Source organism: Streptomyces sp. NPDC050147 (genome assembly GCF_040660195.1).
Classification (GTDB): Bacteria; Actinomycetota; Actinomycetes; order Streptomycetales; family Streptomycetaceae; genus Streptomyces.
The window spans coordinates 567,824-624,380 of record NZ_JBFALJ010000002.1 but is presented as its reverse complement, the minus strand read 5'-3'; the positions used below and the strand labels follow the sequence as shown (position 1 = coordinate 624,380).

At 69.8% G+C, this 56,557-nt stretch carries 52 protein-coding genes (2 of these 52 cut by a window edge); 26 read left to right on the top strand and 26 right to left on the bottom strand.

What is annotated here, in order from left to right; translation table 11 throughout:
- On the bottom strand, positions 1 to 1,700 hold the 5' portion of the coding sequence (locus tag AB0I94_RS06510) for an MFS transporter (RefSeq protein WP_363308272.1). Its footprint begins 70 nt before the window's first position; the window shows 1,700 of its 1,770 coding nt (coding positions 1-1,700); its start codon is at positions 1,698 to 1,700; its stop codon lies off the left edge, out of view.
- A 161-nt stretch (positions 1,701 to 1,861) separates the two neighbouring features.
- Between AB0I94_RS06510 and AB0I94_RS06505 the strand changes: the two genes are divergently transcribed.
- Complete coding sequence (locus AB0I94_RS06505; protein WP_363308271.1) at positions 1,862 to 2,503, top strand: TetR/AcrR family transcriptional regulator; 642 nt, start codon at positions 1,862 to 1,864, stop codon at positions 2,501 to 2,503.
- Here the strand turns inward: AB0I94_RS06505 and AB0I94_RS06500 are convergent.
- Positions 2,500 to 3,918 (bottom strand): cation:dicarboxylase symporter family transporter, encoded by a 1,419-nt coding sequence (locus AB0I94_RS06500; protein WP_363308270.1) that lies wholly within the window; start codon positions 3,916 to 3,918, stop codon positions 2,500 to 2,502. The genes AB0I94_RS06505 and AB0I94_RS06500 overlap by 4 nt on opposite strands.
- A 196-nt stretch (positions 3,919 to 4,114) precedes the next feature.
- Between AB0I94_RS06500 and AB0I94_RS06495 the strand changes: the two genes are divergently transcribed.
- From AB0I94_RS06495 to AB0I94_RS06470, 6 genes are all read left to right on the top strand, one after another.
- Positions 4,115 to 5,806, top strand: a complete 1,692-nt coding sequence (locus tag AB0I94_RS06495) for a sensor histidine kinase (RefSeq protein ID WP_363308269.1) — start codon at positions 4,115 to 4,117, stop codon at positions 5,804 to 5,806.
- Positions 5,803 to 6,492, top strand: coding sequence for a response regulator (locus AB0I94_RS06490; RefSeq protein ID WP_363308268.1), 690 nt, complete (start codon positions 5,803 to 5,805; stop codon positions 6,490 to 6,492). The genes AB0I94_RS06495 and AB0I94_RS06490 overlap by 4 nt, the downstream gene beginning before the upstream one ends.
- A 209-nt stretch (positions 6,493 to 6,701) precedes the next feature.
- Positions 6,702 to 8,063: an extracellular solute-binding protein gene (locus AB0I94_RS06485; RefSeq protein ID WP_363308267.1), complete on the top strand. Its 1,362-nt coding sequence runs from the start codon at positions 6,702 to 6,704 to the stop codon at positions 8,061 to 8,063.
- 121 nt (positions 8,064 to 8,184) lie between these two features.
- A complete protein-coding gene (locus tag AB0I94_RS06480) occupies positions 8,185 to 9,060 on the top strand; it encodes a sugar ABC transporter permease (protein WP_363308322.1) in 876 nt (291 codons plus the stop codon).
- Positions 9,061 to 9,924, top strand: a complete 864-nt coding sequence (locus AB0I94_RS06475; RefSeq protein WP_363308266.1) for a carbohydrate ABC transporter permease — start codon at positions 9,061 to 9,063, stop codon at positions 9,922 to 9,924.
- A 72-nt stretch (positions 9,925 to 9,996) separates the two neighbouring features.
- On the top strand, positions 9,997 to 12,297 hold the full coding sequence (locus tag AB0I94_RS06470; protein WP_363308265.1) for a bifunctional serine/threonine-protein kinase/ABC transporter substrate-binding protein: 2,301 nt from the start codon (positions 9,997 to 9,999) through the stop codon (positions 12,295 to 12,297).
- A gap of 14 nt (positions 12,298 to 12,311) precedes the next feature.
- On the opposite strand, the gene AB0I94_RS06465 is transcribed toward AB0I94_RS06470, so the two are convergent.
- Positions 12,312 to 12,800 carry an HIT family protein gene (locus tag AB0I94_RS06465; RefSeq protein WP_363308264.1) on the bottom strand — a complete coding sequence of 163 codons (489 nt, stop codon included), beginning with the start codon at positions 12,798 to 12,800 and terminating at the stop codon, positions 12,312 to 12,314.
- 269 nt (positions 12,801 to 13,069) lie between these two features.
- Between AB0I94_RS06465 and AB0I94_RS06460 the strand changes: the two genes are divergently transcribed.
- The 4 genes from AB0I94_RS06460 (at position 13,070) to AB0I94_RS06445 (ending at position 16,310) form a co-directional block, all read left to right on the top strand.
- Positions 13,070 to 13,726 (top strand): hypothetical protein, encoded by a 657-nt coding sequence (locus AB0I94_RS06460; protein ID WP_363308263.1) that lies wholly within the window; start codon positions 13,070 to 13,072, stop codon positions 13,724 to 13,726.
- A 41-nt stretch (positions 13,727 to 13,767) separates the two neighbouring features.
- Positions 13,768 to 14,766 (top strand): hypothetical protein, encoded by a 999-nt coding sequence (locus AB0I94_RS06455; protein WP_363308262.1) that lies wholly within the window; start codon positions 13,768 to 13,770, stop codon positions 14,764 to 14,766.
- Positions 14,767 to 14,778: 12 nt separating this feature from the next.
- Entirely contained in the window at positions 14,779 to 15,525 is a 747-nt protein-coding gene (locus tag AB0I94_RS06450) for a hypothetical protein (RefSeq protein ID WP_363308261.1), read from the top strand.
- Positions 15,526 to 15,596: 71 nt separating this feature from the next.
- Entirely contained in the window at positions 15,597 to 16,310 is a 714-nt protein-coding gene (locus AB0I94_RS06445) for a helix-turn-helix transcriptional regulator (protein WP_363308260.1), read from the top strand.
- A 50-nt stretch (positions 16,311 to 16,360) separates the two neighbouring features.
- Here the strand turns inward: AB0I94_RS06445 and AB0I94_RS06440 are convergent, their stop codons facing one another.
- Positions 16,361 to 17,386, bottom strand: a complete 1,026-nt coding sequence (locus AB0I94_RS06440; RefSeq protein WP_363308259.1) for an ATP-dependent 6-phosphofructokinase — start codon at positions 17,384 to 17,386, stop codon at positions 16,361 to 16,363.
- Between the two features lie 300 nt (positions 17,387 to 17,686).
- Between AB0I94_RS06440 and pta the strand changes: the two genes are divergently transcribed.
- The 3 genes from pta (at position 17,687) to pyk (ending at position 22,616) form a co-directional block, all read left to right on the top strand.
- The gene (gene pta, locus AB0I94_RS06435; RefSeq protein WP_363308258.1) at positions 17,687 to 19,765 is read left to right on the top strand and encodes a phosphate acetyltransferase; all 2,079 of its coding nucleotides are present in this window, start codon (positions 17,687 to 17,689) and stop codon (positions 19,763 to 19,765) included.
- A gap of 88 nt (positions 19,766 to 19,853) precedes the next feature.
- A complete protein-coding gene (locus AB0I94_RS06430) occupies positions 19,854 to 21,077 on the top strand; it encodes an acetate kinase (RefSeq protein WP_363308257.1) in 1,224 nt (407 codons plus the stop codon).
- Positions 21,078 to 21,188: 111 nt separating this feature from the next.
- Positions 21,189 to 22,616, top strand: coding sequence for a pyruvate kinase (pyk, locus tag AB0I94_RS06425; protein ID WP_363308256.1), 1,428 nt, complete (start codon positions 21,189 to 21,191; stop codon positions 22,614 to 22,616).
- A gap of 108 nt (positions 22,617 to 22,724) precedes the next feature.
- Here the strand turns inward: pyk and AB0I94_RS06420 are convergent, their stop codons facing one another.
- The 4 genes from AB0I94_RS06420 to AB0I94_RS06405 form a co-directional block, all read right to left on the bottom strand.
- Complete coding sequence (locus AB0I94_RS06420) at positions 22,725 to 24,077, bottom strand: hypothetical protein (RefSeq protein WP_363308255.1); 1,353 nt, start codon at positions 24,075 to 24,077, stop codon at positions 22,725 to 22,727.
- Positions 24,067 to 24,621, bottom strand: a complete 555-nt coding sequence (locus AB0I94_RS06415) for a DUF6114 domain-containing protein (protein ID WP_363308254.1) — start codon at positions 24,619 to 24,621, stop codon at positions 24,067 to 24,069. The genes AB0I94_RS06420 and AB0I94_RS06415 overlap by 11 nt, the downstream gene beginning before the upstream one ends.
- Before the next feature lie 140 nt (positions 24,622 to 24,761).
- Positions 24,762 to 25,379 (bottom strand): DUF6230 family protein, encoded by a 618-nt coding sequence (locus AB0I94_RS06410; protein WP_363308253.1) that lies wholly within the window; start codon positions 25,377 to 25,379, stop codon positions 24,762 to 24,764.
- Positions 25,380 to 25,969: 590 nt separating this feature from the next.
- Positions 25,970 to 26,956: a tetratricopeptide repeat protein gene (locus AB0I94_RS06405; RefSeq protein WP_363308252.1), complete on the bottom strand. Its 987-nt coding sequence runs from the start codon at positions 26,954 to 26,956 to the stop codon at positions 25,970 to 25,972.
- Between the two features lie 373 nt (positions 26,957 to 27,329).
- On the opposite strand from AB0I94_RS06405, the gene AB0I94_RS06400 reads away from it, so the two are divergent.
- Positions 27,330 to 27,977: a TetR/AcrR family transcriptional regulator gene (locus AB0I94_RS06400; protein ID WP_363308251.1), complete on the top strand. Its 648-nt coding sequence runs from the start codon at positions 27,330 to 27,332 to the stop codon at positions 27,975 to 27,977.
- 45 nt (positions 27,978 to 28,022) lie between these two features.
- On the opposite strand, the gene AB0I94_RS06395 is transcribed toward AB0I94_RS06400, so the two are convergent.
- Together AB0I94_RS06395 and AB0I94_RS06390 are read right to left on the bottom strand one after the other, a co-directional pair.
- Positions 28,023 to 29,030, bottom strand: a complete 1,008-nt coding sequence (locus AB0I94_RS06395; protein ID WP_363308250.1) for a GDP-mannose 4,6-dehydratase — start codon at positions 29,028 to 29,030, stop codon at positions 28,023 to 28,025.
- Positions 29,027 to 30,205, bottom strand: coding sequence for a UDP-N-acetylglucosamine--N-acetylmuramyl-(pentapeptide) pyrophosphoryl-undecaprenol N-acetylglucosamine transferase (locus AB0I94_RS06390; protein WP_363308321.1), 1,179 nt, complete (start codon positions 30,203 to 30,205; stop codon positions 29,027 to 29,029). Before AB0I94_RS06390 ends, AB0I94_RS06395 begins: the two co-directional genes overlap by 4 nt.
- A 79-nt stretch (positions 30,206 to 30,284) precedes the next feature.
- Between AB0I94_RS06390 and AB0I94_RS06385 the strand changes: the two genes are divergently transcribed.
- Positions 30,285 to 31,025, top strand: a complete 741-nt coding sequence (locus AB0I94_RS06385) for a response regulator transcription factor (protein ID WP_363308249.1) — start codon at positions 30,285 to 30,287, stop codon at positions 31,023 to 31,025.
- On the top strand, positions 31,022 to 32,407 hold the full coding sequence (locus AB0I94_RS06380) for a HAMP domain-containing sensor histidine kinase (protein ID WP_363308248.1): 1,386 nt from the start codon (positions 31,022 to 31,024) through the stop codon (positions 32,405 to 32,407). Before AB0I94_RS06385 ends, AB0I94_RS06380 begins: the two co-directional genes overlap by 4 nt.
- Before the next feature lie 14 nt (positions 32,408 to 32,421).
- Here AB0I94_RS06380 and AB0I94_RS06375 read toward each other — a convergent pair whose 3' ends face one another.
- The 5 genes from AB0I94_RS06375 to AB0I94_RS06355 all read right to left on the bottom strand — a co-directional run bounded on the left by AB0I94_RS06375 (position 32,422) and on the right by AB0I94_RS06355 (position 37,774).
- Positions 32,422 to 33,522: an alpha/beta hydrolase gene (locus tag AB0I94_RS06375; RefSeq protein ID WP_363308247.1), complete on the bottom strand. Its 1,101-nt coding sequence runs from the start codon at positions 33,520 to 33,522 to the stop codon at positions 32,422 to 32,424.
- A 247-nt stretch (positions 33,523 to 33,769) separates the two neighbouring features.
- Positions 33,770 to 35,470 carry a methylmalonyl-CoA mutase family protein gene (locus AB0I94_RS06370; protein WP_363308246.1) on the bottom strand — a complete coding sequence of 567 codons (1,701 nt, stop codon included), beginning with the start codon at positions 35,468 to 35,470 and terminating at the stop codon, positions 33,770 to 33,772.
- A gap of 73 nt (positions 35,471 to 35,543) precedes the next feature.
- Positions 35,544 to 35,876, bottom strand: coding sequence for a DUF3817 domain-containing protein (locus AB0I94_RS06365; RefSeq protein WP_363308245.1), 333 nt, complete (start codon positions 35,874 to 35,876; stop codon positions 35,544 to 35,546).
- 79 nt (positions 35,877 to 35,955) lie between these two features.
- Positions 35,956 to 36,465 carry a MarR family transcriptional regulator gene (locus tag AB0I94_RS06360; RefSeq protein WP_363308244.1) on the bottom strand — a complete coding sequence of 170 codons (510 nt, stop codon included), beginning with the start codon at positions 36,463 to 36,465 and terminating at the stop codon, positions 35,956 to 35,958.
- Positions 36,466 to 36,475: 10 nt separating this feature from the next.
- The gene (locus AB0I94_RS06355; protein ID WP_363308243.1) at positions 36,476 to 37,774 is read right to left on the bottom strand and encodes an MFS transporter; all 1,299 of its coding nucleotides are present in this window, start codon (positions 37,772 to 37,774) and stop codon (positions 36,476 to 36,478) included.
- Between the two features lie 72 nt (positions 37,775 to 37,846).
- Here AB0I94_RS06355 and AB0I94_RS06350 point away from each other — a divergent pair, with 72 nt between their 5' ends.
- Both AB0I94_RS06350 and AB0I94_RS06345 read left to right on the top strand, forming a co-directional pair.
- Positions 37,847 to 38,890 carry a DUF5937 family protein gene (locus AB0I94_RS06350; protein WP_363308242.1) on the top strand — a complete coding sequence of 348 codons (1,044 nt, stop codon included), beginning with the start codon at positions 37,847 to 37,849 and terminating at the stop codon, positions 38,888 to 38,890.
- A 35-nt stretch (positions 38,891 to 38,925) separates the two neighbouring features.
- Positions 38,926 to 39,957, top strand: coding sequence for a glycoside hydrolase family 6 protein (locus AB0I94_RS06345; protein ID WP_363308241.1), 1,032 nt, complete (start codon positions 38,926 to 38,928; stop codon positions 39,955 to 39,957).
- A gap of 28 nt (positions 39,958 to 39,985) precedes the next feature.
- Here AB0I94_RS06345 and AB0I94_RS06340 read toward each other — a convergent pair whose 3' ends face one another.
- The 7 genes from AB0I94_RS06340 to AB0I94_RS06310 form a co-directional block, all read right to left on the bottom strand.
- Positions 39,986 to 41,950, bottom strand: coding sequence for a kelch motif-containing protein (locus AB0I94_RS06340; RefSeq protein ID WP_363308240.1), 1,965 nt, complete (start codon positions 41,948 to 41,950; stop codon positions 39,986 to 39,988).
- Between the two features lie 3 nt (positions 41,951 to 41,953).
- On the bottom strand, positions 41,954 to 43,789 hold the full coding sequence (locus AB0I94_RS06335) for a cellulose synthase catalytic subunit (RefSeq protein WP_363308239.1): 1,836 nt from the start codon (positions 43,787 to 43,789) through the stop codon (positions 41,954 to 41,956).
- 324 nt (positions 43,790 to 44,113) lie between these two features.
- On the bottom strand, positions 44,114 to 44,746 hold the full coding sequence (locus tag AB0I94_RS06330) for a helix-turn-helix domain-containing protein (protein ID WP_363308238.1): 633 nt from the start codon (positions 44,744 to 44,746) through the stop codon (positions 44,114 to 44,116).
- Positions 44,743 to 45,429 carry a DUF4166 domain-containing protein gene (locus AB0I94_RS06325; protein ID WP_363308237.1) on the bottom strand — a complete coding sequence of 229 codons (687 nt, stop codon included), beginning with the start codon at positions 45,427 to 45,429 and terminating at the stop codon, positions 44,743 to 44,745. Before AB0I94_RS06325 ends, AB0I94_RS06330 begins: the two co-directional genes overlap by 4 nt.
- Positions 45,429 to 46,121, bottom strand: coding sequence for a hypothetical protein (locus AB0I94_RS06320; RefSeq protein ID WP_363308236.1), 693 nt, complete (start codon positions 46,119 to 46,121; stop codon positions 45,429 to 45,431). The genes AB0I94_RS06325 and AB0I94_RS06320 overlap by 1 nt, the downstream gene beginning before the upstream one ends.
- A gap of 177 nt (positions 46,122 to 46,298) precedes the next feature.
- Positions 46,299 to 46,592, bottom strand: a complete 294-nt coding sequence (locus tag AB0I94_RS06315; protein WP_160507269.1) for an MTH1187 family thiamine-binding protein — start codon at positions 46,590 to 46,592, stop codon at positions 46,299 to 46,301.
- Positions 46,589 to 46,933 (bottom strand): DUF3817 domain-containing protein, encoded by a 345-nt coding sequence (locus AB0I94_RS06310; RefSeq protein ID WP_363308235.1) that lies wholly within the window; start codon positions 46,931 to 46,933, stop codon positions 46,589 to 46,591. Before AB0I94_RS06310 ends, AB0I94_RS06315 begins: the two co-directional genes overlap by 4 nt.
- 179 nt (positions 46,934 to 47,112) lie before the next feature.
- Here AB0I94_RS06310 and AB0I94_RS06305 point away from each other — a divergent pair, with 179 nt between their 5' ends.
- From AB0I94_RS06305 to AB0I94_RS06290, 4 genes are all read left to right on the top strand, one after another.
- A complete protein-coding gene (locus AB0I94_RS06305) occupies positions 47,113 to 47,751 on the top strand; it encodes an AIM24 family protein (protein WP_363308234.1) in 639 nt (212 codons plus the stop codon).
- A 1-nt stretch (position 47,752) separates the two neighbouring features.
- Positions 47,753 to 48,403 carry an AIM24 family protein gene (locus AB0I94_RS06300; RefSeq protein WP_363308233.1) on the top strand — a complete coding sequence of 217 codons (651 nt, stop codon included), beginning with the start codon at positions 47,753 to 47,755 and terminating at the stop codon, positions 48,401 to 48,403.
- A gap of 8 nt (positions 48,404 to 48,411) precedes the next feature.
- Entirely contained in the window at positions 48,412 to 49,218 is an 807-nt protein-coding gene (locus AB0I94_RS06295) for an AIM24 family protein (RefSeq protein WP_363308320.1), read from the top strand.
- Positions 49,219 to 49,338: 120 nt separating this feature from the next.
- Complete coding sequence (locus AB0I94_RS06290; RefSeq protein ID WP_190081904.1) at positions 49,339 to 49,815, top strand: MarR family transcriptional regulator; 477 nt, start codon at positions 49,339 to 49,341, stop codon at positions 49,813 to 49,815.
- A 3-nt stretch (positions 49,816 to 49,818) separates the two neighbouring features.
- On the opposite strand, the gene AB0I94_RS06285 is transcribed toward AB0I94_RS06290, so the two are convergent.
- Both AB0I94_RS06285 and AB0I94_RS06280 read right to left on the bottom strand, forming a co-directional pair.
- Positions 49,819 to 51,300: a HAMP domain-containing sensor histidine kinase gene (locus tag AB0I94_RS06285; protein ID WP_363308232.1), complete on the bottom strand. Its 1,482-nt coding sequence runs from the start codon at positions 51,298 to 51,300 to the stop codon at positions 49,819 to 49,821.
- A complete protein-coding gene (locus AB0I94_RS06280; protein WP_363308231.1) occupies positions 51,297 to 51,965 on the bottom strand; it encodes a response regulator transcription factor in 669 nt (222 codons plus the stop codon). The genes AB0I94_RS06285 and AB0I94_RS06280 overlap by 4 nt, the downstream gene beginning before the upstream one ends.
- Before the next feature lie 145 nt (positions 51,966 to 52,110).
- Between AB0I94_RS06280 and AB0I94_RS06275 the strand changes: the two genes are divergently transcribed.
- A complete protein-coding gene (locus tag AB0I94_RS06275) occupies positions 52,111 to 52,824 on the top strand; it encodes a PepSY domain-containing protein (RefSeq protein WP_363308230.1) in 714 nt (237 codons plus the stop codon).
- 123 nt (positions 52,825 to 52,947) lie between these two features.
- On the opposite strand, the gene meaB is transcribed toward AB0I94_RS06275, so the two are convergent.
- Positions 52,948 to 53,904 carry a methylmalonyl Co-A mutase-associated GTPase MeaB gene (gene meaB / locus AB0I94_RS06270; RefSeq protein WP_363308229.1) on the bottom strand — a complete coding sequence of 319 codons (957 nt, stop codon included), beginning with the start codon at positions 53,902 to 53,904 and terminating at the stop codon, positions 52,948 to 52,950.
- 61 nt (positions 53,905 to 53,965) lie between these two features.
- Positions 53,966 to 55,168, bottom strand: coding sequence for an acetyl-CoA C-acetyltransferase (locus AB0I94_RS06265; RefSeq protein ID WP_363308228.1), 1,203 nt, complete (start codon positions 55,166 to 55,168; stop codon positions 53,966 to 53,968).
- A gap of 136 nt (positions 55,169 to 55,304) precedes the next feature.
- Here AB0I94_RS06265 and mce point away from each other — a divergent pair, with 136 nt between their 5' ends.
- Positions 55,305 to 55,745, top strand: coding sequence for a methylmalonyl-CoA epimerase (gene mce, locus AB0I94_RS06260; protein ID WP_363308227.1), 441 nt, complete (start codon positions 55,305 to 55,307; stop codon positions 55,743 to 55,745).
- 380 nt (positions 55,746 to 56,125) lie between these two features.
- On the top strand, positions 56,126 to 56,557 hold the start of the coding sequence (scy, locus tag AB0I94_RS06255) for a polarized growth protein Scy (RefSeq protein ID WP_363308226.1). It continues 3,453 nt past the right edge of the window; 432 of the gene's 3,885 nt are visible here — the first part of the coding sequence; the start codon lies at positions 56,126 to 56,128; its stop codon lies off the right edge, out of view.

Here is a 56,557-nt window from a genome sequence, read left to right as displayed (position 1 = left end):
GCAACCACCTCAGTCACCTCAGTCACCTCAGTCTCCCCAGCCACCTCAGCCACTCCGGCCCCCTTACGTCCCCCATCCCCCTTACGTCCCACCCCCGGCAACAACACAGCAACCACAACACTCCCCACCCCCAGAATCACCGCGCCGACCAGACTGGTGTGCGCCACCGCGTCAGAGAACGCCGAGCCCACCGCATCCGCCATCTGGTGCGCGCCCCCGGCCAGTTCCTGGGCCTGCGCCTTCAGTTGCGCCGCCTCCTGGGGTGACGACGCCCCCGCCGCCTTCTCCGAGAGCGCGCGTGCCTGCTCGGCGATGCCCTGCGCCACGCCGTTGCCCGCGCCCACGGAGTCCTGGGCGGTGTCGAGCGCGGAGGCGGGAAGCTTGCTGCCCGACGTCTCATCGGCCAGCCTCGACGAGTACGAACCCGCGAGGACCGAGCCGAGGACCGCGATCCCGAGCGATCCGCCGAGCTCGAGCGAGGTGTCGTTCACCGCGCCGCCCACACCGAGCTCCGACTCGGGGAACGCGCCCATGATGGCGTCCGTGCACGGCGAGACCGCGAAGCCGAGGGACAGGCCGAGGATGACCAGCGGTGCCACGAAGTCCGCGTACGTGGAGCCCGCCTCGATCTGCGTGAGCAGGGCGAGCGCGACCGTGCCGCCGACCATGCCCGCCACCACCATGATCTTGCCGCCGATGCGCGGCGCGAGGATTCCGGTGACCGCCGAGCCCACGAACACCGCGCCCGCCAGCGGCAGCATGCGGATGCCGGTCTCCAGGGGGTCGTAGTCGAGGACGAACTGGAGGTGCTGGGTCAGGTAGTAGAAGGCGCCGAACACCGCGAGGAAGAAGAGCGCCACGGCCAGGTTCGAGCCCGCGAAGCCGCGCTGCGTGAACTTGCGTACGTCCAGGACCGGGCGCGGGTGCTTCAGCTCCCAGACGACGAAGGCGATCAGGCCGACGCCCGCCACCACCGCCGCCGAGATCGCGCGCACGCCCCACCCGAAGTGCGGGCCATCGATGATCATGAAGATCAGGGAGCCGACCCAGACGACCGAGAGCAGTCCGCCCACGTAGTCGATCCGGCCGTGCTGGGCCGCCTTCGACGGCGGCACGAGGACGAACGTGCCGACGATCGCGAGCACCGCCACCGGGATGTTGATCAGGAACGTCGAGTGCCAGCCGTTGTCACGGAGCAGCGCCCCCGCGATCAGGGGGCCCGCGGCGATCGCGATGCCGGACGTGGCCGCCCAGATGGTGATCGCCTTGGCCCGTTCCGCACGCGGGAAGGTCGCCGCGAGCAGCGAAAGCGTGGCGGGCATGATCAGCGCCGCGCCCACGCCCATCACCGCGCGGACCACGATGACGGCCGTCGAGCTGTCGACCACGGAGCCCGCGGCGGCGCCGACGGACATGATCAGCAGGCCGAGCACCAGCGCGCCCCGGCGGCTGTACTTGTCGCCGATCGCGCCGAGCAGCAGCATCAGCGCGGCGTACGGGACGGTGTAGGCGTCGATGACCCACTGCAGGTCGGAGCTGGACAGGCCGAGGTCCATGGTCATGTCGGGCGCGGCAACCGTCAGCGCGGTGTTCGCCATCACCGCGATCAGCAGGCTCAGACACAGAACGCCCAGGGCCCACCAGCGGCGGGCGTACGGACGGTCCATCCGTTCGACCGGTTCCTTGATCAGCAGAGGCATTGGTTCCACCCATCCGTCCGTTTTCCGCACAGACCTTGCACACGTCTGTGCAACTACACACAAGTGTGCAAGATACCCGACGTTGCACAGCAATGTGCAAGTTGGGTGATGTGATCGCCGGAGTGATAGGGGCGGCGCCGCCGAGTGGGCAGAATGGGGCCATGAACCCCCGCCCAGCGAGCAGCGTCAGAGCCGACGCCAACCGCCGCCGCATCCTTGACGTCGCCGTCGCCGAGCTGCTGCGCGACGCCGACGCGTCCATGGACCAGATCGCGCGCGCGGCGGGAGTCGTACGACGGACGGTGTACGGGCACTTCCCCAGCCGTGACGCGCTGATCGAAGCGATCGTGGAGCGGGCCATCGCGGCCGTGGAGACCGCGCACGCGGCGGGCCGCGCGGGCGTCGAGGACCCCGCGGAGGCGGTGGCGAGCTCATTGCTCGCCGTGTGGGAAGTCGCCGACCGCTACCGCCTGCTGCTCTCCCTGGCCGAGCGCAGCATGACGATGGGCGCCATCCGTGAACGGCTCGGCCGCGTCCACGAGGAGGGCCTGGAGACGTTCCAGCGCGGCCTGGACGACGGCACGTTCGTGTCGCCGCTGCCGACACGGGCGCTCGGCTACGTGCTCGAAGGGATCCTGTTCGCCGTGATGGAGGCGGTCAACGACGGTGTCGTACCGGCGGAAAAGGCGGGCAGGTCCACCGCGATCACGTTTCTGACCGCGGCGGGCCTGCCCGCCTCACAAGCCACCGAGCTGGTGACGAGGGTCGCCGACAGGAGAGCGGCGGCGACCTCCGACGGCTAAGCCGTCAGGGACTTCTTCTCGGTGCCGCCCGGCTGCGACGGGACGGCGTCCACCGTCTCGTCGTCGGCGTCCGCGGGCTCGTCCTCCCCCACGCCGTCGTCGAGCAGCGTCTTCTCGTCGAACGGCAGCCGCCCGGCGAGGACGTCGTCGACCCGCTGCCGGTCGACCTCCTTGGTCCACGTACCGATCAGGAGCGTGGCCACCGCGTTGCCCGCGAAGTTGGTCAGGGCGCGGGCCTCGCTCATGAAGCGGTCGACGCCGATGATCAGGCCGACGCCGTCCACCAGGGCCGGCTTGTGCGACTGCAGGCCGCTGGCCAGGACCGCGATGCCGGACCCCGAGACACCCGCGGCGCCCTTGGACGCGATCATCATGAACAGCAGCAGGGAGATCTGCTCACCGAGACCGAGCGGCTGGTCCATCGCCTCGGCGATGAAGAGCGACGACATGGTCAGGTAGATCATCGTGCCGTCGAGGTTGAACGAGTAGCCCGTCGGGACGGTGATGCCGACGACCGGGCGGCTGACGCCCAGGTGCTCCATCTTCGCGATGAGCCGGGGCAGCGCGGACTCGGAGGACGAGGTGGACAGGATCAGCAGGAACTCGCGGCCCAGGTACTTCAGGAGCTTGAAGAGGTTGACCCCGGTCACCAGGCGCAGCAGCGTGCCGAGCACGATGAGGATGAACAGCGCGCAGGTGACGTAGAACCCGATCATGATCGTGGCCAGCGCCTTCAGGGCGTCCGTGCCCGTCTCGCCGACCACCGCCGCCATCGCGCCGAACGCGCCGACCGGAGCGGCCCACATGATCATGCCGAGAACCCGGAAGACCAGCCGCTGGATGTGTCCGATGCCGCGCAGGATCGGCTCCCCGGAGCGGCCCATGGCCTGCAGGGCGAAGCCCACGAGCAGCGCCACGAGCAGCGTCTGAAGGACCTCGCCCTCGGTGAAGGCGGAGACGAGCGTCTTGGGGATGATGCCGAGCGCGAAGTCGACGAGCCCCTTGTCCGCCTCTTCGGCCGCGTCGTGACCCGCGCCCTTCTCGGAGTCGGAGATGTCCATGCCCGAGCCCGGGTGCAGGATGTTGCCGACGAGCAGGCCGATGGCGAGCGCGACGACCGACATCGCGACGAAGTAGCCGAGCGCGAGGCCACCGACCTTGCCGACCTTGGCGGCCTTGCGGACCGAACCGACGCCGAGCACGATCGTGCAGAAGATGATCGGCGAGATCATCATCTTGATCAGGTTCACGAAGCCGGCCCCGACCGGCTTGAGCTCCTTGGCGAAGTCGGGAACGAGCAGGCCGACACCGATACCGAGAACCACGGCGATGATGACGGCTATGTACAGGTAGTGGGTACGGTCCCGTTTGGCTGCGGGAGCCTTGGCCACCTGGCTGTCGGTGGTGTCGGCCACGAGGGCCCTCCTTGAACGACTACGTCGGCGTTTTCGGCCAGTGCGTGCGGCTCACGTCCTGGTTCGGCCCGTGCGTGCCTCTCGTGCGGCTCACGTCCTGGGCAGGCGAATCTCGGGTGACTATCTCTCGCCCTGTGAGGGCGGTCACCCTTACGTTCATTTAGTTCGCACTTACTCGGCGAGGCAGACTGGCACCATGCCCCTCGCCCGTCCGCACCGGCCGCGCAGCCTCGCCGGACAGCTCTTCGCGATGCAGATCGTGCTGGTCACCGTCGTGGTGGCCGGATGTGCGCTCTTCACGTTCCTGAGCGACCGGCAGCAGGCCGAGGAGGGCGCGCGCCGCCAGGCCACGGCCGCGGCGCGCGCGGTCGCGGACTCCCCTTCGGTACGTGAGGCCGCGCGCGGCGAGGACCCGACGAGGACCCTCCAGCCGTACGCCACCGACGTGCGCCTGCACACCGGCGTCGACTTCGTCACGATCATGGACCCGGACGGCATCCGCTGGACGCACCCCGACGAGGAGCAGATCGGCGAGCGCTTCCTCGGCCACCGGGCGAAAGCGCTGCGGGGCAAGACCTTCACCGAGACGTACACGGGGACGCTCGGCCCCTCGGTGCGCGTGGTCACCCCGATCCTGGCCGACGACGGCAGCGACCGGATCACCGGCCTGGTCAGCGCGGGCATCACCATCGAGGAGATCAGCCAGAAGGCGCGCGGCCAGTTGCTCGCCCTGCTCGGCGTCGCGGCCGGCGCGCTCGTGCTCGGCGGACTCGGTACGTACGTCATCAACGCCCGCCTGCGCCGCCACACCCACGGCATGAACGCCGCCGAGCTGAGCCGCATGCACGACTATCACGAGGCCGCGCTGCACGCGGTGCGCGAGGGGCTCCTGATGCTGGACGGGCAGCGCCGCATCGCCCTCATCAACGACGGGGGGCGCGAGCTGCTCGGTGTGTCGGGCGACCTGGTCGGCCACAACGTCGCCGAACTCGGCCTGCCCGCGCCGCTGACGGGCGCGCTGCTGGCGGCCGAGCCGCGGGTCGACGAGCTGCACCTCACGTCGGACCGGGTGGTCGTCGTGAACACCTCACCCGTGTCGAGCGGCGAGCGACGTGGCACGGTGGTGACGTTGCGCGACCACACCGAACTCCAGGCCCTGACCGGAGAGTTGGACTCGGAGCGCGGCTTCACGCGGGCGCTGCGCTCGCAGGCCCACGAGGCGGCCAACCGCCTCCACACGGTGGTCTCCCTCATCGAGCTTGGCCGGGCCGACGAGGCGGTCGACTTCGCCACGGCCGAGCTGGAGCTGGCGCAGACGCTGACGGACCAGGTGGTCGCGGCCGTCAGCGAGCCGGTGCTCGCGGCCCTGCTCCTGGGCAAGGCGGCCCAGGCCAACGAACACGGCGTGGAGCTCGTCGTCTCTCCCGACAGCAGCATCGACGACGGGATGCTGCCCGCGGGCCTGCCCGCGCGCGACCTGGTGACGGTTCTCGGCAACCTGATCGACAACGCGGTGGACGCGGCCCAGGGTTCGCCCGCGGCCCGCGTCACGGTGACGGCACGCGCGGACGAGGCGGGACTCACGCTGCGGGTGTCCGACACGGGCCCCGGAGTGGACCCGGCCCACACCGAGGCGGTCTTCAGGCGCGGCTGGTCGACGAAGGCCACGGCGGGGCGCGGCCTGGGCCTCGCCCTGGTCCACCAGACGGTGACGAAGCACGAGGGGACGCTCAGGGTGCGCGAGGCTCCTGGGGGCGGCGCCGAGTTCGAGGTCCTCCTCCGGACGGCGGCCGCTGCCCTCGTGCCCGCGATGCCGGGTGCCGATGGACCGGGCGCCGATGAAGAGGCGTCCGGTCAGCCGGGCGCGGCAGACGGAGGCACCACGTGACGACAGAGCCCATCCGCGTCCTGGTCGTGGAGGACGACCCCGTGGCCGCCGACGCCCACGTCCTCTACGTGAACCGCATCCCCGGCTTCCACGCCGTGGGCAAGGCGCACAGCGCGGCCGAGGCGAAACGCGCCCTGGACCGCACCGAGGTGGACCTCCTCCTCCTGGACCTGCACCTCCCCGACGGTCACGGCCTCCAGCTGGCCCGCACCCTGCGCGCCGCCGGCCACCGCACGGACGTCATCGCCGTCACATCGGCCCGCGATCTGGCGGTCGTACGCGAGGGCGTCTCCCTCGGCGTGGTCCAGTACGTGCTGAAACCCTTCACCTTCGCCACCCTCCGCGACCGCCTCACCCGCTACGCCGAGTTCCGCACCGCCGCGGGCGAGGCCACCGGTCAGGACGAGGTGGACCGCGCCCTGGCCACCCTGCGCGCGCCCAGCCCGGCCGCCCTGCCGAAAGGGCTCAGCGGCCCCACCCTGGAGAGGGTGACCCGCACGCTGCGCGACGCGCCCCCCGAGGGCGTCACCGCCGCGGCCGCCGCCGAGACCGTCGGGATCTCCCGCATCACCGCGCGCCGCTACCTGGAGCACCTGGTCACCACGGGCCGCGCCGCCCGCACCCCGCAGTACGGCCACGTCGGCCGCCCGGAGTACGCGTACCGCTGGCTGACGTCGAACACCTGACGCCCCAACACCCCGTCCGTGTAAGCCGTTCACCACCTCGCCCAGCCCCCGCAAGGACCTGGGGCCGCCCGCAATAACAACGTTGTCACGTTGATGACAAGGGGCGACGCACGGGCATTGACCTTGCTCCGAACCCGCCCTTACGTTCACCGGGCAGCCTCGCGCTGCGCCCAGCGTGGTAACCCGGCCGTGTCGGCCAGTAGGAGGTCGTGCCCGTGCGTCCCACCACCCCTCTGCTCCTCGCCACCGCCCTGGTCGCCGCCGGCACCCTCACCGCGTGCGGCGGGGACTCCGGCGACGACCCGGACACCGTGAAGGTCTCCTTCAAACAGTCCACGGACAACCAGGTCAAGGTCATGGACACCTTCCTTGCGGACATCAAGAAGCAGTTCGAGAAGGAGAACCCCGGCAAGAAGGTGAAGCTGGTGCCGATCAAGGCGCCGGACTCCGAGTACTACACCAAGCTGCAGCAGATGATGCGCTCCCCGAAGACCGCGCCCGACCTGGTCTACGAGGACACCTTCCTCATCAACTCGGACATCACCAGCGGCTATCTGAAGCCGCTCGACCCGTACCTGGACAAGTGGAAGGACTGGGACCAGTTCATCGACACGTCCAAGTCGGCGGCGAAGGCGGCGGACGGGAAGACCTACGGCGTACCGGACGGCACCGACACCCGCGGCCTCTGGTTCAGCAAGGGCATCTTCAAGAAGGCCGGGCTGCCGGCCGACTGGCAGCCGAAGTCATGGGACGACATCCTCGAGACGGCGCGGACCATCAAGAAGAAAGTCCCCGGCGTCACCCCCCTGAACGTCTACACGGGCAAGCCCGCGGGCGAGGCGGCCACCATGCAGGGCATGGAGATGCTCCTGTACGGCACGGGCGAGGACCCGATGTACGACCCGAAGTCGAAGAAGTGGGTCACGGGAAGCCAGGGTTTCAAGGACTCCCTGGAGTTCGTCGAGACGGTCTACAAGGAGAAGCTCGGCCCTGACGTCTCCGACGCCCTCGACCCGAACTTCGCCACCCGGGTGCGCGGCGAACTGCTCCCCGAGGACAAGCTCGGCATCAACCTCGACGGCTCCTGGCTGCCGCAGGACTGGGGCAAGGGCGCGGGGCACGAGTGGCCCGAGTGGTCGAAGAAGCTGGGCCTGGCTCATATGCCGACCCAGAACGGCGAGGCTCCGGGCAAGGTGAGCATGTCCGGCGGCTGGACGTGGGCGATCCCGTCCAAGGCGTCCAACCCCGACCTGGCGTTCAAGTTCATCGAGCAGATGCAGACCAAGGCCAACGCCCAGAAGTGGTACGTGGCCAACTCGGGCATCGCGGTCCGCAAGGACGTCGCCGCCGACCCGGCCTACCTCAAGGCGCAGCCCGGCCTGAAGTTCTTCACCGACCTGGTGCCCGCGACGCACTACCGCCCGGCGTACCCGGCGTACCCGAAGGTCTCCACCGCGGTGCAGGAGGCCATGGAGAAGGTCACGACGGGTGACGCTTCCGTGACCGAGGCGGCGAGCGGATACGACGACGAGGTCAAGGCGGCGACGGACGGCGAGGTCATCGAGAAGTAGCCGCGGGTCCGCGATCCGGCAAGCAAGCAAGGGAAGTGAGACCCCCGAGGTGACCACCGCACCCCCCGCCGGCCCCGGCGACATCGCGAAGACCGCGCCGGGGCCGGGCGCCCCGCGCCCCCTGTCCCGCCGCAAGTCGACGGGCCGGGCCCTGACCCGCGCGCTGCCGGTCTCACCCGCAGTGATCCTCCTGCTCCTGTTCCTGGCGGGGCCGATCGGCTACTGCGCGTACATCGCCTTCACCGACCTCCAGCTCACCGGCCAGGCGGAGTCGAGCTTCGTCGGGTTCGACAACTTCCGTAAGGCCTTCGGGGACGAGGCGTTCCTCAACGCGGTCTGGCTGACGCTCGTCTTCACGGTCGTGTCGTCCCTGATCGGCCAGAACACCATCGGCCTCGCGCTCGCGTCCTTGATGCAGCGGGCGTCCAAGCCGGTCCGCACGGTCACCGGCGCGATCGTGATCACGGCGTGGGTGCTGCCGGAGGTGGTGGCGGCCTTCCTCCTGTACGCGTTCTTCCGCCGCGAAGGCACCCTCAACGCGGTCCTCGACTTCCTCCATCTCCCGTCCCAGAACTGGATGTACACGCTGCCGATCCTGGCGGTGTCGTTCGCCAACGTGTGGCGCGGGACGGCGTTCTCGATGCTGGTCTACTCGGCGGCCCTGAACGAGATCCCCAAGGAGATCACCGAGGCGGCCGAGGTGGACGGCGCGGGCGGCTGGCGCCGCATGTGGCACATCACGCTCCCGATGATCCGCCGCTCCATCGGCACGAACCTGATGCTGAACACCCTGCAGACCCTCTCCGTCTTCGGTCTGATCTGGGTGATGACGCGTGGCGGCCCGGGAAACCGCTCCCAGACCCTCCCCCTGTTCATGTACGAACAGGCCTTCCAGAAGAGCATGATCGGTTACGGCACGGCGGTGGCGCTTCTGCTCCTGGTCGTCGGCTCACTCTTCTCCCTCGTCTACATGCGCCTGCTCCGCACGGAGGTCTGAGTGTCCGCCAACACCGTCAAGCCGCCCGCCAGGACGCTGACTTCACGCCGTACGACGCGACGCCTGGCGGCGGACGCGGGCCTGCTCGTGGTGGCGGCGGCGTTCGTCCTACCGCTGGCCTGGGTGATCCTGTCCTCGCTCGACACCGACGCCGACCTCAAGGTGAAGGTTCCCGACGGCATCACCCTGGACAACTACGACGCGGTCCTGACCCCCGAGATCACCTTCACGCCCCTCCTCAACAGCCTGCTGCTGTGCGGCGGAGGCACACTCCTCACGGTGGTCTGCGCAGCCCTCGCCGCGTACCCCCTCTCCCGCTTCAAGTCCCGCCTCAATCGCCCCTTCATGCTGACGATCCTCTTCGCGACGAGCCTGCCGATCACGGCGATCATGGTTCCGGTGTACGCGCTGTTCGTCCAGGTCGACCTGATCGACACGATGCAGGGCACCATCTTCTTCTTCGCGGCGTCCCAACTCCCGTTCGCCATCTGGCTGATGAAGAACTTCATGGACGGAGTGCCGAAGGAGCTGGAGGAGGCGGCGTGGACGGACGGCGCGTCGCCGTTCCAGTCCCTGCTGCGCATCGTGCTCCCCCTCATGGGCCCGGGCGTCGCGGTGGTGACGGTCTTCTCCTTCGTCATGATGTGGGGCAACTTCTTCGTCCCGTTCATGCTGCTCCTGACCCCGGAACAAATGCCCGCGTCGGTGAGCATCAACGACTTCTTCGGCAACAAGGGAACGGTGGTCTACGGCCAGCTGGCGGCGTTCTCGATCATCTACTCGACCCCGGTGATTCTGCTGTACGTGCTGGTCTCGCGGCGGTTGGGCGGAGGATTCGCACTGGGGGGTGCGGTGAAGGGGTGACCGGCCCCGCTCCGGGTCTCGCACAGGCCGCCCGGCCCGCTGGTTAGGATCACCGGGTCCAAGGGAGGGCGCATGCGGGGGCGTTTGCTGAACGGCCGGTACGAGTTGCTGGAGCGGCTCGGTGCGGGTGGCATGGGAGAGGTCTGGCGGGCCCGCGACCGGAGCCTCGGCCGTGAGGTCGCGGTCAAGCTCTTCGCGCCGTCGGACTCGGCCGGTGCGGACGAGCTGGAGCAGCTCCTGGCCCGCTTCCGGCAGGAGGCCCGCGCCGCGGCCTCGCTGGACAGCCCGTACATCGTCGCCGTGCACGACCACGGCACGGACGACGGCACGGACGACGGCACCTCGCTCCCGACCCCGTACCTGGTGATGGCCCTGGTGCGGGGACGCTCGCTCGACCAAGTGCTGCGTGAGAGCGTCCGGGTGCCGGTCGCGGACGCGCTGCGCTGGGCGGGGGACATCTGCCGCGCCCTGGACGCCGCGCACGCGGCGGGCGTCGTACACCGCGACATCAAGCCCGGCAACGTCATGATCGAGCGGGACGGCACCGCGAAGGTCGTCGACTTCGGCATCGCGACGTTCATGGAGCGCGCGGCGGACGACTCCCGCCTCACGCAGACCGGGCAGTTGCCGTTCGGCAGCGTGCCGTACCTGGCGCCGGAGCGATTTCGCCAGGAGCCGGGCGACGGCCGCACCGACCTCTACGCACTCGGCTGCGTCGTCTACGAACTCCTGGTCGGCAGACCCCCGTTCACGGGGACGGCGGCCGGCGTCATGTACCACCACGTCAACGATGCCCCGCTGCGGCCCTCGCGGGCGCGGGCGGAGGTGACGGCGCCGGTCGAACGCCTCGTACTCGACCTCCTGGCCAAGGACCCCGCGGACCGTCCGGCGGACGCGGCGACGACGCTGGAGCGGATTTTGGATGCGGCGCGGGGGGTTGCGCCGACGGCGGAGGGGGCGGGGTCTGACTCCCCGTCGTACGGGGCGACGGCGCCGGGCGGAGGGGCCGGCGGGGGCAGACGCCTCGGACCGGACGGACGAGACCGACCCGCCGGATCCGTGGTGCGAGACCCGACCGGCGACGCCGTCCCCGCCGATGCGGACTCCTCCTCCACCATCGAGGACGCCCGCCCCCAGGCCGTCCGCAAGGTCCCCGCCGTCCCGGCCGCACCCGCACCCCGGCGCCGCTCGCGCAAGCGCCTGCTTCTTCCCGCCGCCCTGGTACTCGCGGTCAGCATCCCGACAGGCCTCGGCATACGTACCCTCGCCGCACCCGACACCGAGTCGGCGTCCGCGTCCGGCGCCAAGGATGCCCCGGACGTCCACACGATCGGCGTCGCCCACAGCTACACCCACGTCGGCGCGGAGGACTTGGCCGACGAGTACGCGAAGTCGGAGTACAGACAGTTCACGACGCAGCAGAAGCGCACCGTCGAGTCGGCCTTCGCCGAGACTCTCGGCGCCGAGAGCGGCAGCCGCTTCCGTCTCGTACCGGTGTCCGCCGACCCGGACACCCCCACGCGCAAGCTGCTCGCCAAGCACCCGGACATGCTCGCCGTCATCGGTGACACGGTCGACTTCTCCTGGGTGCACGACACGGACGAGGCGTTCCTGCCGGAGATCAGCACGTGCCACGAAGCCGCCCACGCCTCAGGCGCGTTCGCGATCCCGGCCGACGAGGCGAGGCAGGGCGAGGCGATCGCCGAGTACCTCCTGACGCGGACCAAGGCGCGACGGGTGCTCGTGGCGGAGGACAAGACCTGGGCGGACCGCGAGGACGGCATCGGCACCGCGCTGCGCGGGGCCGGGGTGAAGGCCGAGGCACTGGACGTCAGGCCGGACGAGGTGAAGACGTCACAGATCCCGGCACTGGTCGACAGGGCACGGGCGGACGCGGTCGTGGTGCCCACCGGATCGGACGTCACCGTCTGGGCCAAGAAGCTCAGGAGCGACGGCTTCACCGGCCCCCTCCTCACCCAGAGCGATCCCGAGGGCGTCTGCGAGGACTCGCAAGAGCGGGCGACGGCGGAGAAGAGGGACAAGGAGATCCCCGTCGGCGTCCTGCGCACCCGCAACTACTCGGGCGAGCCCGACGACAACCTCCCCGCGCGCGGAAACCAGGAGCTGTACGACGGCGCCCTGGCCCTGGCCACAGCACTCGGGAAGCTCCCCGCGACCGGCTCGCCCACATCACTCCGGCACTCCCTGGACCGCGAGATCCAGAACGTCTCCGTGAACGGCGTCCTCGACGAGGTCTCCTTCGAGAAGCGCCGCTCAGCGCGGGAGCGGCCGGTGTGGTTCGACCGCCGGGGCAGCGGCACCTGGTCCGAGATCGGCAAGGTGGACAAGAAGTACCGGCCGACGAAGCGGTAGGGGGCCGGGGGCCGCTAGGACTCGACGGCGGCCCGAAGCCGCGCGCCGAGGTCGGCCATCTCCCCCGGCTGCATGTCCAGCACACCGTTCTCGGTCATCAGGACGTGGAACTGCTGCTCCTCGTAGGGGACTCCGGGCGGCAGGGCGGCGATGTGCCAGTGGAGGTGACTGTTCCCTTCCTGACTTCCGAGGGAGTAGAGGTAGGTCCGCTCGGCATCGAGAACTCTCTCCAGGGCGAGGGCGACCTTCCTCACGACGAGCATGATGTGCGTGTACGCCACCTCGTCCAGATCGCGAACGGCGTGCTCGACGTGGGCTTTCGGCGCGACGAGAACCTTGCCGGGGAGAGTGGGATACCGATCGAGAAAGGCGACGTGGGCGTCGTCCTCGTACACGGCGTCATGCGCGAAACCGGGCTCTCCAGCAAGAAACGCACAAATAAAACAGGGCCCGCTGCGGGCCCGCTCCATATAGGCCTCAAGATCCATGGCTTTGCGCTGCATGTCCACGAGCCCACACCCCTACTTCTGCCCTGCCTTCAGGCGGACCTCTACATCTACCTCACCAACTACTCCCGGGAGTCCTGGTCGGGCAACACCCACGCGCCCGACGGAAGACCGCCGCGCGATCCCTGGAATCGAAGGGCTGCCCGGATTCACCGGGATGAGCCGCTCACGCCCCATTCATCGCCAGATTTCTCTCTGGTGCCACGGATCAGCTCGCACTAGCGTGCTTAGCTCGCGCCGACTCTCACCCTCATCAGGAGCACTCAGTGAACCGCCCTCTCCGTCTCGCGACGGTCGCCCTCACCGCTTCCGCGGCTTTGCTGCTTTCTTCCTGCGGCAGCGGGGACGACGAGTCCAAGGACAATGACAAGATCGCTGGAGCGGACAAGGCGGGCGAGGAGAGGTCGGCTTCGCCCAGCGCATCGGACCCTGCGGGTGCGGCGCGCCCTAAGGTCGAACTGCCTTCCGACGTCAAGCTGTTCTTCAAGCCGGAGCAGACCGGCGACGCGGCCAAGGACGCGATCCTCCGTGACAACTCGGACTTCATCCGCGCGCTCAACGCGGCGATCGTGGCCGGTGATCCGCGACTCCCGGCGCTGGAGTTCTTCACCGAGGGCGAGGCGGCGGCGTCATCGCAGAGCTGGGTGAAGGCGTTCAAGAACGCGGGCTGGACGGTCACAGGGACGGTGAAGTACTTCAACCGCCAGGTGACCGTGAAGTCCAAGACAGCCGCGTCACTCACGTACTGCGGCGACGAGAGCAAGGGCTACAGCAAGGTCATCAAGACCGGTCAGGTCAAGCGCACCAAGGTGACCAAGAGGAGCTACATCCTGTACGGCGCTCAGGTCGAGAAGAACCAAGAGGGGGTCTGGGAACTCGTGAAGATCACATCCACCCGGGGTGCTGCGGTATGCCAGCCATGAGCCGACCACGCCGGATCCTCACGGTCACAGCCCTGGCAGCCATGGCATGGACCCTTGCGCCGCCTGCCGCCCTTGCCGACCAGACGCCACCAGGGGGCGGCGGGCTTGGGGGCGGCAACGGCTCCGACAGCGACGCCTCCGGCAACGCGGACGGAGATCAGCTGTCCGCCACCGCGTCCGGCATCGTCTACGACCGCTCCAAGAACGGCACCGGCGCCAAGACCGGCGCGGTGACCCCGGCCACGAACTGGACCCCGCCCGCCTGCTGGTACGCCCCCAAGTACACACCCGCCCAGTTCAAGAAGTACGTCGAGCCGATCTGGCAGGCCGAGTCGACGGGGCACCAGTGGGACTTGGAGCAGAAGAAGCGGTACGTGGACGGCGAGCCCTACAAGGACTTCAACCAGGACAAGGCCGGCGAGGGCTACTGGTGGACGTCCTTCTCCAACGACAGCTACCCGCCCGGCTGGGACGCCTGCAAGAAGCCCTTCTTCTGGGTCGACAAGGGCGATCCACCCCCGGCGGACATCCCCGAGGCCATCACCCCCGAGATCCTCGCGAAGCTCGCGTACGCCGAAGTCCGCGTACCCGGCACCGAGGTGACCCTCGCCCCGGAGGGCCCGACCAAGGTCAACCTGCCGACCTGGGCCTGGCTGGACGGCGCGGAGTTCAAGCCGGTGTCGGTGACGGCTTCCGTCCCCGACATCGGCATCGAGGCGACCACGACCGCCGAACCCGTCTCCCTCAAGATCGACCCGGGCACCAAGGACGCCGAGACCTACCCCGCCTCCGGCGTCTGCCCGATCAACGACGGCAAGATCGGCGAGCCGTACGCCAAGGGCAAGGCCGATCAGGACCCGCCCTGCGGCGTGAAGTACCTCCGCTCGTCCGGCGACGGCTCGTACCCGCTCAAGGCGACGGTCACGTGGGAGATCCATTGGACCGGCACGGGGGTCGATAATCCCGAAAAGCTCCCTGACGGGGAGTTCGGCGCGGATCAGGAGGTCGTGGTCGAGGAGATCCAGTCGATCAACCGGTAGCCGAGGCACGACATGACCCAGCAATCCGACCTGGGCTCCGGCTCATCGGGGCTCAGGGCAGCGGAAGAGAGCGAAAACCTCATCACGTCCGCCCCGAGTCGCATGCCGGAGTGGGACATCCCCGAAGACGCCCTCGGCCGTGCGGTCTTCGGTCCGCTCGGCGGGATCGTGGAGATCGGGGCGGTCGCCGCGACGGAGACATGGTCGCCGCAAGAGGCGTCTGTGGACGAGCTCGGGTCGACGCGGCGGGACGACGTTGCGCGGCTCCTCGAAGTGATCAAGGAGGTCGGCGACTTCGGAGGCCCGGTCATGGAGATCTTCGATGAGCTCGGCTATCTGCGCGCGCACCCCGTGAGCGCACCGGCGATGCTGATGTGGTCCTCCGTCTACGAGGACGTGTCACCCCGACTCGGAGAGCCCGACACGGTGCGGCGGATGAGCCGCGTGGGCGCGGACCTGCAACTGACGCGGTTCCTTCAGGCGCTGGTCAACGCGGCGATCGCGCGCGGGCCCGGCGTCGCGCGTGGTGCCGCACTGATCGCCGAGGCGTTGCGGATCGCGGTGGGTCTTGTCGGTGGGGCGCTGGACGAGGGGCCCGACAGCGCGCGCGGAGCCATGACCGTCTACCGGATGTGGCGCGTGGCCTTCCTCGCCGATCTGCTGCTCCCCGACTCGCCGGCACGTCCCGATGCCCGGGCGCTCTTCCGGGAGTACGCGCATGCCCTGGACGCCCTGCTGGGTGCGCCCAGCCGCCCGTAGCTTCGCACCAATCCGCAACCTCGTATGAACGCACCGTAGTCGCCAGCCCTCCGCACCCATACCGTGTGCCCGTGCAATCGAGCCAGCCCAATCAGCCGACGCCCCCGTTCAACTTCCCCGCCGCCCGGCGCCTGCGTGAGGCTCTGGGGATGGCCCACGGGCATGTCGCCTATGGGATGCAGGTGAGTTATGGGCTCCCGTACATCACCCCGGAGACCATCGCCGCCTGGGAGCGCGGGCTCGCCGCGCCCACCTCCGCCGAGCTCACCGCCCTGGCCGGGACCCTGTGGTGCTCCCCCGGTGAGCTCATGGGCGCCGCCACCACCCTGCGCGAGCACCGGCTCGCCCGCGGGCTCGCGCCCGAGGATGTGGCGCGGGGGGCCGGCGTCGAGATCCACGCCTATCTGCACATGGAGGAGACCAACGCCTGGCGCGGCAACGAGCGGCAGTCCGCCGCCCTCGCCGAGGTGCTGCAACTGCCCCTGCCCGACTTCATCAACGTCATCGGGCGCGCCGACGACCTCGCCGACCTGCTGCGCAGGGCCGTGACCACCCGCTGGCAGGGGTACGTGCGGCCCGTCAGCAAGATGCTGCCCGTGCGGAAGCGGCATCTCGAGGATGTGTTGCAGCAGCTGCATGCCGACTATCAGTCGCGCATGGTGCGGACGCTCAGCTGGGGCGGCGGCGACGGGGCCGACGCGTCGGGGAGCGCCGGGCAGGACTATCTGGACAAGATCCTTGAGCACTTCTGGACTCAGGTGCGGGGGACGGGGGCCGGGGTCTGACCACCCCCGGTGAGCGGACCGACCCCTAGGCCCGGCAAGTAAACCGACCCCTAGAAGACCGACTCCGCCTCGTCCATCCGGTCCTTCGGCACCGTCTTCAGCTCGGTGACAGCCTCCGCCAGCGGCACCATCGTGATGTCCGTACCCCGCAGGGCCGTCATCCGCCCGTAGTCACCGCGGTGCGCCGCCTCCACCGCGTGCCAGCCGAAGCGGGTCGCGAGGACGCGGTCGTACGCCGTCGGAGTGCCGCCGCGCTGGACGTGGCCGAGGATGACCGGCTTGGCCTCCTTGCCGAGGCGGGTCTCCAGCTCGTACGCGAGCGCCGTGCCGATGCCCTGGAAGCGCTCGTGGCCGAACTGGTCGATCGCGCCCACGCCGTAGTTCATGGTGCCCTCCAGGGGGTGCGCACCCTCGGCCACGCAGATCACCGCGAACTTCTTGCCGCGCGAGAACCGCTCCTCGATCAAGGTGACCAGGTCGGCGGGGTCGAAGGGGCGCTCGGGGAGGCAGATGCCGTGGGCACCGCCGGCCATGCCGGACTCCAGGGCGATCCAGCCCGCGTGCCGGCCCATGACCTCGACCACCATGACGCGCTGGTGGGACTCGGCCGTCGTCTTGAGGCGGTCCATCGCCTCCGTCGCCACACCCACCGCCGTGTCGAAGCCGAAGGTGCGGTCCGTGGAGGAGATGTCGTTGTCGATCGTCTTCGGGACCCCCACCACCGGCAGGCCCGCGTCCGACAGCATCTTCGCTGCCGTGAGCGTGCCCTCGCCGCCGATCGGGATCAGCGCGTCGAAGCCGATCTCCTTGGCGAGCGCGCGCGCGTCCTCGCAGGCGGCCCGGAAGCGGTCGCGCTCCAGGCGCGAGGAGCCGAGAATCGTTCCGCCACGGGCCAGGATGCCGCTGACCTCGTTGAGACCGAGGGAGCGGTAGCGGCCGTCGAGCAGGCCCGCGTAACCGTCCTCGAAGCCGATGACCTCGTCGCCGTACTGCGTGACGGCTCGGTGCACGACCGACCGGATCACTGCGTTGAGGCCGGGGCAGTCGCCGCCTGCGGTGAGAATTCCGATGCGCATCGTGCTGTGTCTCCTGCTCGCTGTTGATGCTTGTGAGCCGGTCTGATTGTTCCATGACCGCGAACCCGGTGCCGCTCACACACGGAGCGCCCCGTCCACGGCTGCCCCGCCCGATCCTGGGGAGAAGGCCCTTGAGCCCGCTTCACGAGGCCTTTCGTCCGGCGGGCGACCTAGCCAGCCGCAGAGGTATTGTCAACAGGGCACGGCAACCATATCGGGTCATTTGTCCGACCCTGACGGAAGTCGCCCGGTCTCGCCGGGCGGCCAGGGAAAACCGCAGCGATGAAGGGGAGAGCACGCGTGACGCGCAGCGTGTACGTGACCGGGATCGACCGGGGCGACGGCCGCCAGGTCATCGAGCTGGGGGTCATGGAACTCCTGACCCGCCAGGTCGACCGGGTGGGGGTCTTCCGGCCGCTGGTCCACGACGGGCCCGACCGTCTCTTCGACCTCCTCCGCGCCCGCTACCGGCTCGCGCAGGACGCGGCGTCCGGGTACGGCATGGACTACCACGAGGCCACCGCGATCCAGGCCGAGCAGGGCACCGACGAGCTGGTCTCCCGGCTCGTCGACCGTTTCCACCGAGTGGCGCGGGACTACGAGATCGTCCTCGTGCTCGGCACGGACTTCGCCGACACCCAGCTCCCGGACGAGCTGTCCCTCAACGCCCGCCTCGCCAACGAGTTCGGCGCCTCGGTGATACCCGTCGTCGGCGGCAAGAAGCAGACCGCCGAGTCCGTCCGCGCCGAGACGCGCAACGCCTACCGCGCGTACGAGAGCCTGGGCTGCGACGTCCTCGCGATGGTCACCAACCGGGTGGCGCCCGCCGACCGCGACGAGATCCACGAGGGCCTCGCGGGCACCCTCCCCGTGCCCACCTACGTCCTCCCGGACGAGCCCGCACTCGCCGCCCCCACGGTCGCCCAGATCACCCACGCGCTCGGTGGCCGCGTCGTGCTCGGCGACGACGCGGGGCTCGCCCGTGACGCGCTCGACTTCGTCTTCGGCGGCGCGATGCTGCCGAACTTCCTGAACGCCCTGACCCCGGGCTGCCTCGTGGTCACCCCGGGCGACCGCGCCGACCTCGTCGTGGGCTCGCTCGCCGCGCACAGCGCCGGTACGCCGCCCATCGCGGGCGTCCTGCTCACCCTCAACGAGCAGCCCGGCGAGGCGATCCTGAAGCTCGCCGACCGCCTCGCGCCCGGCACCCCGGTCATCGCGGTCTCCGGCGGCTCCTTCCCCACCGCGGGCGAACTCTTCGCCTTGGAGGGGAAGTTGAACGCCGCCACGCCCCGCAAGGCGGAGACCGCCCTCGGGCTCTTCGAGCGGTACGTCGACACGGCCGGGCTGCTCAGCCGCGTACAGGCCCCCAGCAGCGACCGCGTCACGCCGATGATGTTCGAGCACAAGCTCCTGGAGCAGGCGCGTTCCGACAAGCGCCGCGTCGTGCTGCCCGAGGGCACCGAGGAGCGCGTCCTGCGCGCCGCCGACGTGCTGCTTCGCCGCGGCGTCTGCGACCTGACGCTGCTCGGCCCGGTCGAGCAGATCCGCAAGAAGGCCGCGGACCTCGGCGTCGATCTCGCCGATTCGCAGCTCATCGACCCGCAGACCTCCGAGCTGCGGGACGCTTTCGCCGCCAAGTACGCCGAGCTGCGCGCCCACAAGGGCGTCACCGTCGAGCTCGCGTACGACGTCGTCGCGGACGTGAACTACTTCGGCACCCTGATGGTGCAGGAAGGATTCGCCGACGGCATGGTGTCGGGTTCCGTGCACTCCACGGCCGCCACCATCCGGCCCGCCTTCGAGATCATCAAGACGAAGCCCGACGCCTCGATCGTCAGCTCGGTCTTCTTCATGTGCCTCGCCGACAAGGTGCTCGTCTACGGCGACTGCGCGGTGAATCCGGACCCGAACGCCGAGCAGCTCGCCGACATCGCCGTCCAGGCGGCGGCCACCGCCGAGCAGTTCGGCGTGGAGCCGCGGATCGCGATGCTCTCGTACTCGACGGGTACGTCCGGCTCGGGCGCCGACGTCGACAAGGTGCGCGAGGCGACGGAGCTGGTGCGGGAGAGCCGGAGCGACCTGAAGATCGAGGGGCCGATCCAGTACGACGCCGCCGTGGAGCCCTCGGTCGCGGCGACGAAGCTGCCGGACTCGGAGGTCGCGGGGCAGGCCAGCGTGCTGATCTTCCCGGACCTGAACACCGGCAACAACACGTACAAGGCCGTCCAGCGCTCGGCGGGCGCCATCGCCGTCGGCCCGGTCCTCCAGGGCCTGCGCAAGCCGGTCAACGATTTGTCCCGCGGCGCTCTCGTCCAAGACATCGTCAATACGGTCGCGATCACCGCGATCCAGGCGCAGGGCTCCGCCGGCACATAAGCGATGGCCCTATGGCCCGATATCGGATGACAGATATCAAAGGGCAGATATCCCACTTCGTACAACGTCTACAGAAAGCACCTCCCCCGTGACCGCCACCCGTATCCTCGTCCTCAACTCCGGCTCCTCGTCGGTGAAGTACCAGCTGCTCGACATGCGCGACAGCTCGCGGCTCGCGGTCGGCCTGGTCGAGCGCATCGGCGAGGAGACCTCGCGGCTCAAGCACACCCCGCTGTCCGGCGGCGGCGAGGAGCGGGAGCGCGAGGAGCCGATCGCCGACCACGAGGCGGCGCTGAAGGCCGTCGCCGCCGAACTGAAGGCCGACGGGCTCGGCCTCGACTCCCCCGAGCTGGCCGCGATCGGTCACCGCGTGGTGCACGGCGGGCTGAAGTTCAGCGCGCCGACGGTCATCACGGACGAGGTGCTCGCGGAGATCCAGCGGCTCGTCCCGGTGGCGCCGCTGCACAACCCGGCCAACATCACCGGCATCCGTACGGCCCAGGCGCTGCGCCCGGATCTCCCGCAGGTCGCCGTCTTCGACACGGCGTTCCACACGACGATGCCGGAGTCGGCGGCGCGCTACGCGATCGACGTGGCCACCGCCGACCAGCACCGCGTGCGGCGCTACGGCTTCCATGGGACGTCGCACGCGTACGTGTCCCGGCAGACCGCCAAGCTGCTCGGCAGGACGCCGCAGGAGGTGAACGTCATCGTGCTGCACCTGGGCAACGGCGCCTCCGCGAGCGCCGTGCGGGGCGGCAGGTGCGTGGAGACTTCGATGGGGCTCACGCCGCTTGAGGGTCTTGTGATGGGTACTCGTTCCGGTGACGTGGACCCGGCGGTCGTCTTTCACCTGGCCCGCGTCGGCGGGATGTCGATCGACGAGGTCGACACCCTGCTCAACAAGAAGAGCGGTCTGGTCGGTCTCTGCGGCGACAACGACATGCGGGAGATCCGGCGCCGCGTCGACGAGGGCGACGAGGCGGCCACGCTCGCCTTCGACATCTACATCCACCGTCTGAAGAAGTACATCGGCGCCTACTACGCCGTACTCGGCCGGGTGGACGCCGTCGCCTTCACGGCGGGGGTCGGTGAGAACGCGGCGCCGGTGCGGGAAGCTGCCGTCGCGGGCCTGGAGGAGCTGGGGCTCGCGGTCGACGGAGAGCTCAACGCTGTACGTTCCGACGAGGCCCGCCTCGTCTCACCGGAGTACGCGCGGGTCGCGGTCGCCGTTGTCCCCACCGATGAGGAGCTGGAGATCGCGCAGCAGACCTACGCGCTGGTCGGGAACCGTCATAACAACCCGTCGTAATCACAATTCATCAGCAATTCGTCACCGCAACGCCTGAGCGCAGTTCCGCCCATTTGTAGATTCCACCAGACGGAATATTCCGTAGCGAAACAAACCGATAGGATCGCCCCTATGCGCCGTTCCAAAATCGTCTGCACGCTGGGCCCCGCCGTCGACTCCGAAGAGCAGCTCGTCTCGCTGATCGAGGCCGGCATGAATGTGGCCCGCTTCAACTTCAGCCACGGCACGCACGCCGAACACCAGGGGCGGTACGACCGCGTCCGTGCGGCTGCCGACAAGACCGGCCGTGCCGTCGGCGTCCTCGCCGACCTGCAGGGCCCGAAGATCCGTCTGGAGACCTTCGCCGAGGGCCCCGTCGAGCTGGTGCGCGGTGACGAGTTCACCATCACCACCGAGGACGTCCCCGGCGACAAGACCATCTGTGGCACCACCTACAAGGGCCTGCCCGGTGACGTCTCCAAGGGCGACCAGATCCTGATCAACGACGGCAACGTCGAGCTGCGCGTCGTCGAGGTGAGCGGGCCGCAGGTGAAGACGATCGTCGTCGAGGGCGGCGTCATCTCCGACCACAAGGGCATCAACCTGCCCGGCGCGGCCGTGAACGTGCCCGCGCTCTCCGAGAAGGACATCGAGGACCTGCGCTTCGCGCTGAAGATGGGCTGCGACATGGTCGCCCTCTCCTTCGTGCGCGACGCGAGCGACGTCAAGGACGTCCACAAGGTGATGGACGAGGAGGGCCGCCGGGTCCCCGTCATCGCCAAGGTGGAGAAGCCGCAGGCCGTCGCCAACATGGAGGGCGTCGTCGCGGCCTTCGACGCCGTCATGGTCGCCCGTGGTGACCTGGCCGTCGAGTACCCGCTCGAAAAGGTCCCGATGGTGCAGAAGCGCCTCGTGGAGATGTGCCGCCGCAACGCCAAGCCGGTGATCGTCGCGACCCAGATGATGGAGTCGATGATCACCAACTCGCGCCCCACGCGCGCCGAGGCGTCCGATGTCGCCAACGCGATCCTGGACGGCGCGGACGCGGTCATGCTGTCCGCCGAGTCGTCCGTGGGCGCCTACCCGATCGAGACCGTCAAGACGATGTCGAAGATCGTCGCGGCGGCCGAGGAGGAGCTGCTCTCCAAGGGTCTGCAGCCGCTCGTGCCCGGCAAGAAGCCGCGTACGCAGGGTGGTTCGGTGGCTCGTGCCGCCGCCGAGATCGCGGACTTCCTCGGCGCCGAGGCGCTGATCGCCTTCACGCAGTCCGGTGACACGGCCCGTCGTCTGTCCCGCTACCGCGCGGCCCAGCCGATCCTGGCCTTCACCACCGACGAGGCCACCCGCAACCAGCTCTCCCTGAGCTGGGGCGTGGACTCGTACGTCGTGCCGCACGTCGACAACACCGACGCGATGGTCGACCTCGTGGACGCCGAGCTGGTGAGGCTGAACCGCTTCAACGACGGCGACACCGTGATCATCACGGCAGGTTCGCCCCCCGGTGTCCCCGGCACCACCAACATGGTCCGGGTGCACCACCTGGGCGGCGAGCGCGGCTGATCCCCGCTCCTGACACGACACTGAGGGCGCCCCCTGATGCAGGGGGCGCCCTCAGTGCTCTGCGGCTCCCGGTGGGGTCTTGGGGACCGGCCGCTGATCGTACGAGGATCAGTCGGTGATCGTCTGGCTCAGGCCGGGAACGTGCAGGTTGCCGCCGAACTGCCCCGCCTGCTGCACCTTCACGTCCGTGAAGTAGATCAGCGGGATGTTCAGGGGCGGCGGGTGCTCCGGGTCGAACGTGATCGGTATCAGGCCGAAGAGCTTGCCGGAGATCGACTCGGTGTACATCGTCGTCTCGCCGCCACGGATCGTGGACGTGGAGCCCTTCTCGGCCTGGACGTGGTACTTCTTGCCGGCCGGGCCCTCGACGATCTGGTGCAGGTCACCGATGTCCGTGTTCTGGACGACATACTTCAGGGCCTGCTTGGTCTTGCCGCCCGGCATCGTCAGGTTCACGACGCCCTGGTAGTCCGCGCCCTTGAGGGTGAGCGAGCTGGCTTCCAGGTGCCACGGCTGGTTCGGGATCGGCGCGGGCGTCTGCTCGGCCTTTCCGTCGACCTTCTTCTCGACGACGCACGGGAACGGCTTCTTGCCGTTCTCGTCCGGTGCCATCGGGTCCGCGGACTCCTCGGCCTCCGCCTCGTCGGCAGCCTTCTCGGCGGCCTTCTCTGCGTCTTCCTTGGCGTCTTCCTTGGCCTTGTCGACCGTGTCCCCGGCCTTGCCCGCACCGTCCTTGACGCCGTCCGTGACCCCGCCGACGGTGTCCTCGACGGGCTTGGTGACGTCGTCCACCGTGTCCTTCGCGGCGTCCGTACCGGACCGGGGGGACTTGCTCTCCTCCGAGGCGGAGGGAGTCGGCGTGGGGCTCTTCGACTCCTTCTCGTCGGGCGTGAAGAGGTCCTCGAGCGCGGGGCCGACACCCAGCGGGTCCAGCGGATTCTTGCTCTCGGAGGGCTCCGGAGCGGGCTCAGCGTCCTTGTCGTCCTTGCCCTGCGAAGGCGACGGAGTCGGCTCGGCCTTGCCGGAACCGGCGTCCGAGCCCGCCTTGTCACCGGCGGCGGGAGCGGGCGTCGGCTCGGCGGTGGCCTTGCCGTCGTCGCCCTTGCCGGTCTTGTCGGCCTTGTCGGCGGCTTCCTTCTCCGCCTGCTCGGCCTTCTCCTTCTCCGCCTTCTCCTCGGCAGCCTTGTCGGCTTCCTTGGTGGCCTCGGATGCATCGTCCGGCGCCGTGACACACGGGCCGTCCTGGAAGGGGTTCTTCGGCAGCGGCTTGGCCTGCGCGAGCTGGGGGGTCAGGCCCATGCCCATGAGGACCGCGGTCGGCATGGCCGCGATGGCTATCGCCTTGCCCGCCGGGACATGCAGGCGGGTGAGGAGCGGCTTTCTGGGTGCCGCGTGGCGCGGCCCGGATCTCGCGCGGGCCTCCCCCGCGGAGTCCACCTGGTGCACCTCGTCAGCCGGCACGGTGCCTCCCGTTCGTCCCGTTGTCCGGGCTCGTTCCTGACAGATCGTCCGTAGTGCCGCTCACCCCGTTCGCGGCCCCCGCGGCCGCGGGCTCCGGCGCCCCGTCGTCAGAGCCTTCGGTCCGCTTCTTCGCGGATGCCTTCACCGGCTTGGCCGCCGCCCAGGAGATGCCGAGGGCACCACCGAGCAGAGCGAGCAGGAAGCCGATGACGAAGCCGCCGAAGTTGGAGACCACCAGGGAGACCAGGGCGAGCAGGATCGCCGCGACACCCGCGAAGATCCGGGAATGCGGCTGGAACCACATGGTCAGGCCGAGCACCACGAGCAGGACGCCGATGATGAGCGAACCGGCACCGGCGGTCGTCGCCATCCGGATCGTCATCGTGCCGATCGTGAGGTTCGCGTACGGGAAGTACATGATCGGGATGCCGCCGAGCAACGTCAGCAGACCACCCCAGAACGGGCGCTGACCGCGCCACCCTCGGAACGATCGGCGCATCCGGCCGAGCTTGTCGCCCAGTCCCACTTGCGCTTCGGCGCTCATGTCGTACAGCTCCTCGGGGAATGGCGTTGGTTCTGTGTGTCCTGCGGATTCGGGCACGGGGACGGTCGAGGTCAAGATCCGTGCGCCCCCGCGCCCGGCCGTTCTTCGCAACAAGTACCGGTGCTAAGGCATCAGTTGCCTCAGTAGCACTCGTGCTTGCCCTTCTTGACCGACATGGCCAGACCAGAGAGCTTGAAGGTGCCGGCGGTGGTCGCCCACGCGCGCTGCTTGACGTCGGTGAACCGCACCTTGTCAGCCTGCTGCGCGAACGAGTCGGGGGCGTACTTGTCACCCTTCGACGGACCCGGGCCCTTGGTGGTCTGGTCGACCGAGACACCGATGTCGACGTTGGTGAACGTCGCGTCGGCCTTCAGGTCATCGGCGTCGATGTAGAGCTTCTTCGCCTCGACCCTGGGGCCGCCCTTGGCGCCGGCCTTGAGGGTCATCGACACGTCGCCGAAGACGGGGACCGGAACGACGACGGACTGACACAGGTTGGTGATCTTGGCTGATTCGAGGCCGACGACGGCGACCGGGTGGTTACCCGACTTGCCGCTGTCGAGCGCCCCGTACTGGACGAAACCCGTACCGTCGAGCTGGTCGGCAGTCACCTTGAACTGCTGACCGGACACACTGAACGATGCCGCGAGTGCACCCTGCGAGAGGGCCACGCCTATCGCGGCAGTCGCCGCGACGCTCGGCACCATGACTACGGCGAACCGCTTCCATCTGGTTCCGCCACGAGCCACGGACTCCATGACTTTCCTCCTTCTCGGACGTACATCTCCGGCCCTGACTGATCCCGTTCGGGCGGCTCAGTCGGGCAGGGATGGGAGAAGCGCTACGTCCTCGGGAGATCACCCCCGAGCGACAACCACTGGTCGCACGCGACACGCACAACCTGCCGGACAGGCCCTGCCGATGGCAGAGACCCCCCTGTCCAAGGCCGGTGACGGGGTGTCTCCGGCCTGCTCGGTGGGGACCCAGAAAGCCCGCTCCCGACTGGCTTTCGGGCTGCGGGTTATTGGACCGAGCGTCGCCGATCGTGGTGCATTCTCGGTCCCCGCACAAGGGGCTTCGTTACTGGCTAGTAACGGAGCGATAACCGAACCACGACCGGGCGGTATCGGTCGGCCACGGACGGTGCACCCATGGGCAGGAACAGACCAGGATGTTGAAGGGCACAACGGGACACAAGACCGACCTGGCCTTACTCCGAGTAACAGTGGCCGCGTTTACCAAGTTTTGGTAAAGCGCGGCCACTGTGACGCCTTGGCGGCGAATTTTCACTCGGGCATCACAAGCCCCGGCGTTTAGGGACTGGTCAGCGAACGACCGGGGGAACGGATCAGAAGAGCACCCGCGCGAGCTGCGTCCGCGCCGCCGTCACCCGGGGGTCGTCCGAGCCGACCACCTCAAGGAGTTCGAGGAGCCGCACGCGCGCGGCGTCCCGGTCCTCTCCCGCCGTGCGCCGCACCGCGTCGATGAGCCGCCCGAAGGCGTCCTCCACGTGCCCGCCGACCAGATCCAGGTCGGCGGCGACGATCTGCGCGGCCACGTCCGTGGGCCGGTCGGCGGCGTCCTTGCGCACCTGCTGCGGGTCAAGGCCCTGTACGCGCCGCAGCAGTTCGGCCTGGGCCAGGCCGAGCTTGGCCTCGGTGTTGCCGGGGTCGTCGTTCAGTACGTTGCGGTACGCCTGGACGGCGCCGCCGAAGTCGCCCGCGTCCAGCGCCTGGACAGCGGCTTCGAGCAGGGCGTCGTACGGCCCCGGGGGCGCCTCGGCGACGGGGGCGTCCTGCCGCTCCTCGCCCTGTGCGTCCGGGTCGACGGCGAGGCCGGTCAGACCGAAGCGCTCCTCGCCGACCTGGATCAACTGGTCCAGGGTCTGGCGGATCTGCTCCACCGGGGCCGCGCCCTGGAAGAGCGGCAGGGCCTGCCCGGCCACCACCGCGAAGACGGCCGGGATCCCCTGGACCCCGAACTGCTGCATCAGCATCTGGTTGGCGTCGACGTCGATCTTGGCGAGGACGAAACGGCCGTTGTACTCCCGCGCGAGGCCTTCGAGCAGCGGGCTCAGCTGCTTGCACGGCTCGCACCACTCGGCCCAGAAGTCGATGACGACGGGCACTTCGGTGGAGCGCTGCAGGACCTCGCGCTCGAACCCGGCCTCGTCTACGTCGATGACGAGACTCGACGGGGAGACGCCCGATACGGCACCCCCGCCCTGCCTGGCCGCTTCGGCGCGCGCCTGCTCCGCCTTCGCCTTGGCCTCCTGGGCCGCCTTCACGGCGGCGAGGTCGACGACTCCGCTCATGGACATGTTCCGTGGCTGCATGAGTACATCCTCCCCCAAGCCGTGCCGGAACCGCGCCCGTCCGAGGCCCCCCGCCGGATTGCGGGGCCGCGGACGGTCGTGGCGCCAAGGTCCCGAGGAGGACCGATGGTTGCGGCGCAGGGTCCCCACCCTGCGCCGGTGCTTGCCGCTCTGGTTGTCGCTGTGGTCGTGCTGTGGTTGTCGCTGTTCGTTCGCGGCGAAAGAAAGCGGGCGCCGAGGAGTTGCCGTTCGTCCCGCCCGCTCTTCTTTCGCTACGGCTCGTAGCGTAACTGCCATGCGATGCCGAGGGGACGGCGGGCCTGCGAGAACTCCGGTGATCTGCCTCACGCGCCGCCGCTCAGACCCTTTCCGTACTGGCCGGTATGGTCGCGGGATGCAGCACCGCTTCCCCCCTCACGCCCGTACCGGTGGCCGCCCCCGCAACGCCGCGGCGGACACCGCGATCCTGGAGTCGACCCGTCAGGCCCTGGTCGAGCTCGGCTGGTCCAAGCTGACCCTCGGAGATGTCGCCACGCGCGCGGGCGTCGCCAAGACGACCCTGTACCGGCGCTGGGCGGGCAAGAGCGAGCTGGTCGTGGACGCGGTGGCGGAGCTGTTCGACGAGCTGGAACTGCCGGACCGCGGCAGCCTGGCGGCGGACATCGAGGGCGTGGTGCTGCAGTTCGCGGCGCTGCTCGGCCGTCCCGAGACGAAGACCGCGTTGATGGCCGTGGTGGCGGAGTCGACGTCGGACGAGCCGCTGCGGGAGCGGATCCGTACGTCGATCGTGGACCGCCAGAAGCGGCTGGTCCTGGCGGGGCGCAAGCGGGCCCAGGACCGCGGGGAGCTGCCGCCCGAACCCGATCCCGCCGCCGCCCGGCGCACGGCCGACCTCATCTTCGACGTGATCGCCGGCGCGGTGGTCCACCGCACCCTGGTCAGCGCGGAACCGGTCGACGAGGCCTGGGCCCGCAGCTTCACGCTGCTCCTGCTGGGCGGCTTGGCGGCGGCTGCCGGGCCGGAGGCCACCACCAGCCCCTGACCCGCCCGCCTCCGCGCCTCCGCGCCACCGCCCCGCAGGCGAAAGTCAGACCTGGTAGCGGTCCGCCGCGAAGAGGTGGAGATGGTCCGCGACCCAGGACGACGTCCTCTTCAGCCCCTCACTCAAGGAAACCGACGGAGTCCAGCCCGCCAAGGCCCTCGCCCGGGAGTTGTCCGACAGGAGCCGCTGGACCTCGCTCCCCGAGGGACGCAGGCGGGACGGGTCGACGACCACCTTCGCCTCGCGACCGGACGCCTCGATCAGCGCCTCGGCCAGCGCACCGATCGAGATCTCCTGGCCCACGCCGAGGTTGACCGCGTGGCCGAGAGCCGCGTCGCACCGCGCCAGGGCCATGAAGCCCCGCGCGGTGTCCGTCACGTACGTGAAGTCCCGAGTGGGTGTCAGTGAGCCCAGCTTGATCTCCCGCGCACCGGAGTGCAGTTGGGCCAGGATCGCGGGAATCACCGCGCGGGCCGACTGCCGCGGGCCATAGGTGTTGAAGGGGCGGACCACCGTCACCGGCAGCTCGAACGCGTGCCAGTGCGAGAGCACCGTCATGTCGGCGCCGATCTTCGAGGCGGAGTACGGGGATTGGGGCTGGAGGGGATGGGACTCGCTGATGGGAGCCGTCAGCGCCGTCCCGTACACCTCGCTCGTGGAGGTGTGGACGAGCCGCCGCACGTCGTGCCGCCTGCACGCCTCCGCCACGTTCTCCGTACCGACGACGTTCGTCTGGACGTACGCCCCCGGTGAGTCGTACGAGTACGGAATCCCGATCAGCGCGGCCAGGTGGAAGACCGTGTCGCAGCCCGCGACCGCGTCCATCACGCGCCCCGCGTCACGGACGTCGCCCGCGAGCATCTCGACCCGCGGGTCCCCGAGGAGATGCGCGAGGTGGCCCTTCTCCGCGTACGGCTTGTAGTGCACGAAGGCGCGGACCTTCGCGCCCTGCTCCAGGAGCAGGTCGACGAGCGTCGAGCCGATGAAGCCCTCGGCCCCGGTGACAAGGACCGTGCGGCCGGCCCAGCTGAAGGTGGTGTCGTCGCTGCTCATGCGTACTCCAGGTGCGGTGTGTGGTGGGTGAGTTCGATGACCCGCTCGGCGAGCAGATCGGCGGCCCGCGCATGCGGGCCCGGGTCGGCCGCCCCGCTCATCGCGGCCAGCCGCGCCGGATCGGCGAGCAGCGGTCCGACGAGCTCCGCGAGCCGTGCGGCCGTCGTCTCTCCGTCGGGCAGCAACAGCCCCGCGCCCGCGTCGCACAGGACGCGCGCGTTGTGGGTCTGGTGGTCGCCGGGCGCGTGCGGATAGGGGACGAGGACGGCGGGAACCCCGGTGGCGGCGAGCTCGGCGACGGTCGCCGAACCGGCGCGGCAGATCACCAGATCGGCCGCCGCGTACGCGAGGTCCATCCGGTCGAGATAGGGCACGGCGCGGGCGGTCGCCTCCACGCCCGCCTCCGTCAGGCGCCGCCGCGTCTCGTCGAGCGCGGCGGGTCCCGTCTTGATCAGCAGCTGTACGTCGGGGCGGTGCCGCCAGCGCGCCGCGAGCCCCACGGCCGCCTCGGTCAGCCGGGCGGCGCCGAGGCTGCCGCCGTTGAAGAGCAGCAGCCGGGCCGCGTCCGGCACCCCGTACTCCCGGCGGGCCCCGGCCCGCAGCGCGCCCCGGTCGAGCGCGGCGAGGGGCGCCGCGATGGGCATCCCGGTGGTGTACGCGCGCTCGCCGCCCGGCAGATGCTCCCGGCTGCGGTCGAAGGCGACGGCGATGTTCGGGGTGAGGCGGGCCGCGAAGCGGTTGGCCCGGCCCGGCACCGCGTTGGACTCGTGGATCAGACTCGGCAGGGCCGCCATCCGGGCGCCGACGATGACGGGAGCGCTCGGGTAGCCGCCCATCCCGACCGCGACCTGCGCCCCCTGCTCCCGCAGGATCGCGCGGCACTGGACGCCGGACTTCACCAGGGCGGCGGGCAGGAGGAACCGCTTGGCGCCGAGCGACGGGTCGAACGGGATCATGTCGACGGTGTGGAGGCGGTACCCGGCCTCCGGTATCAGCCGGGTCTCAAGGCCCCGTTCCGTGCCGACGAAGGAGACGACCGCGCTCGGCACCGCCCGGCGCAGGGCGTCGGCGAGGGCGAGCCCGGGATAGATGTGTCCACCGGTGCCGCCCGCGCCGATGACGACGGAGAGAGGGGCCCGCCCGTTGGCACGGGGCCCTGTCTCGGGAGATCGCATATCGGGTGTTCGCATGGCAATGGAGCATCACGAGCAGGTCTAAGAGGGTTTTAAGAGCCGCGTTTGGCACCTTGGGTCCATGAGCTTCACGAGCAGGCCCAGGCCGCCCGCGACCGGCGGCGGCCCGTCACCGGCCAAGATCCTCGTGGTCGACGACGACCCCGAGGTCCGCGCGGCGGTCGAGGACGGCCTCACCGTCGAGGGCCATGTGGTGCGCGGCGCCGCGGACGGACAGCGCGCGCTCTCGGCAGTGGCCCGCTGGGAGCCGGACCTGGTGGTCCTGGACGTGATGATGCCCGTCATGGACGGCCTCGCCGTCTGCCGGCAGATGCGCGCCGTCGGCGACCGCACCCCCGTCCTCGTCCTGACCGCCCTCGGCTCGGTGAGCGAACGCGTCGACGGCCTCGACGCGGGCGCCGACGACTACCTGGTGAAGCCCTTCGCGCTGGACGAGCTGGTCGCCCGCGTCCGTGCCCTGCTGCGCCGCGCCGCCCCGGAGCCGCACTCCCCCGTCGACGCCGACGACCTCGCGTACGGCGATCTCGTCCTCGACCCGTCGACCCGCACCGGTCGCCGCGGCCACCGCACGGTCGAGTTCAGCCGCACCGAGGCCGCCCTCCTTGAACTGCTCCTGCGCAACGCCGGGCAGGTGCTTCCGCGCGAGCTCATCCAGGAGTCGGTCTGGGGGCGCGACTTCGGGCCGGACTCCAACTCCCTCGCGGTGTACGTCGGTTACCTGCGCCGCAAGCTGGAGTCGGACGGCGAGCCCCGCCTCGTGCACACCGTGCACGGCGTCGGCTACCGGCTGGGCAACCCATGAGCGCCCGGCACAGGCTCGGCGCGCGGTGGCGGCGCAGGCGTCCGCTGCGCACCCGGCTCGCGCTCGCCGCGGCGGCGGCCGTCGCCCTGGTCGCGGTCGGGGTGTGCGTGGCCGCGTTCCTCGTCATCCGCTACAAGCTCTACCAGCAGCTCGACCAGAACCTCGCCCAGTCGGCGACCCTCATCGCCCAGCAGCGGGAGTACGACGCCGAGCCGGGCGTCGTCACGGACGAGTGCCGCTACCCCGGCACCCCCGCCTGTTCCCAGATCGTCCCCGCGGACGCCGCGGACGACCCGTCGAAGCCCTATCTGCTCCCGGTCACCGAGTCCACCAGGAAGGTCGCGAGCGGCCGGGCCGCCCCGTACTACACGAGCCTGACGCTGTACGGGAAGCCGACCCGCATGTACACGACCAACTACGGCACGGGGAACGCCGTCCAGGTCGCCCTGCGCGCCGACATCGCCGAGCGCGGCGTGCGGCAGGCCGCGGGGCTGCTTTCCGCGGTGGGCGGCGCCGGAGTGCTCCTGTCGGGGCTCGGCGGCTACTGGGTCTCGCGCACCGGCCTCGCCCCGGTCGCCCGCCTCACCGCCACGGCCGAGCGCATCGCGGCGACCCGTGACGCCCGCCACCGCATCGAGCTGCCGCCGGGGCCGCCGGGCCGCGAGGACGAGGTGACCCGCCTGGCCGCCGCGTTCAACGCGATGCTGGCCGAGCTGGAGGAGTCGGTCACGGCACGCCGTCGCCTGGTCGCCGATGCCTCGCACGAGCTGCGTACGCCGCTGACCGCGCTGCGTACGAACGCCGAACTCCTGGCCCGCGGCGACCGGTTGACCGAGGCTCAGCGCGACCGGGCGTCCGGCGCGCTCGGCCGTCAGCTCCGCGAGGTCACCGGCATGGTCAACGACCTGATCGAGCTGGCACGCGACGAGGAGCCGCAGCCCCTCCTCGAAGAGGTGCGGCTGGCCCCCCTGCTCACGCACGTCGTCGACGCGGCGCGCGGCCACTGGCCGCAGGTGCCGTTCACGCTGCGGGTGGCACCGGACGCCGTCGGCGCGAGCATCCCCGGTGTCCCCGCGCGCCTCTCCCGCCTCGTCACCAATCTCCTGGACAACGCGGCGAAGTTCAGCCCGCCGGGCACGCCCGTGGAGGTCTCCCTCACCCCTGCCGCCCTGACGGTCCGCGACCACGGTCCCGGTATCGCTCAGGAGGATCTGCCGTACGTCTTCGACCGCTTCTACCGCGCCGAGAAGGCGCGCGCCCTGCCGGGCTCGGGCCTCGGCCTCGCGATGGCCCGCCAGATCGCCCACGCGCACGGAGCGGAGCTCGCGGCGGAGAGGGCGCCCGGCGGGGGCGCGCTGTTCCGGCTGACGCTGCCGGGTTGATCGTGCGCGGCCGGCTAGTCGTTCTTCCAGGCGCAGCTGCCGAGCGTGGCCTTGCCCTTGGCGAGCAGCCGGTCGGCCTCGTCGGCGGGGAGAACGCGCGTGTGATCGCCGCGGCAGATGACCGTGCGGTCGCCGTGTCCCGCCAGGTCGACCAGGATCTGGTCCCAGTGGCGGTACTGCACGTCGTGCCCGGAGTCCGCGTAGGTACGCACCTTCGCCTTGCCCGGCAGCTCGTCCTGCCAGGTCTTGAGGGTGGCCGGCGGCACGGTCGTGTCCTTCTCGCCGCCGTAGAGGTAGACGGGGGCGTCGAGCTTCGCGAGGTCGGGGCCCGGCCGCCCGCAGTACAGCTTCTGCTCGTGCACCTGCGGCGCGGGGTCCGCCTGCTGACCGCGCTGGTTGTAGGTGCGAGCGCCTTCCTCGTACGCCGTGTCGGCGAAGCCCGGTATGGACTTCACGGGGCTGTCGTCGGGGAACGCCCACCACTTGCGCGGGTCCCTGATCGAGTCCTTCACGGTGGCGGCGAGCTCGTCGTCGGACATCGAGCAGTACGCGGGCTTCGTGCCGTAGGGCGGCAGGGCGGCGGCGAGGTGCAGGGCGGAGATCCGCTCGGGGGCGCGCCCGGCGAGTTCCGCCGCGTAGGGGCCGCCGCCCGAGATCGCGATCACGCTCACGTCGTCCACGCCGAGCTTGTCGAGGACCTCGAGGGTGTCGGCGGCGAAGTCGGCCTTGCCGAGCTTCTCGTCGTACTCCGTGTCGCCGAAGCCGTTGCGCTCGACGGAGATGAGGCGCAGGCCCAGGTCCTCGCGGGTGGTGCGGAAGAAGTCCGTCATGTGCGCGGCGCGGGCGCTCGTGCCGGTGCCGCCTATGAACAGGACGGGCTTGCCCTTCTTGTCTCCGGTGTCGGAGTAGTGAGCCGTCCGGCCGTTCGAGAGCTTCGCCGCGTGCACGTCGGGGCCGAGCGAGTCGAAGGTGTCCTGGACCTTCGGCTCGGCGGGCGGGCTCGCGCTCACCTCTCCGGAGCCGTACACCGTCAGCGCACCGAGAAGAGTGAGCGTCGCGGCTCCGATGGCGATCACGGCGGTACGGGTGGGGCCGGACGGGCTCACGGGTGACACAGGGAGACTCCTGGGGCAGGCGGAACTGACGCGAGCGCGCGCCTACCCAGCTCCTTGCATCTGACACCCACAAATTCCGGCCGGGTTCCAAGAGGGCCCCGCAGGGGCCTTTCAGGGGCGCGGGGCTGTGACACATGCGGCTCCGCCGCGCGGGCGCGACCAGCCACGACGGGCCTTTAAGGGGCGCGGGGAACTGCGCGACCAGCCACAATGGCCCCGCAGATCCCCACGCACCTAAAGCACCGAGCTAGAACCCCGGCGGTTCGGTGTAAATCCCCCACTCGTCCCGCAGGACACCACAGATCTCCCCGAGGGTGGCCTCCGCACGGACCGCCTCCAGCATGGGCGGGATCATGTTCGCCCCGTCCCGCGCAGCCGCCAGCATGGCGTCAAGCGAGGCCCGCACCCGCGCATCGTCCCGCGCCGAGCGGCGCACGCCGAGGGCCTTGACCTGCTCCCGCTCCACCTCGTGGGAGACCCGGAGGATCTCCAGGTCGCCGGTGACGGACCCGTGGTGGACGTTGACGCCCACGACGCGCTTGTCGCCCTTCTCCAGGGACTGCTGGTACTGGAACGCCGACTCGGCGATCTCACCGGTGAACCAGCCGTCCTCGATGCCGCGCAGGATGCCGGAGGTCATGGGACCGATGGGGTGCTCCCCGTTGGGGTGCGCCCGGCGCCCGCGCTCCTTGATCTGCTCGAAGATCTTCTCGGCGTCGGCCTCGATGCGGTCGGTGAGCTGCTCGACGTACCAGGAGCCGCCCAGCGGGTCCGCGACGTTGGCGACGCCCGTCTCCTCCATGAGCACCTGCTGCGTGCGCAGCGCGATCTCGGCGGCCTGCTCGCTCGGCAGCGCGAGGGTCTCGTCGAGGGCGTTCGTGTGCAGGGAGTTCGTGCCGCCGAGGACCGCGGAGAGGGCCTCGACGGCGGTGCGTACGACGTTGTTGTAGGGCTGCTGGGCGGTGAGCGAGACGCCCGCGGTCTGCGTGTGGAAGCGCAGCCACTGGGCCTTGTCGGTCTTCGCGCCGTACACGTCCCGCATCCAGCGGGCCCAGATGCGGCGCGCGGCGCGGAACTTGGCGATCTCCTCGAAGAAGTCCAGGTGAGCGTCGAAGAAGAAGCTGAGTCCGGGCGCGAAGACGTCCACGTCCATGCCGCGGCTCAGGCCGAGCTCGACGTATCCGAAGCCGTCCGCGAGGGTGTACGCGAGCTCCTGCGCGGCCGTGGCACCGGCCTCGCGGATGTGGTAGCCGGAGACCGACAGGGGCTTGTAGGCGGGGATGTCGCGCGCGCAGTGCTCCATCAGGTCGCCGATGAGGCGCAGGTGCGGCTCGGGCTGGAAGAGCCACTCCTTCTGGGCGATGTACTCCTTGAAGATGTCCGTCTGGAGCGTGCCGTTCAGGACGGCCGGGTCGATGCCCTGCCGTTCGGCGGCGACCAGATACATGCAGAAGACGGGGACGGCGGGTCCGGAGATCGTCATCGACGTCGTGACGTCACCGAGCGGGATGTCCTGGAACAGGACCTCCATGTCGGCGGCCGAGTCGATGGCGACCCCGCAGTGCCCGACCTCGCCGAGGGACTGGGGCTCGTCGGAGTCCCGGCCCATCAGGGTCGGCATGTCGAAGGCCACGGAGAGTCCGCCGCCGCCGTTGGCCAGGATCGTCTTGTAGCGCTCGTTCGTCTGCTCGGCGTTGCCGAAGCCGGCGAACTGGCGGATGGTCCAGGTCCGGCCGCGGTAGCCGGTGGCGTGGAGTCCGCGGGTGAAGGGGTATTCGCCGGGCCATCCGATCCGTTCGAATCCCTCATAGGCGTCCCCGGGCCGTGGCCCGTAGACGGGCTCGACCGGGTCGCCGGAGAGCGTGGTGAAATCCGCGTCGCGCTTCTTCGCGGTGTCGTACCGGGCCTGCCAGCGACGGCGGCCCTCCTCGATGGCGTCAGCGTCCATACCTTCGAATTTACTTGGACGTCCTAGTAAATGTCGATGGCTCACCGCCACGGGTCTGTCCGTGGCGGCGTGGTTACGCTTTGGCGGTGGCCGGGGAGCCGTCGACGATCAGCGGCTCGACCTCACGCGCGACCTTGCGCTCCACGAAGAACGCGGCGGTGGGGATGGTGCCCGAGACGAGCACCCAGAGCAGCTTCCCGAACGGCCACTTCGCCTTGGAGCCCAGGTCGAAGGCGAAGATCAGGTAGATGATGTAGAGGACGCCGTGGACCTGGGAGACGACCAGCGTCAGGCCCTCGCCCTTGTCGAAGCCGTACTTGAAAATCATGCAGGTGCACAGCACGAGCAACATGACGGCGGTGACATAGGCCATCACCCGGTAACGGGTCAGCACGCTTCGCTTCATGCCTACGAGCGTATCGGCCCGTTTTGCGCGATCTTCCGGCGGCCCCGGCACGACCGGAACGCGGGGTTCAACCGCCCCTCTACTGCTCCTCGAAGTCCTCCGCCGCCACCCGCAAGGGCCGCAGCATCGCGAAGATCTCCGCGCACTCCTCGGCGTCGTACACCCCGAGCCCGAAGTCCATGGCCATCAGCTCGCGGGTGGCCGCCTCGACGACCTCGCGGCCCTTCTCCGTGATGGAGGCGAGGGTGCCGCGCCCGTCGTTCGGATTGGGGCGCTTGTCGACCAGTCCGGACTTGACCAGGCGGTCGACGGTGTTGGTCACGGAGGTGGGATGGACCATGAGCCGCTCGCCGATCTTGGACATCGGCAACTCGCCCGCCTGCGAGAACGTGAGAAGGACCAGCGCCTCGTACCGCGCGAAGGTCAGCCCGTACGGCTTGACGACCGCGTCGACCTCACCGAGGAGGATCTGGTGCGCCCGCATGATCGAGGTGATCGCGCCCATGGCCGGTACGGACCCCCAGCGCTGCTTCCAGAGTTCGTCGGCGCGGGCGATGGGATCGAAGGGGAGGCTGAGCGGCTTCGGCACGCCAAAGACCTTACCCGCCGGTCACATGGTGGTCAGCCCCGTCTCGGGATTCGGTCCCCTGTTCCCGTAGGTCGGCGGGTCGGCCGTCGGCCGTACGGCGCGTTGCCCGGACCTCGGCGGCCAGCGCGAGGCAGCAGAGCGTGCCGAGCGCGCCCGCGGCCGTGACGACGGTGCTCACCGCGAAGAACTCCGCCGCGAGCCCGGCGAGCGCCATCCCGGCCCCCTGGATCGTCATGAGCCCCGCCGTGTGCACGGTCATGGCCCGCCCGCGCAGCTCCTCGGGGACGGCGTCGACGAACCACCGGTCGACGCCCAGCGTGTACGCCGATCCGGCACCGGCGAGCACCAGGGCGAGCATCGCCCACATCAGGCCCGGCGTGACCACGTACACCGTGAGCGGCAGGAGCGTGACGGAGGCGAGCGGCAGCGCGACGCGGGCGCGGGAGGTCGCGGAGAGCACGGACCCCGCGTACAGCTCCGCGGCGATCGTGCCGACCGGCAGCGCGCACATCAGAAGCCCGACGCCCGCGACGCCGACGCCGATCTGATCGGCGTACGGCGCGGCGAGCGCCTCCGGGGCGACCATGAACATCGGCGGCGCCCAGAGCAGGAGCAGCAGCGCCCTGATCCGGCGGTCGCCGAGCACCTGTCCGACGCCGCTGAGCGAGTACTTCATCAGGGCGGACCCGCCGCCTCCGCGCGCGGGCCTGCGCCGGGTGCCGCACCGCAGGAGCAGCGCCGACGCGGCGAACGTGCAGACGGTGATGAGGAGCGCCCCGCGCGGTGACACGACGGTGAGCAGGACGCCGCCGAGCCCGAACCCGACGAGCACGGAGCTCTGCGAGACGATCCGGAGCAGGGAGCGCCCGAGGATGAACAGATCCCCGTCCCCGAGGATGTCGGTGAGGGTGGCCATCCGCGTCCCCTGGAAGACGGGCGACACGAGGGCGATGGCGCATCGCAGCGCGAGCAGCGCGAAGACGGGCGTGGCGGGCAGGGTCATGAGCGCCGCGCACCCGGCGCACACCATGTCGCACAGCACGAGCACCCGGCGCGGCGGATACCGGTCGGCGATCCCGGACAGCAGGGTCCCGCCCACGAGGTAGGGCAGCATCCCCAGGGCGAAGGTGAGCGCGCTGAGCAGCGGCGAGCCGGTGAGCCCGTACACGAGCACGGTGAGCGCGACCTCGCTGACGACCACTCCGAGCAGCGAGAGCGCGTGGGCGAGGAAGACGGCACGGAACTCGCGGACCGTGAAGAGGCGGAGATAGCCGGAGGGTTCGGGGGCGCTGGGGTTCTGTGCGGGCATCTGCGCACCCTGCACGCGCGCGTGCCCCTCGCCCTAGAGTTTCGGTTCCAGGCGAATCATGGGGGTGAGCGCGTGCCGAACCGGTTGCACTTCGGGCCTGACGACCTCCTGCGGTGCCGGTTCGCCGTGTCGCCGCTGTGGGAGACGCAGGAAGCCGTGCGCACCCTGAAGCGGCCCGAGCGGCACGGCTACCACCCGCAGTGGCTGCGGCGGATCCGCGCGGGGAGTGCCGGGCTCGAACTGGACGCCCTGTGGCTCCTGATGCCGATGCGCGGCTACACCCCGGACTTCATCGGCCCGCCCCCCATCGGGCCCGCCGCCACCTTCGAGGAGGAGATCGCGGCCGTGCGCGCGGCCGACCCCGACGCGGCGCGGGAGGAACTGGCGCGGGCGCTCGCCTGCACCGCGGGGGCCGCCGAATCCCCGCAGGGGCGCGCCCTGCTCGCTGATCCCGCACGCGCGGTACGGGACCTCGCGGATGCCGTGGAGGCCGCCTGGCGCACCCTCGTCGAGCCGGACTGGCCCCGGCTGCGCGCGCTCCTGGAGGCGGACGTCGCCTTCCACTCCCGGCGGCTCGCGGAGATCGGGCTCGGCGCGCTGGTCGCCGAACTCGACCCGCGGATCGCCTGGGACGGGGGCACACTGACCGTCGCCCGGCGTGGCGACCACGTGCGGCATCTGGCGGGGCAGGGCCTCGTCCTGATGCCCAGCGTCTTCGCCTGGCCCGACGTGGTGGGCGGCCACGAGCCACCCTGGCAGCCGACCCTCGTCTACCCCGCCCGCGGCCTCGCGGGGCTCTGGACCGAGCCGAGCGACCGCACCTCCGAAGCGCTCGTGAGGCTCCTGGGGCGGGGCCGGGCCTCCGTCCTGGCCGCACTCACCGACCCCGCCACCACCTCGGCCCTGGCACATCGCCTGGGGCTCGCCCCCTCGTCCGTCTCCGCGCACCTCGGCGCACTGCGCGGCGCGGGGCTGCTGGTCTCGCGGCGGTACGGACACCAGGTGCTGTACGAACGCACTCCGCTCGGCATCGCGCTGGCGAGCGGCGGAGGAGCGGAGGGGGTATCTGAGGCCCGCCCCAGTGTCGTAACCAAGGGCGATTGGACCGTTATGTAACGATTGCCCGGTCACCGTCGCCCATAGGGGGCTGGATGTACCGGCTGCTCCGCACGTTCACCGCACTCACGGCCCTCACGGCGCTGGGGCTCACGGCAGGGTGCTCCTCCGAATCCGGCACGAAGGGCAAGGAGGGGACGGCCACCGAGGCCGGCGCCTCCCCCGCGGCCACCCAGAAGGCCCCGCAGAGCGCCTTCTGGGTCGACCCGCAGAGCGCTGCCGCCCGACAGGTCAGGCAGTGGGAGCAGGAGGGCCGCACCGAGGACGCCGCCGCGCTCAAGCGGATCTCCGAGCAGCCCATGGCCGTGTGGCCCGCCGGTGACGACCCGGCCCCGGACATCAAGGCGGCCGTCGACGGCGCCGCGCAGGCGGACCGCACCGCCGTGCTCGTCGCGTACAACATCCCGCACCGCGACTGCGGGCAGCACTCCGCGGGCGGCGCGCAGAGCTCGGACTTCTACCGGCAGTGGATCGACACGTTCGCCGGCACCATCGGCGACAGACCGGCCGTCGTCATCCTGGAGCCGGACGCCATCCCGCACATCGTGGACGGCTGCACCCCCGCCGAGTACCACGCCGACCGCTACCAACTGCTCTCCGAAGCCATCCAGCGGCTCAAGCGGCAGCCCCGGGTGAAGGTCTACCTGGACGCGGGCAACCCGGGCTGGATCAGCGAGGCCGACAAGCTCGCCGAGCCGCTCCGGCAGGCGGGGATCGCGCAGGCGGACGGCTTCTCGCTGAACGTGTCGAACTTCCAGGACGACGAGACCATCAAGGCGTACGGCCGCAGCCTCTCGGGGACCGTCGGCGGCAAGCACTTCGTGATGGACACCAGCCGCAACGGCAAGGGCCCGCTCGCCGGCGACCGTGAGGACGCCTGGTGCAATCCCCCGGGGCGCGGTCTCGGCACACCGCCCACGGACAAGACGGGTGACGCGCTGCTCGACGCGGTCCTGTGGATCAAGCGGCCCGGCGACTCGGACGGGCCGTGCCGGGGCGGACCGGCCGCGGGCCAGTGGTGGCCCGACTACGCGCTCGGTCTCGCGCGCAACGCCAAGGCCACCTGACCGCGGCGGCTTAAGGTCTTGGCTACGGCTACGCCCCGCTCACGTGGATCCACTTCGCCTCCGACGACGTGCCGTCCTGGTCCGTCACGAACAGCATGTACCAGCCCGGCGGCACCAGTGCGGTGTCACCCCTGGGTACCTCCACGGTCACCTCGCCCTTGCCCTTCGTGAGGCCGAGCGCGATGGACCGCTGCTCGACGTCCGTCGTGTGCGTCACCGCGCTGGGGCGCATCAGGCGGGCCGAGGCGATCTTCTCGGGGCTCTTGGTGCGGAACGTCGCGCGGCCGTCCGCCGCCAACTCCTCGGGGCCCTCGCCCAGAACCGGACGGTTGTTGCCCGCCTTGTGCAGCGTGGGCGGCGTGAAGACCTCCATGCGCTGCTCGAAGTGGCCGAGCTTGGTGTTCTCCTGGTTGTCGAAGAGCGGGTCGGAGCCGAACGTGACGACCCGTCCGTCGGGCAGGAGCAGCGCCTCGGAGTGGTAGTTGCGGCCCACCTTGGGAGAGGCGGCCTGCCGGAAGCTGTTCGACTTGGGGTCGTAGAACTGCGCCTTGAGGATGTTGCTCGCCCCACGCCCCCGGTAGTCCTTGGAGCCGTTGGACGTGAACACCGAGTCGTCCGGCAGGATCACGCTGTTCAGGTAGCGCGTGCCCTGCGGCAGTTCGGGCCCCGTCCTGAAGGAGGGGCTCTTCTCCTTGAGGTCCACCACGGCCGTGCGCCGGGTCGACTTGTCGGACTCGCCGACGCCTCCGCCGCCCAGGATCATCACCTTCTGGTCCTGCGCCGGGGGCAGCAGGAGGGACGCGGACGTCTCCGTCTGGTCGAGGTCGACAAGGCCGGGGATCTTCTCGAACTTGTTGGTCTTCAGGTCCCAGAGGCCGGGCTCACGGCCCTTGTCGGCGGGGCCGTAGCCCGCGTTCGACGCCGGGTAGAAGAGCTTGCCGCCCTTGGTGAGGAAGAGCGCGGGGTAGGTCGGGAAGTAGCGCTTGGGGCCGTTGGTCCACTTCTTCGTCTTCGGGTCGTAGATCTCGTTGTCGCCCGGGTCGATCATGCCCACGTCGTCGAGGCCGGAGACCGCGAGCACCTTGCCGTCGTCGAGGCCGACGAGCGTGGGGTACCAGCGGGCCTTCTTCATCGGCTCCACGGGGATGTACTTCTCGGCCTTCGGGTCGAACTCGTACGCCGCCTTGATCCCCTGGAAGTCCTGCTTGTCCATGGTGATCTTCTCGGCGATCCCGTACGCGTTGTCCGCCGCCTTGCCGGTGAGGCCCTCGATCTCGTACTGCGCCGACTTCTGCGTGGCGAACTCTTCGCCCTCCCGGGCGGCCTCGACGAAGACGCGCGCCTCACTCGCCTTGATCGTCGTCTTCCAGGGCTTCATCACGCCGGACTTGGAGTACGTGATCTGGTAGTCCCGCTCGGCCTTGGGGACCCTGACGTCGAACTTGCTGACGTACTCGACGCCTGACGGCGAGCGGAAACGGGTGCCCTTCTTGAGGACGATGGCCTTGTCGGGGTTCTCGTTCTTGACGCGCATGCCGCCGCCGGCCCGGTCGATCTCCCCGTCGAGGAGTTCGTAGCGCGCCGTGCCGCCCGCCACCAGGAGCCGGCCGTCGGGGAGTTGGGCGTGGCCCGAGCAGAAGAAGTCCTCCGGGGTCCTGACCTTCTTGAAGGTGTCCTTCTTCGGGTCCCACAGGATCGTGTCGAACGCCCCCGCGTCGAACTTCTTCTGCTCGTTCCCGGAGCCCGCGACGATCAGGACCTTGCCGGTGTGCAGGAGCGCGGCGTGGATGGCGTTGGTGCGGAACTCCTCGGGGATGCCGATCTGCTTCCAGGAGCCGTACTTGGCCTTGTAGCCGGGCTGCGAGATCTTGTACTCGTAGTACTGCTCCTCGGCGAAGGAGAGCGCCGCCGGTGCGTTGAGCCCGACGAGCAGCGCGCCCGCCCCGACACCCAGGACTGTCTTCTTCGTCCGCTGAGAGGGCCGGTAAGCCATGGGTCAGTTCCCTCCTGTCGTCGTACCGGTGGCCAACGCCGGCTCCGGCTCGCCGTCCACGGCCGCGGCGCCGATGCTCTCCGCCTCCTGCCTTCCACGCTGCCGCGCCCGCCCGCGAACCTCCTCGCGTGCCACGCGTGCCCTGCGCTCCTTGAGCAGCGAGAAGCTCCAGACGGTGACGGGGGCGAGGGAGATGACCAGGGCCAGGACGGCCCAGGTGCGCATCGCCGCGTGGGTGTGGCCGAGCACGAACGAGGCGGCCAGTGAACTGGTGAGCACCGCCGCCCAGAAGAGGTGGATGCGGAAGGTGAGCAGCCGGTCGGGGCTCGCGTCACCGCCCTTGGGCGTGACCACGAAGCGGCACGGGCGGCGCACGACGGCGGCGCCGAGCGACTTGGCGTAGATGGGCGCGGAGAGCGCGGACATCGCCATTCCGGCGAGGCCCCCGGAGCCCTGCGGCTCATGCGGGGAGACGTTGTGGCGGCGGTTCCACAGGTAGAGCCCCACCTGGAGCGCCGCGGCGTCGCTGTAGAGCATGAGCCAGATGGACGCGGCGACTTGCGTACCGGACGCGCCGAACCACAGGAAGAGCACGCAACTGGCCACGCCGAGGACCCAGTTGACCGCCGTCATGGGGTAGTAGACGAGCATCATCGTGTACGAGAAGAGGCGGCCGGGCGGCATCGTGAACGGCGCTTTCCAGTACTGCTTGAACAGCGTCTCGTACGTCCCGCGCGACCAGCGCATCTGCTGGGTGAAGAAGTCCGTCCAGGAAGCGGGCCCCTCGCCGACGGCGAGGACGTCGGGGGTGTAGACCGACCGCCAGTGGCGCTTGGTGACGGGGTCCCTGTGGCGGTGCAGCTCGAAGCCGGTCGCCATGTCCTCGGTGATGGAGTCGTACAGGCCGCCGACCTGACGGAGCGCCTGGATGCGTACGACGTTGTTGGTGCCGACGAACATGGGTGCGCGGTAGCGGTTGCCGGCGCGCTGGATCAGGGCGTGGAAGAGGAACTGCTGGGATTCGGCGGCCTTGGTGACGGGGCTGTCGTAGTTCCCGTAGACCTGCGGCCCGACGACGAAGGCGACGTCCTCGTCCCGGAAATACCCCATCATCCGCTCGAGGAAGTTGGGCAGCGGAACGTGGTCGGTGTCCACGGAGGCGAAGAAGTCGTAGTCACCGCCGTGCATCGCGAGCCAGGCGTTGTAGTTGCCGTGCTTGGTGCGGGCCTTGTGGACGCCCTTCTCGCGGTTCCACTCGGGCACGCCCTTGCGGGTGAAGTGACGTACGTCGAGTTCGGCGCAGAGAGCCTTGGCGTCCTCGTCGTCACCCTCGTCCAGGAGCCACACGTCGAGAGGGCCGGTGTGGTGTATGCCCTTCGCCCCCTCAAGGGTGGCGCGGACCATGCTGAGGGGCTCCTTGCCCGGGACGTACGTCGTGAGGAACGCGACGCGGGTGCCGGGTTCGGGGGTGACCGGGATCGGGTCCCGCGCCATCAGCGTCGCGTGGGCGATCGATATGACGTTGACCAGCATGAAGAGCTCGATCAGGCCGATGGCCACGAGCATCGTGGCGTCGAGCCAGATGAGCCAGCGGTCGGCGCCCTCCCGTTCCGTCCAGTGGGTCGGCCACACGAGGTAGACGAGGAGGAGGCCGGTGAGGACGGGGGCGAGCGTCATCAGGAGGACCGCTCGTATTCGGTGGGGCTCACTGGAGAGGAGCTTGTTGTACTGCACCCGATAGCGGCCGCCTTCGCCGCTGCCGCTGCTGCCGCCGTCCGGCTCCGTGAGCGGTCCGGCGAGTGTGCTGTGGGTGTCGTAGTCGTAGCCCTCCGGCCGCACAGCGCCCTCCAGGTCGTGGGTGATCTGGCTCTGGCAGGTTCAGGTGCGAACGAGCCGATAACCACACAAAAGTGGAGTTTCCCCGGCGTGTCGAACCGGACGCGTCCGTGCGAGCGGTCTTACGGTGACCGGTTCGGCTGGGGTTGCGGGCCGGAACAGGCCGGGGCAAGAGTCCAACAGGATTGCTCCGTCAGTGGATTTCCGCGGGGCAGTCGGGCGGGTGGGCGGGAAAGGCCTGTTCGTCCAGGGTCGGACGCGGGGCAATCGGGCGGGTGGGCGGGAAAGGCCGTTCGGGAGGGCGGCGCACCGCCGCAGGGGGCGACGTCAGGGCCGCGTAACCCGCCGCAGGCGACTCCGCATGGCCCGCTGCGCAAGCGGCCCCAAATCCTCGACGGCCGCCACCAGGACGGACAACTGCTCCAGGGCATCCAACGCCCTGCCCGCCCCTGCCTCGTCCACCCCCTCGTACAGCTCCATCCCCACGAAGGACGCCGCCACCGCCCGTGCAAGGCCCGCGGCATCCACGAACTCCCCCAGCGGCGTCACCGAGAAGACTCGGACCAGGACCTTCTCGATCTCCTCGATCCAGAGGGCGAGACCTGCCGCCGTCGCAGGAGCGAGGCGAGGCTGCGTCTGGGCGCCCGCGAGGAGCTGGCCAAGGACCGCGACATGACCCGCGGCCCGCTCCTCCTGATGCATCTCACGGCCGAATTCGAGGAGTTCGGCCAGCGAGGACACCGCGTCGAGCCGCTCCCGGTAACGCGAGACCCGCTGCTCCGAGCCATGACGGCAGGCCGCCGCCAAGAGCTCGTCGACGGACCCGAAGTGGTAGAAGACCAGCGCCTGATTGACCCCGGCGGCAGCCGCGATCGTCCGCGCGGACGTCTTCGCGATGCCCTGCTCCGTCAACGTACGCAGGGCCCCTTCGAGGAGTTTCCGCTTCGTCTCGGCGCTCACGCCCTCGCCTCCTCGCGAAGGGGCCGCAACCCCGGCCGCACATCACGGCCGCGGACATCCGCGTACTCCGCCGTGAAGGAACCCTCGTACCCGAAGAGCGGCCCGAAGTACCGGTTCACCACCCTGACCCGGATACGGAAGCGGCCCGTCGCGTCGTCGTAGGACTCCCGCACCTCCGCGTCGCCGCCGATCAGGCCGGGGACGCGGACATCCACCGGCCCCTCCCGGAAGCGGTGCTCCCCGGAGCGGATCAGCAGGGAGCCGTCCGGTTCGGCCCGCAGGTGGAGGTCGCTCGCGAGGTGCTGGTGAGTGCCCAGGTAGTCGAGGATCCGGTCGCCCCGGGGGCCCAGGACCATCTGGGCGTCGAAGCGACGGGAGCGTCCAGGGAGATCGAAGGTGCGCACGAAGCTCACCGTCTCACGGCCGAACGTGTCGACGTACGGCACGTTCTCGATGGTGAAGGGCACGTGGCGACCCGCCCGCGGGACAAGGATGTTGCGCGTGCCGCCCAGGGCCAGGAACGGCTTCACGAAGCCTCCGCCGTGCCAGACGCGGTCCATGACGCCCCGTCCCGTGCAGGCCTCGCCGCTCGCCAGGCCCACGGAGAAGCGGCGTTGCAGCTGTGGGTGCAGGCGGTCGAATTCGGCACCCATCACCGTACGGAAGATCGACGACGCCCGCATCACCGCTCCTGGAGGGTGGCCAGAACGCGCGGTGCACGCGTGCGTGGCGGTGGATTGCGCAGGCAGCGGCGCGCCGCCGGTGTCGTCGGCAGGGGCGGCAGGACGAAGGCGAGCGCCAGCACCGCGAGCGCCACCATCGGCGCGGCGAGTACGGCCGTGACCACGCACCCGAACCGCACGCCCACCTCTGCCAGCGCGTGCAGCACCTGGCGCTCGGGCGTGATCCCCCGCTCCAGCCAGAGCCGCAGCCGGTCGAAGGACCAGGCCGTGGCCCACCCCATCAAGGGGCGGAAGACGGCACGGTCGGCGAGCGCGCCGAAGCGGCCCCAGCGCGGCCGGTAGTCGTAGCCGGTGAGGAAGCGGATGCCGCCGTCGGCGGCGGGGACGTAACGCCAGTAGCCCGAGCCCTCGCGGAGGAGCGACAGCGGGTGCGGCGACGAGAAGCGCAGGGCCGATGTCCTGGTGCCGTCAGCGCGGCGCTTCTCGCCGGCGGAGATCCCGGTGCCCGCGATGGTGAGGAAGGGCAGGACGCGTGTGCCGTACCGGAAGCGCCGCGGCTCGCCCGGCATCTGCGGCAAGTAGGTGATCTCGGTGAAGCGGAGGTCCCAGCGCTGGTGCTGGGACGGCTCCTGGGTGCGTGCCCAGAGCTCGTCGAGGTCGGCGTCTATACGCGCTTCGACGTACAAGCTCACGACATACCCCCATGTCCGTGCGGTTTTGAGCGACTGCTCAAGAGGACCATAAGCACTTTTGAGCGGTCGCTCAAGTCGGCGGACGAAGAGAAGCCCTCGCCGTCCGGCGGCGAGGGCTTCTCTTGCGGCACAGGGAGGGAGGCGACTGCGCAAAGGCGGGACTGCGCGGCGAAGCGCCTACGCGGAAAGGTGTCGCTCCACCGTCTCGACCTTCGACGTCATCCCGTCCGTCACGCCGGGGCGGATGTCGGCCTTCATGACGACGGAGACACGCGGCGCCCGGGCCTCGACCGCCGCGACGGCACGCTTGACGACGTCCATCACTTCGTCCCACTCGCCCTCGACCGAGGTGAACATCGCGTCGGTCCGGTTGGGCAGGCCGGACTCACGGACCACGCGGACCGCGTCGGCGACGTACTCGCCCACGTCCTCGCCGACACCCAGCGGGGTCACGGAGAAGGCGACGATCATGCGCTCACGACACCTTCGCGACGAGCGCGCGACGCGATCACGGCGGCCTCTGCCTCACGCTTCAGCTTCCGCTCGGCGAAGAAGCCACCGGCCGGCAGGACGGAGAGGACGAAGTACAGGGCGGCCGTCTTCACGTTCCACTTCGTGCGGTTCCAGGCGTCGAGCCAGAACAGCACGTACAGGATGAAGAGCACGCCGTGGACCATGCCCATCACCGGCACGGCGTTGAACTCCGTGGTCCGCTTGAGCACCGAGCAGATGAGCAGGAGCAGGAAGGAGACGGCCTCGGGGGCCGAGACCAGACGGAGGCGGCGGAGTGCGGAAGCGGTCTTGATGTCCACGGATCACCTTCGGTGTGAGGCGGGAGCGAGGGGGCGGGGCAGCCCGGCGGCATCGATCTTGTGAATGCACGCACAAGCGACCCCCATTGTGACATCGGGGGCTCCTGCGGGTTCCCTCCGGGTTGGCTCAGGGGCCGTTGCCCTGTTCCGACCCCATATCCGACGGCTACCGTCGATGCGTGGCAACGTTCCGACTGCAAGGCAGCAGGGTGCTCGCCGTGGACATGTCCGGTGACGCCGTCAAGGCGAAGAACGGCTCGATGGTCGCGTACGACGGCCAGATGGCCTTCAAAAAGATGACCGGCGGCGGTGAGGGCATACGGGGGGTGGTGACCCGTCGCATCACCGGCGAGCAGATGACGGTGATGGAGGTGAAGGGGCACGGCACGTGCTGGTTCGCCGACCGCGCCACCGAGATCAACCTCGTGCAGCTGCGCGGCGAGAAGCTCTTCGTCGAGTCCGGCAATCTCCTGTGCACGGACGGGGGCCTGCGCACCGGCACCCACTTCACCGGCGTCCGCGGCGCCTCGCAGGGCAACGGCCTGTTCACCACGACCGTCGAGGGTTCGGGCCAGGCGGCGATCATGTCCGACGGGCCCGCGGTGGTGCTGCGCGTGAGCCGGCAGTATCCCCTGACGGTGGACCCGGGGGCGTATGTCGCGCATCAAGGAGACCTCCGCCAGAACCTCCAGTCGGGCGTCACTTTCCGTACGTTGCTCGGCGAGGGCGGCGGCGAGGCCTTCCAGATCCGCTTCGAGGGCGAGGGGCTCGTCTATGTCCAGCCCAGCGAGCGGAACACGATCGCGGGGGACGTCTGACATGCCCTTCCGAGAGATCAACTCGAAGATGGTCGAGGCGACGATCCTGCCGGGCCAGCGGTTGTTCAGCCAGCGCGGCGCCATGCTGGCCTACAAGGGAGACGTCGCGTTCACCCCCAACATCCAGGGCGGGCAGGGCGGCCTCGCCTCGATGATCGGGCGCCGCGTCGCCGGCGAGGCAACTCCCCTGATGACCGTCGAAGGCAGCGGCACGGTCCTCTTCGGGCACGGCGGCCACCACATCCAGGTGATCACCCTCTCCGGGGAGACCCTCTATGTGGAGGCTGACCGGCTGCTCGCCTTCGACGGGACGCTCCAGCAGGGCACGATGTTCATGGGCTCGCAGGGCGGCGTCATGGGCATGGTCCGCGGCCAGGTCACGGGCCAGGGCCTCTTCACAACCACCCTCAAGGGTCAGGGCGCGGTCGCCGTCATGGCGCACGGCGGCGTCATCGAGGTGCCCATCACCCCGGGGCGCCCCGTCCATGTCGACCCCCAGGCGTATGTGGCGCACCACGGGGACGTACGCAACAAGCTCTCCACGGCGCTCGGCTGGCGCGACATGGTGGGACGAGGCTCGGGCGAGGCGTTCCAGCTGGAGCTGTCCGGAAGCGGTGCGGTGTACGTCCAGGCGTCGGAGGAGAAGCTGTGAACCCCTCAATGCCCGCGGGAGCGCCCGCGCCTCTCGACCCGATGACGCTCCCGAGCGACGACAGCGTGAACGCGTACACCTTCTGCGTGGAGCTCAAGGGGAGCCAGTGGTTCCTGCAGAAGGGGAAGATGATCGCCTATTACGGGTCGATCGAGTTCAACGGCGTCGGGCACGGCCGCCTGGACCGTCTGGTGCGCACGAGTTTCCATTCGCCGCTGCACGCGAGCGACTGGGTAGTGGCCGACGGGCAGGGCAAGATGCTCCTCGCCGACCGGGCCTTCGATGTGAATTCGTACGACTTGGAGGACGGCAACCTGACCATTCGCTCGGGCAACCTCCTCGCTTTTCAGCCAACTCTCGCGCTGAAGCAATCCATCGTTCCGGGCTTTGTGACCCTGATCGGAACCGGAAAGTTCGTGGCCGCGTCGAACGGCCCGGTGGTGTTCATGGAGCCGCCGATCCGGGTCGACCCGCAGGCCCTCGTGGGCTGGGCCGACTGCCCTTCACCCTGCCATCACTACGACCACGGATATCTGACCGGAGTCATCGGGGGCGTGCGGGCACTGACCGGCATCGGTGGAACCTCAGGCGAGGAGCACCAGTTCGAGTTCGTGGGAGCGGGCACGGTGCTGCTGCAGTCCTCGGAGGCGCTCATGGCCGAGCAGGCGACGGGTGTGGTGCCGCACCAGGCGGGCGTGCCGGGAGGTCATGGCGCACCGGGTCAGCAGGGCGGGCCCGGTCAGCACGGCCGGCAGCCGGGACAACCGCGCCTTCCCGGACAACTGGGGGACCTCCAGCGTCGCTTCGGGCTGTGAGCGGTAGTCTGCGGAGTGTGACGGGCGAACGCCTGTGCGCCTCTGACAACTGGGGGTCAGAGGTGTGTGTCACACACCGACATTCGTTCACATTTCAACTTCCTAGGTAGAATCGATTCCATGGAGACCGATACGGCCCCGCAGTGGCTGACCAACGAGGAACAGTGCGCCTGGCGCACCCACGTAGAGGTCAACAGGATGCTGACCTATCAGCTCGAGAAGGACCTCCAGCCGTTCAACCTGACCATGAACGACTACGACATCCTCGTACATCTCTCCGAATCCGAAGAGAAGCGGATGCGTATGAGCGATCTCGCGGCCGCCACACTGCAGTCCAAGAGCCGCCTGTCCCATCAGATCACCCGTATGGAGAACGCGGGCCTGGTCCGCCGGGAGAACTGTGAGTCCGACCGTCGCGGGCTCTACACCGTCCTCACGGACGAGGGCATGGAGACCATGCAGCGGGTCGCCCCGCACCACGTGGACTCGGTCCGCCGGCACTTCGTCGACCTGATCTCACCCGAGGCGCTCGGCGAACTCCACAAGGCCCTGACCCCGATCGCGGAACACCTCCGCGCCCAGCGGGGCAAGCCCTGACCCTCACCGGGTGGCGGCAGGGACCCTGAGTTCGAAGAGCGCTCCCCCACCGGGGGCCTCTTCGACCGTGAGGGTCCCGCCGTGGCGCGCGGCGACGTCGCGCGCGATGGCGAGGCCCAGACCCGCCCCGCCGTCATCCCTGGTGCGGGCGTCGTCAAGGCGGACGAAGCGCTCGAAGATCCGGTCGCGTTCGCTCGGCGGTACGCCGTTCCCGTCGTCGGAGACCTCAAGGACCGCCCACGTGCCTTCGGCACGGGTGGCGACCGTGACGTGCGAGTGCGCGTGGCGTTGCGCGTTGTTCACCAGGTTGCCGAGCACGCGCGCCAACTGGTTGCGGGAGCCGTTGACTTCGGCGTTCTTCAGATCCATGCGGACGTCGACGCGGTCCCGGGTGCGCTGCGAGAGCTCCTCACGGGCCAGGGCCGCCAGGTCCACGTGCCCCCCGCCCGGCTTCTCGCCCGCGTCGAGGCGGGCGAGGAGGAGCAGGTCGGCGGCGAGTTCCTGCAGTCGTACGGTGTCCTCGACCGCACCGTCCACGTCGAGCAACTCCGGGTGGGCCGCGCCCACTTCGAGCTGTGTGCGCAAGGAGGCGATGGGGCTGCGCAGTTCGTGCGAGGCGTCGGCCACGAAGCGGCGCTGGCGTTCCACCGAGCTCTGCAGGGCGGCGAGCGTCTCGTTCGTGGTCGTGGCCAGGCGGGCGATCTCGTCGTGTGTGTCCGGTTCAGGCACGCGGCGCGCGAGATCCTCCGAGGCGGTGATCGCCGCCATCTCGGAGCGGATCGCGTCCACCGGGCGCAGGGCGCGGCGCGTCACCAGCCAGGTCACCAGGGCGATGACGGCCAGGAGCAGCGGGAAACCGATGAGCATGGAGGTCAACGCCGTGGAAACGGCGCTCTGTTGGGCGGCGAGCGAGGCGCCCGCGTAGACGGTGAGGTCGTCCTTCTTCTCCACGTTCACCTCGACCGCGGCGAAGCGGTAGTCCTGCGTCTCGCCGTCGATGGTGGCGGAGCCGGAGGTGACGTCCGCCGCGTCCTCGGAGATGTCTCCGGCTTCGAGCGCGTCGCCCTCGCTCTCGTCGTCGTCATCGTCACCCTTGGGGGGCGTGGCGGCCGACCGGGGCTTGATGTCGGCCACGCCCGTACCGCTGATGGCCTGCAAGTCCTCGGTGGCGGCGACGAGCCTTCCGTCGCCGTCGACGACCTGAACGGGATGGTCGTCGTCGTCCAGGTCCAGATCGCCGTACGCCACGTTCGCGGCGAGCCGCGAAGCCACCCCGCGGGCTGCGGACTCGGCCTGCCCGCTCGCCTGGTCGGCCAGGTTCGCGCGCAGCGAGAGCAGGACGGCGGCGCCGGCGGCGACCAGCGCGACGGCCACGACAAGGGTGGCGCCGAGGGTGGCGCGGGCCCGCACGGAACTGAACACTCGAAGGGTGCGGCGCGCAACGCCTCCGGTAGGGCGGTGGTGGGAGACGGGTGGGAGCTTCATCGGGGGGTCTCCAGGCGGTAACCGGCGCCGCGCACCGTCTTGATCAGCGGCGCGCCCAGCTTGCGCCGCAGCGCGCTGATGTACACCTCGACGATGTTGGGGTCTCCCTCGTAGGCGAAGTCCCAGACGTGCTCCAGGATGTCGCCCTTGGAGACCACCTCGCCCGCCCGCAGCACGAGCTGCTCAAGGACGGCGAACTCCTTCGCGGTGAGCGTCACTTCGTCGTCGTCGCCACGGAAGACACGGCGGGCCGCGGTGTCGACCCTGAGGTCGCCGAGGGTGTGGAGGGGGGACGGCCCGCCGTTGCCCCGGCGGCGCAGGAGGGCCTTCACACGGGCAACGAGCACGACGTACGAGAAGGGCTTGGTGAGGTAGTCGTCGGCGCCCGTGTCGAGCCCTTCGGCCTCGTCGTACTCCCCGTCCTTCGCGGTCAGCATCAGGATCGGTACGTCGTGTCCCGCGGCGCGCAGGGTCGAGCAGACGCGGTAGCCGTTCATGCCGGGCAGCATGATGTCGAGGATGACCAGGTCGTACGTTCCCTCGCTCGCCCGGTGCAGTCCGTCGACGCCGTCGTGTACGACGTCAACGGCGTAGCCCTCGGCCGTCAGGCCCTTGGCGAGCGACAGGGCGAGCCGCTTTTCGTCCTCCACGATCAACAGGCGCATGCGTTCAGGGTGGCAGAGCGAAGCTGAAGAGTTCTTCAGGCGGCTTCAGGCTGGCTTCAGCATCGCTCAGCCAGATTGGTTCTTGTCGAAAGCGAACGGCAGCGGCCCACGGGCCGCACAGCCACCGTCTCGGGAGGAACCCCTTATGAAGCGCAACATCGTCATCGCCACCGTCGCGGCCATCGCCCTGGTCGGGGGCGGCACGGCGACAGCGCTCGCCGCCACCGGCGACGACGAGTCGTCAGCCGCAGCGAAGAAGTCGAGCGTCCAGCTGAAGGACGACAACCGGGACGACGACCGCGACGACCGTGACGACGACCGGTACGACGACCAGGACGACGCCAAGGAGAACACCGCCGAGGCGAAGGCCGCCAAGGTGAGCGCGGCCGACGCGATCGACGCGGCGCTGGCGAAGCACTCCGGTACCGCGGTCTCGGCCGAGCTCGACGACGAGGACGGCGGCCTGGTCTGGGACGTCGACCTGCTGAAGGGCGACGCGTGGACCAGCGTGCAGGTGGACCCCGGCACCGGCAAGGTGCTCGGCTCGCACACCGAGCAGGATGACGACGGCGATGCCAAGCGTGTGGCCGCCGCCCTGAAGGGTGCGTCCGTCAACGCCGAGGACGCGGCGAAGGCCGCCGGCGCCAAGGGCACAGTGACCTCCGTGGACCTGGACGACGACGGCACGGCGGGCGCCTGGGAGGCGGAGACCTCCGGTGCCAAGGGTGCGGAGTCCGACTGGAAGGTCGACCTCCAGTCGGGCAAGGTCACCGCCGACAAGTCGGACAGCCACGATGACTCCGACCACGACTCGGACGACAACGACTCGAACGACGACTCTGACGGCTCCGACGACTAATTGGCCCCGTCCCCCCGAGGAGCCGGCCCCGCAGGAATGTCCTGCGGGGCCGGCTCCGTCGTGCGTGTGCTCTGGACCACCGCTTCACGGCACGTCACCGCCTGAACCGCCGCAGGGCCCGTCTCAGCCCGAGGTCAGGCTGGCCAGCAGTTCGTCCGCCGCCGCGTAGGGGTCGAGCTCCCCGGCGACGATCCGCTCCGCCAGCGCCGAGAGCCGCGCGTCCCCGTGCAGGTACGCGATGCGCTCCCGCAAAGTCGTGACCGCGATGGTCTCCACCTCGCGGGCGGCCCGCGCCGCGCGACGCTCCGCGAGGACACCCCGCTCCTCCATCCACGCCCGGTGCTTCTCCAGGGCTTCGACGACCTCGTCGATCCCCTCGCCCCGCGCCGCCACCGTCTTCACGATGGGCGGGCGCCAGTCCCCCGCGGCACGGGCCTCCCCGAGCCCCAGCATGTGGTTCAGCTCGCGCGCGGTCGCGTCCGCGCCGTCGCGGTCCGCCTTGTTGACGACGTACACGTCACCGATCTCCAGGATTCCGGCCTTCGCCGCCTGGATTCCGTCGCCCATCCCGGGAGCGAGGAGCACCACCGAGGTGTCCGCCTGCGAGGCGATCTCCACCTCTGACTGGCCCACGCCGACCGTCTCGACCAGGATCACGTCGCAGCCCGCCGCGTCCAGGACGCGGATCGCCTGGGGCGCCGACCACGCGAGCCCGCCGAGGTGGCCGCGCGTCGCCATCGAGCGGATGTAGACGCCCGGGTCGGACGCGTGCTCCGACATCCGGACCCGGTCGCCGAGCAGCGCACCCCCGGAGAAGGGGGACGAGGGGTCGACGGCAAGGACGCCGACCCGCTTGCCCGCCCTGCGGTAGGCGGCCACGAGCGCCGACGTAGAAGTCGACTTGCCGACACCGGGAGATCCGGTGAGGCCCACCACGTACGCATGGCCGGCCAGCGGAGCCAGCGCCGCCATGACCTCGCGAAGCTGCTCGGAAGCCCCCTCGACCAGTGAGATCAGCCGGGCCACGGCCCGTGGCCTGCCCTCGCGGGCCTGCGCCACCAGGGAGGGGACGTCCTGCATGTCAGACAGCTCCGTTCCAAGACGTTTGCGAGACAGGGAAGGCTTGCACGCGCGAAACGCGTCAGGCCTTCGCCACCTTCACGATCAGTGCGTCACCCTGCCCGCCGCCACCGCACAGCGCGGCGGCGCCGACGCCGCCGCCCCGCCGCTTCAGCTCAAGGGCGAGGTGCAGCACGACGCGGGCGCCGGACATCCCGATCGGGTGACCCAGGGCAATGGCACCGCCGTTGACGTTCACCTTTTCCGAGGACACCCCGAGGTCCTTCATTGACTGCACCGCGACCGCGGCGAAGGCTTCGTTGATCTCGATCAGGTCGAGGTCCGCGACGTCCAGGCCCTCCTTCTTCAGGGCGTGCCGGATGGCGTTGGACGGCTGCGACTGGAGCGAGTTGTCCGGGCCCGCGACGTTGCCGTGCGCCCCGATCTCCGCGATCCAGTCAAGGCCCAGCTCCTCGGCCTTGGCCTTCGACATCACCACGACCGCGGCGGCGCCGTCGGAGATCTGCGAGGACGTGCCCGCCGTGATCGTGCCGTCCTTGGTGAAGGCCGGGCGCAGCTTGCCGAGCGACTCGGCGGTCGTCTCGGCGCGAATGCCCTCGTCCTTGGCGAACAGGACCGGGTCGCCCTTGCGCTGCGGGATCTCGACCGGGGTGATCTCGGCCTCGAAGATGCCGTTCTTCTGGGCGGCGGCCGCGCGCTGGTGGGAGGCGGCGGCGATCTCGTCCTGCTGGGGGCGGGCGATGCCCAGACGGGTGTTGTGCTTCTCCGTGGACTCGCCCATGGCGATGTTCTCGAAGGAGTCGGTCAGGCCGTCGTACGCCATGGAGTCGAGCATCTCGATGGCGCCGTACTTGTAGCCTTCGCGCGACTTGGGCAGGAGGTGCGGCGCGTTCGTCATCGACTCCTGGCCGCCGGCGACGACGATGTCGAACTCGCCCGCGCGGATCAGCTGGTCGGCGAGCGCGATCGCGTCGAGCCCGGAGAGGCACACCTTGTTGACGGTGAGCGCGGGGACGTTCATGGGGATGCCCGCCTTGACGGCGGCCTGACGTGCCGGGATCTGCCCTGCCCCGGCGGTGAGCACCTGGCCCATGATCACGTACTGCACCTGGTCGCCGCCGATGCCGGCCCGGTCGAGCGCGGCCTTGATCGCGAAACCGCCCAGGTCGGCGCCGGAGAAGGACTTCAGGGAGCCGAGCAGGCGGCCCATGGGCGTTCGCGCGCCCGCGACGATCACTGAGGTGGTACCGGTCGTTCCAGACATGTGCCACGGCCCCTTGGGAGGAGGAGTTAATGAGGGTTTACTTGAATGTACTGAGCGGTACGCCGCGCGTCATCGGGCGTTGGGTGTGATCGCGCGCACGTTGCGTAATCACCGCCGGAAGGGCTGCACTGAAAACATGCTGACGCGAATCGATCACATCGGGATCGCCTGTTTCGACCTCGACAAGACCGTCGAGTTCTACCGGGAGACATATGGCTTCACGGTGTTCCACACCGAGGTCAACGAAGAGCAGGGCGTACGCGAGGCCATGCTCAAGATCAATGAGACGAGTGACGGCGGCGCCTCCTATCTGCAACTCCTCGAACCCACCCGCGACGACTCCGCCGTCGGCAAATGGCTGGCGAAGAACGGCGAGGGCGTCCACCACATCGCCTTCGGCACGGCGGACGTGGACGGCGACGCCGCGACCATCAAGGACAAGGGCGTACGCGTCCTTTACGAGGAGCCCCGGATCGGGTCCATGGGATCCCGCATCACCTTCCTGCACCCCAAGGACTGCCACGGTGTGCTGACCGAACTCGTCACCTCGGCAGCTCAGGAGTCACCGGAGCACTGACCTCCGCATACTTGGGCCGGTAGGGTTGGGGGCGGCCGTCCGAAGTTCGGGCGGCCGGTCGTCCGTACGCTGGGCGGCCGCTTGCCGGGGTCCGGGTTTCGGGGGACGAACGTCGGGGCAGCAGCCAAAGCTCTGCTGTTGATCTGACACCATTCACCGTAGACCCCGTTCGGCGGATGGACAGGGTTCGTAAGAAGAGACTTGCGACCGGAGTGGGATCTTCCCCGCTCGACGTTGCGAGCTTGGAGTGGGGTCTCCCCTACTCCAACGAAGTTGAGAGCTGGAGTGGGGTCTCCCCTACTCCAACGAAGTTGAGAGCTGGAGTGGGGTCTCCCCTGCTCGAACGAAGTTGAGAGCTTGGGGAAGGATGGGACCGCGCAGTGCGGGGCTACGAACGCCAAGAGAGCTCGCGGGCTGAGACGGACCATCTTTCGCGGTTCGAGGCCGAGATGGACCGGCTGAAGACCGAGCGAGAGAAGGCTGTTCAGCACGCCGAAGACCTCGGCTATCAGGTCGAGGTGTTGCGCGCCAAGCTGCACGAGGCGCGCCGCAACCTCGCGTCCCGCCCTGCCTATGACGGCGCGGACATCGGCTATCAGGCCGAGCAGTTGCTCCGTAACGCCCAGATCCAGGCCGACCAACTGCGCCAGGACGCCGAGCGGGAGCTGCGCGACGCCCGTGCGCAGACCCAGCGCATCCTCCAGGAGCACGCCGAGCAGCAGGCCAGGCTCCAGTCCGAGCTGCACTCCGAGGCGGTGTCACGCCGTCAGCAGCTCGACCAGGAGCTGTCCGAGCGCCGCCAGACCGTCGAG

What these genes read in the sequence shown, in the direction of transcription:
- AB0I94_RS06505 (WP_363308271.1), top strand. Translation starts at nt 1,862, where the DNA reads ATGAACCCCCGCCCAGCGAGCAGCGTCAGAGCCGACGCCAACCGCCGC.
- AB0I94_RS06495 (WP_363308269.1), top strand. Translation starts at nt 4,115, where the DNA reads ATGCCCCTCGCCCGTCCGCACCGGCCGCGCAGCCTCGCCGGACAGCTC.
- AB0I94_RS06470 (WP_363308265.1), top strand. Translation starts at nt 9,997, where the DNA reads ATGCGGGGGCGTTTGCTGAACGGCCGGTACGAGTTGCTGGAGCGGCTC.
- AB0I94_RS06465 (WP_363308264.1), bottom strand. Translation starts at nt 12,800, where the DNA reads ATGCAGCGCAAAGCCATGGATCTTGAGGCCTATATGGAGCGGGCCCGC.
- AB0I94_RS06455 (WP_363308262.1), top strand. Translation starts at nt 13,768, where the DNA reads ATGGCATGGACCCTTGCGCCGCCTGCCGCCCTTGCCGACCAGACGCCA.
- AB0I94_RS06450 (WP_363308261.1), top strand. Translation starts at nt 14,779, where the DNA reads ATGACCCAGCAATCCGACCTGGGCTCCGGCTCATCGGGGCTCAGGGCA.
- AB0I94_RS06440 (WP_363308259.1), bottom strand. Translation starts at nt 17,386, where the DNA reads ATGCGCATCGGAATTCTCACCGCAGGCGGCGACTGCCCCGGCCTCAAC.
- pyk (WP_363308256.1), top strand. Translation starts at nt 21,189, where the DNA reads ATGCGCCGTTCCAAAATCGTCTGCACGCTGGGCCCCGCCGTCGACTCC.
- AB0I94_RS06415 (WP_363308254.1), bottom strand. Translation starts at nt 24,621, where the DNA reads ATGAGCGCCGAAGCGCAAGTGGGACTGGGCGACAAGCTCGGCCGGATG.
- AB0I94_RS06410 (WP_363308253.1), bottom strand. Translation starts at nt 25,379, where the DNA reads ATGGAGTCCGTGGCTCGTGGCGGAACCAGATGGAAGCGGTTCGCCGTA.
- AB0I94_RS06405 (WP_363308252.1), bottom strand. Translation starts at nt 26,956, where the DNA reads ATGCAGCCACGGAACATGTCCATGAGCGGAGTCGTCGACCTCGCCGCC.
- AB0I94_RS06400 (WP_363308251.1), top strand. Translation starts at nt 27,330, where the DNA reads ATGCAGCACCGCTTCCCCCCTCACGCCCGTACCGGTGGCCGCCCCCGC.
- AB0I94_RS06395 (WP_363308250.1), bottom strand. Translation starts at nt 29,030, where the DNA reads ATGAGCAGCGACGACACCACCTTCAGCTGGGCCGGCCGCACGGTCCTT.
- AB0I94_RS06390 (WP_363308321.1), bottom strand. Translation starts at nt 30,205, where the DNA reads ATGCGATCTCCCGAGACAGGGCCCCGTGCCAACGGGCGGGCCCCTCTC.
- AB0I94_RS06385 (WP_363308249.1), top strand. Translation starts at nt 30,285, where the DNA reads ATGAGCTTCACGAGCAGGCCCAGGCCGCCCGCGACCGGCGGCGGCCCG.
- AB0I94_RS06380 (WP_363308248.1), top strand. Translation starts at nt 31,022, where the DNA reads ATGAGCGCCCGGCACAGGCTCGGCGCGCGGTGGCGGCGCAGGCGTCCG.
- AB0I94_RS06370 (WP_363308246.1), bottom strand. Translation starts at nt 35,470, where the DNA reads ATGGACGCTGACGCCATCGAGGAGGGCCGCCGTCGCTGGCAGGCCCGG.
- AB0I94_RS06365 (WP_363308245.1), bottom strand. Translation starts at nt 35,876, where the DNA reads ATGAAGCGAAGCGTGCTGACCCGTTACCGGGTGATGGCCTATGTCACC.
- AB0I94_RS06355 (WP_363308243.1), bottom strand. Translation starts at nt 37,774, where the DNA reads ATGCCCGCACAGAACCCCAGCGCCCCCGAACCCTCCGGCTATCTCCGC.
- AB0I94_RS06345 (WP_363308241.1), top strand. Translation starts at nt 38,926, where the DNA reads ATGTACCGGCTGCTCCGCACGTTCACCGCACTCACGGCCCTCACGGCG.
- AB0I94_RS06340 (WP_363308240.1), bottom strand. Translation starts at nt 41,950, where the DNA reads ATGGCTTACCGGCCCTCTCAGCGGACGAAGAAGACAGTCCTGGGTGTC.
- AB0I94_RS06325 (WP_363308237.1), bottom strand. Translation starts at nt 45,429, where the DNA reads ATGCGGGCGTCGTCGATCTTCCGTACGGTGATGGGTGCCGAATTCGAC.
- AB0I94_RS06315 (WP_160507269.1), bottom strand. Translation starts at nt 46,592, where the DNA reads ATGATCGTCGCCTTCTCCGTGACCCCGCTGGGTGTCGGCGAGGACGTG.
- AB0I94_RS06300 (WP_363308233.1), top strand. Translation starts at nt 47,753, where the DNA reads ATGCCCTTCCGAGAGATCAACTCGAAGATGGTCGAGGCGACGATCCTG.
- AB0I94_RS06295 (WP_363308320.1), top strand. Translation starts at nt 48,412, where the DNA reads ATGCCCGCGGGAGCGCCCGCGCCTCTCGACCCGATGACGCTCCCGAGC.
- AB0I94_RS06290 (WP_190081904.1), top strand. Translation starts at nt 49,339, where the DNA reads ATGGAGACCGATACGGCCCCGCAGTGGCTGACCAACGAGGAACAGTGC.
- AB0I94_RS06285 (WP_363308232.1), bottom strand. Translation starts at nt 51,300, where the DNA reads ATGAAGCTCCCACCCGTCTCCCACCACCGCCCTACCGGAGGCGTTGCG.
- AB0I94_RS06280 (WP_363308231.1), bottom strand. Translation starts at nt 51,965, where the DNA reads ATGCGCCTGTTGATCGTGGAGGACGAAAAGCGGCTCGCCCTGTCGCTC.
- AB0I94_RS06275 (WP_363308230.1), top strand. Translation starts at nt 52,111, where the DNA reads ATGAAGCGCAACATCGTCATCGCCACCGTCGCGGCCATCGCCCTGGTC.
- meaB (WP_363308229.1), bottom strand. Translation starts at nt 53,904, where the DNA reads ATGCAGGACGTCCCCTCCCTGGTGGCGCAGGCCCGCGAGGGCAGGCCA.
- AB0I94_RS06265 (WP_363308228.1), bottom strand. Translation starts at nt 55,168, where the DNA reads ATGTCTGGAACGACCGGTACCACCTCAGTGATCGTCGCGGGCGCGCGA.
- mce (WP_363308227.1), top strand. Translation starts at nt 55,305, where the DNA reads ATGCTGACGCGAATCGATCACATCGGGATCGCCTGTTTCGACCTCGAC.